Origin of the sequence: Rhizobium vallis (genome assembly GCF_003985155.1) — a bacterium.
In the GTDB taxonomy this organism is placed as follows: Bacteria; Pseudomonadota; Alphaproteobacteria; order Rhizobiales; family Rhizobiaceae; genus Rhizobium; species Rhizobium vallis.
The window spans coordinates 176,245-227,875 of the sequence record NZ_ML133696.1 but is presented as its reverse complement, the minus strand read 5'-3'; the positions used below and the strand labels follow the sequence as shown (position 1 = coordinate 227,875).

Here is a 51,631-nt window from a genome sequence, read left to right as displayed (position 1 = left end):
GCCGCGCATCCCACCCTTCCTTTGCCCAGCTACGTGCGGGTGACCAATCTTGAAAACGGTTCTTCGCTCATCGTGCGTGTTAACGATCGCGGTCCCTACCATAAGGGCCGCATCATCGACGTTTCCAGCAAGGCGGCAGATTTGCTGGACCTGAAGCACCATGGCACGGCCTATGTTCGGGTCCAGTATGTAGGCCGCGCCCGCTCGGACGGACATGATATGCCTTTTCTAATGGCCTCCTACGTCAGGAAAGGTGATCGCCGCCCGGACATCAAACCAGAGCCTCAGATCGCGACCGACGCGATGTTAGCCTCGAACCAGCCGACTGGCGACCATTTGCGGCGTCACGGCCAGTCCCTCTGGTCCACACAGACGAACCTTGCCGGCAATATGCCAAGCGCCTCCTACCAGACAGCGACAATCGCGGCTGCGTTCCAGACATTCGGGCAACTCGTGATGTTACCTGAGATCGGCCCTACTACCTTTGAGCGGACGCCCGAATCCGCTCCATCGATGCCGCAACAAAGATACTGCTTGCGCAAGGATGGTGATGACGGTGAGCGCGACTCCTGCGAGGTTCAGGCTCTCCCTTCGCCGGGTGTCAATCGCAATGTGCGTCTGACGGTGGTTGTCTTCATAAAGCGACGCCGCTCTCGACTAAGAGGTGTAGAGCGCCAGCGGCGAGGTATGATGACCGCCGTCGAGAGACTAGCCAGATAGTTGCCCGAGAGAAGATACCGCGAGGGTCGGGTTGCAGGTCTATTTTATGTGAGGCCCCGCACGCCTCAACCGGAACGAGTCTTGAAGTGATTCGTTGAGTCGCGTGTTCCGTGGGAGGGAATGCGCCATGAGCAAACCGAAGTTCAGACCGGTCACCATCACGATCGGCGGCAAAAAGCGGACACTCCGCACCGTTCTGCAGGCAGGAAATACCCTGATGAACGACTGGCCAGAACAAACGCCGGCGGCAAGAGCCGCCGAGATGCTGGTCCTGGATGCGATCAACGAGGTAGCGTCGCCAGAAGAGGTGCGTCGTGCTTTTATCGCCGCTGCAAAGGTTAGCGATATTGATTGCAGTTCGTAACTCTTGCCCCTGCTGCGGCGGGCCTTCATCGCCGAAAAACATAACGAGCGGGCGGGACAGTTCCCCTCGGCGATTGTTTATCTGTAGCTAGCTACGTCGTCATCGGTTGCGAGCCGAGCGCGGCCCTAATAACTACAAGACCGCCCATCACTCGGCCGGAACCCACCGCCGCAGGCCGGATTGAGCGGCTGACTCTCATAATAATAACCGCCACCATAATAACCGCCACCAATCGACGAAGTCTCATCGAGGCTTCCGGACGAGGTACAGCCCGAAGTGATCGCGGCAAGGCTGATCAGCGTGCTGGTCATGATGAATGCGAAAAATCGGGTCATCTGAGCTTCTCCTTCGCAGGGCATGCTTTAGCCCAAGTGCACAATTTATAGCGCCCGACCGCCTGGGCGACCCCTCTTAACGTCAATGTGATCACCTTGCAGGCTGCTTTTTCAAGCTCATGCGCTGTCACATAACTGTCATGCAAAATTGCCCATTGTTCCGGCAGCCTGCGCAAAATATACGCTGCCGGCTAACAAAAAAAAGAATGAGTGAAATGCCATGAGTGCCATACAGAAACTTTTCAACCGCCGGCTCCTGACCCGTTTCGTCAGCGGTCTCGGCGCTGTTCCTCAGCGTTTTCGCGACGCACGTGAAGAACGCAAGCCCGCCATCCATCCTTCCTTCATGGATGATTTCGGCGCCTAACTGCGCTATGCGTCTGCTGGCCGCCGGGTAGATAAGCGATTCTTATCCGGCCAGCACCCCTCAGTTGACGACGGGTGCAGCCGGTTCGCCCCAGCTGGAAATGGGTTGGCCGGCCTTGGTCGCCACCCTGATATCGTAGAGCGCGAGCGAGGCCTGGAGCTGGCGCATGTCGTTGCAGCGGTTGATGATGCCGCCGATATACTGCACGCAGTCGCTGGCGCTGCCCTGCACCGAGCCCGTCGCCCAATCCTTGACGATCCCGTCGGCGCCCACCAGGAAATAGGAAAGCCGGTTATTCTGCGAAATCGTGGAGCTGCCGACCAGGCCGGCGAAATTCGTGCCGGTCTCGGTCTTGGCGGCCGGCGCCATGTGCCGGTAGATCGTCATGCCGTTCTTCAACGACGTCGCCCCGATCATCGGCCCGAAGGTCGCTTCGGAGCCGGAAAGCTGCGCCATCGGCGACTGGCCGAGATTGGCGATCTCTGTATAGGGTTTGCCGAGCGCATAGCTGGTGTAAGAGCGGTTGGCGGCGTTCTCCGCCTTTTCCGCCACCTGAGAGCACCCCGCCAGACCAATGGCGAGGCCGATCGAAAGAACTGCCATGAAGCGCATGCTGCCCCCTTGCCGGCCACGACGTGTCCGGAAGCCCCGGGCGCCCGCGTTTCAGCGCGGCCGCCGCCTGTTTCTTAACCCGCCTCATTGCTATCAGGTTTGCGGGATTTGGGAAGACGCGGCATTTACGGGGAGAAGGGCATTTTGACTTGTCCTGTGCGGCAGCGCCTGGGATGCAACTCGGCACAGCCTCACCTCGTCTCCGCCCCCCCCGCACGCATCCCGCACATTTTTCTCCCCATACACATCCGCCTGTCTTTTCCGCCGCAATAGCTTCACAATCAACCGACAGAAAGCTCATCCGGGAAACGACAACTAGGGAATGAAACATGGCGCCGATTCTCTCCAAGACTCTTCTGATGACTGCTTTTCTGGCCCTGCCGCTCGGCAGCGCTGCATTCGCGCAGGAGGCAAAGCCGCGCGAGGCGGTGATTTCGGTGACGGGCGATGGCGAATCGGCCGTGGCTCCCGATATGGCCATCGTCAATCTCGCCGTCGTCAAGCAGGCGAAGACCGCCCGCGAAGCGCTCGACGAGAACAACAAGGCGATGAATGAGGTGCTGAAGGCGCTGAAGGACGGCGGCATCGCCGAGCGCGATCTGCAGACCTCCGGCTTTTCGATCCAGCCGCAATATAACTATCGGCAGCCGACCGATGGTCAGCCCGCGCAGCCGCAGCTGATCGGCTACCAGACCATCAATTCCGTGACCGTCAGGCTGCGCGATCTTTCCAAGCTCGGCCAGGTCATCGACCAGTCCGTCACGCTCGGCATCAACCAGGGCGGCGACATCCAGTTCACCAACGACAAGCCGGAGACCGCGCTGGAAGAAGCGCGCAAGAAGGCCGTCGCCGAGGCGGTGAAGAAGGCGAAGACGCTAAGCGAAGCCGCCGGCGTCAAGCTCGGCCGCATTATCGAGATCAACGAGAATGTGCCCCGCCCGCTGCCGCAGCCGGCCTATCGCGCCACGATGATGAAGGAAGCCTCTGACGGCGCCGTTCCCGTCCAGGGCGGCGAGAACAATTACAATGTCAGCGTCACTGTGACCTTCGCGATCGAGCAGTAAGCCCTTGGCCGGGCGGAAGGAGATCGCTTCTTCCGCCCGGCTTTACAAAACCGGTTCACAAAAAGAAACCGCCCTTGCCAATCCGGGGAGACGGGCAAGGGCGGGTTTTAGCCACCGCATCGGGGAGACGAGGCGGCAATCGTTTTAGTAGCGGCGCAGAGCGGGGCAGCCGCGCACATTGCCGAAGCTCATCTCGTCGGGGCCGCGACGTGTCCAGCCCTGTACGATGACGCGGCGCGGGGTGATATCGACGACGCGCGCGCGGCGGAAGCCGTAGTCACGGGCCATATCTTCGGCAAGGCGCGGATCGCAACCGCGCATCGGCCGGCCGTAACCGGGCGGCGGAGGCGGACGGCGATAATCCGGCGGCGGGCGACGGTAATCCGGCGGCGGACCACGGTCCGGCTCACCGATAATGATATTGAACTGGGCGGCAGCAGGCGCCACCGTGCCGGCAAGGGTGCCGGCTGTCAGCATGGCGGCAAGACCCGCCTTTGCCAGAAATTGCATCATCTAAGAACTCTCCTTTAAGGTCGGTGCGGCCAAGCCGCCCTCCCCAGTCTCCGCATCACGCCGCACCATCATGCGGGAATCACCCATACGGATTAGACAAAAGACGGCTGAAAGTGGCGCCGTCAAGGCGAAACGGCGGCGGCGCCGCCTCAGCGCCGGATCAGCGGGCAGCCGCGGACATTGGCGAAGGTCATCCTGTCCCAACCGCGGCGGTCGCGCCCGGCCACGACGACGACACGCGGCGACATGCGGGTGATGCGGACATCGCGCAGGCCGGAATAATGCGCCTTGCGCACCGCCTGCATCGGCGAGCAGCCGCGGATGGGTTGATGATATTGCCCCTCGACGACGAAGTTGGTCTGCGGCCCCGCGGCTGCTGCCGTGGAAATGGTTGCCGGAATGGCGCAGAGGGCGAGCAATGCGGCAAGCGAAGCCTTGGTGAGGAAATGCGTCATGGAGTGTCTCCGTCGATCGGTATGACCTAAGCTCTCCCTTCAGGGATTGTCTCGACAGTAAACGCTGCAAACTGAATGGTGTTCGAACCAGCCATTCACTTCTCATTCAGAAGGATTAGCCCTTTCAAGGGCTGAGATGCAGGACGATTTCGCGCCGGTGCGGCCGGTCGCGATGCTCGAAGAGATAGAGGCCCTGCCAGGCGCCGAGCATCAGGCGCCCCCTGCCGACGGGAATGCCGATCGACACCTGTGTCAGCGCCGACTTGATATGCGCCGGCATATCGTCCGGCCCTTCGTCCCTGTGCACGACCCAGCCCATCGAGAGGTCGGAGGCCGGCGGCACGAGGCGGTGGAAGAAATACAGGAGGTCGGTGCGCACATCAGGATCGGCGTTTTCCTGGATCAGCAGCGAGCAGGATGTGTGGCGCACGAAGACGGTGAGCAGCCCCTCCTCCTGCCCCGACGCGCTGACGAAGGCAGCCGCCTCATCGGTGAATTCGTAAAGGCCCTGTCCGCGCGTGGACAGCGTGAGGATCGTCTGGGGCAAGGCACATTCCCATCGCAAGGATATCCCCCGCGAGTTGGCGCCCAACGGCAGATAAGTCAATCCTTCGCCTCAGAAAGACGACAGGATGAAACGCCGGTTGGCGGCGAGCACCGGCCGGGCGTTCATCGGATAGAGCGACGTGAAGGCGTTTATATCCTTTTCGTCGACCTCGACCGGCTGCTTGAGCACCATCCAGTCGACGATCTCGCTGCAGGGCGGTGTCGTCAGCGATCCCTCATAGGACCAGTAGTTTCGCTCCTTCGGCAGCAGGCCGTTCGGGTCGACATCGTCGACGGCGGCCTCCCCGCCCGCCGCTTTCGGCGAGGCGGCGGCCAGCCGCGAAAACCCGGAATTGGCCGCTCCCGGCGTCACGAACACGCCGAGCACGCCAAGCGTACCGGTCTCCTTGTGCCGGTGGACGAAATGCGCCTCCATCGGGAATTTCCGACCGTCGACATGGTGCTCGCTCGGCGCATGGAAATGATATTGCAGCAGCTCGTAGCTCTTGCCGCCGCGCGAAAGCCCGCAGCCCGCAGGCATGTTGACCTGTATCATGTGGCCGTTGTTGACGATCCGGCCGCCCGGCCTCCAGTCGATTGCAAGCGGCGGAAGCTCCGCCTTGACGGCTCCGGTCAGGTCGAGCGGCGATTGCTGCGAACCGGCCGAACAGGCGGCATTGTCAGGCGCCATTGCCCCCCAGTGATCCGGGCCGGACTGGCCCTCATAGCTCCAATTCCCGCCCTCGGCGGCCAGCGCCGCCCTGGCGCAGGCCGGGCAGGCGCCAAGCACGATCAGGCCCTTGATGAAATTGCGTCGCTGCATGCCCGTTCCCCCCGTTGCCAGGCGTCAGCTGCGGCCTGGCGAAACGCGGGAGACTATACCACAAGCACGAACGGATTGAATGCATCGGGCGGGAACAATCAGAGCTTGAGCAGCGTCTCGAAGCCGCCGTAGATCATCCGTTTGCCGTCGAACGGCATCTGCCATTGGTCGCCCTTGAGTCTGGCATCGTCCATCACTTTGGCATTGATATCGTCGCGCTCCTGCCGGGACCGGTAGGTAATCCACGAAAAGACCACCACCTCGTCCTCCTTGGCCTGCACGGCACGGGGAAAGGAGGTCAATTCGCCATAGGGCACGTCGTCGCCGATGCATTCGACATATTCGAGCGCGCCATATTCCTTCCAGATCGATCCCGCGAAAGTCGAGAACTTCTTATAGGCCTCGATATTCTCCTTCGGAACCGCCACAACGAAACCATCGACATAGGACATCTCACTTCTCCTCCGCGCGTCTGCGCCTCGTGTTGACGGGAGAGATAGGAGCGTGATCGGAGAGGTCCACCCACAGCGGACCATTCGCCCGGTTGGAAGCGGGGTGGCAGCGTATCTATGTTAATATTTCCTGATTTATTCCGTACTTATATAAGTATCGCCTAAAATTTGACAGTATTGCTCCCCGATCTGGAGTGGCCTGACGGTACCCACCCAAACGGCGTGTGCGCCCGCGTTCAGGCGTCGGCATCAACACAGTTCGTGGAGGATGTATTCATGATCAAGCTTGCTTCTATCGGAACAGCCATCGCCCTTGGTATCGGAGCATTCACCTTCGCGTCTCACGCGAATGCCCTGACGATGAAGGAATGCAGCGCCAAATACAAAGCGGCGCAGACGGCCAACAGCCTGAACGGCATGAAATGGAACGATTTCCGCAAGTCGCAATGCGGAACCGACGCAGCGGCAGCACCCACGGCACCTGCTGCGGGCGATGCCAAGGACGAAGAGCCGACAATGGCCAATACGGACAACGCAGCCGAACCGCCGGCCACCACGGCCAAGGCTCCGAAGGGCGTGGTCTTCCCCAGCAAGGTCTCGGCGAAATATGCAAGCGAGTCGCCGGGCAAAGCGAGAATGCATACCTGCCTCGATCAATACAAAGCCAATAAAGCCGACAACAGCCTGGGCGGCCTCACCTGGATCAAGAAGGGTGGCGGCTACTACAGCATCTGCAACAGCAAACTGAAGTCCTGACGTCATCTCACTGGCAATCGTCGGCGTCGCCGGAAGGCGGCGTCGACAACGATCCATAAGGAGGATGCAATGAGTTTGTTTGACAATTTGGGCGGCATGCTGAGCAAGGCGATCAGCAGCCATCCGGGCGGCCTCGGCGGCCTGATGTCTGATGCCTTTTCCCAATTCGGGGGGTTGGACGGCGTGGTGGCGAAGCTCAACGAAGCGGGCCTTGGATCGCAGGTCAATTCCTGGCTCGGACGCGGCGAAAACCAGCCGATCACGCCGGATGAAATCCGGTCCGCGCTATCGAACGAGTATCTCGTCTCGCTGGCGCAGAAGCTTGGCGTGCCCACGGATCAGGTGGCGAATATCCTCGCACAACACCTGCCGGCGGCGGTCGATCAGGCAAGTCCTGATGGGACGCTCCGCAGTTCCTGACGTTCAGCGCGCCATAGCGCGCTTTGGCCCGATCAGGGCCCATTGACCAGCTTGAGAATGAGCTGCTGGATATTGCCGCCGTCGCCCATTTCGACCTTGTCGAAGTCGCGGCCGAGTTGGCGTTGCCTTTGTGAGATCTCACCGAGGCGACGGGTCAGTTCGACCCTGATCTTCTTGCAGTCGGGATCGTCGGCAACGGTGAGGCCGATGCTCATCGCCTCGATCTCCTTGACCATGTCCTTGATGGTCTCCCCATGCACCCGCTCGTGGGTCTGCACGCCCGAGATGAAGGCATCCCAGCTGCTCTTGACGGCGGCCGGCAGCTCAGCCGACGGTTTCGGCAGCGTATAGGTGATGATCAGTTTCGGCCGGTTGGTCGTGATGACGCAGGCATTGCCCTGCGGTTCGTATTTCCGGGTCCATGTCAGCTTGAACGTCGTATGCGCGATCACTCGCCCGTTGCCGACCTCAGGTCCCCGCGCCCCGATCGATTCATAAAGCTCGGCTCCGGTCTTGCCTGAAATCGAATAGGGCCGCACCTCTTCGACCGCCTGCCACTCGGCCATAGCCGCAGCCGGCACCGATGCGAAAACCGCCGCCAGCACAAAAGAGATAAAACCTGTCGTCACGCCGATCCCCGCTGCAAAAGCTTCGCGGGACCCTAATGGCACGAGACACAGCTTTCAACGAGGCAAAGGTGCCATCAGAACGGCAGGCGTGCATTCTCCTTGACCTCCTTCATGACGAAAAATGTGCGGGTCTGCCGGACACCGGGGAGCGCTATCAGCTTTTGCCCATGCAGCTTGTTGAAATCAGCCATGTCGCGGACCCTGATCTTCAGCAGGTAGTCGAAATCGCCGGCGACCAGATTGCAGTCGAGGACATCCTTCAATTCGAGCACGGCACTTTCAAAGGCCGCGAAACTCTCCGGCGTCGAGCGATCGAGCACCACGCCGACCATCACAAGCGCTCCGAGGCCGACCGAGGCAGGCGCGACTTCCGCCCTGACGCCGGTGATGTAACCCTCGTCGAACAGCCGCTGCGTGCGGCGATGACAGGTGGCGGGGCTGACGCTGACGCGCTCCGCAAGCTCGGCATTCGTCAGTCGGCCTTCGGCCTGCAAGGCTCGCAAAATCTTGATGTCGATCCGGTCCAGCGGCTCCATGAAAGAATCTTCCGTATGTTACAAAATTTATTGCGCTTCATTTCAGAAGAATATGGGAAATTTCGCAGAAGTAAAAGAATGCCCCGAAAAATAGAGAGCACCTTTCAGAGGGTTTGTCCTACGATCCGCAACCATGCCATCACGGAGCCCTGCCATGTCTCTTCTCGAAAAATTCGAACGCTACCCCCTCACCTTCGGTCCGACGCCAATCGAACATCTTCCGAGATTGACGCAGGCGCTCGGCGGAAAGGTGCAGATCTACGCCAAGCGCGACGACTGCAATTCGGGTCTCGCCATGGGCGGAAACAAGCTCAGAAAGCTCGAATATATCGTGCCGGATGCGATCGCCTCTGGCGCCGATACACTGGTTTCGATCGGCGGCGTACAGTCCAACCATACCCGCATGGTCGCCGCAACAGCCGCCAAGATCGGCATGAAATGCGTGGTGATCCAGGAGAAATGGGTCCCGCATTACGACGCCGTCTACGATCGTGTCGGCAACATCCTGATGACGCGGCTGATGGGCGCCGACAGCCGCCTTGTCGATGACGGTTTCGACATCGGCATCCGCAAGAGCTGGGAGGATGCCATCCAGTCGGTGAAGGATGCGGGCGGCAAGCCCTATCCGATCCCCGCAGGCGCCTCGGTGCACAAATATGGCGCCCTCGGCTATATCGGTTTTGCCGAAGAGGTCGCGATGCAGGAAGAAGCGCTCGGCTTCAAATTCGATTACATCATCGTCTGCGTCGTCACGGGATCGACACAAGGCGGCATGATCGTCGGCTTCGCGGCGCAGAACCGTGCCGACCGGGTGATCGGCATCGATGCTTCGGGCACGCTCGATCAGACGCGCGCACAGGTCCGTCACATCGTCGACAATACTGCAGAATTGGTCGAGCTCGGTCGCACCATCCGAGACGACGAAATCGTCATCAATCCCGATTACGCCTATCCGGCCTATGGCGTGCCGTCCGAGGAAACCAACGAGGCGATCCGCCTTGCCGCCCGCACCGAAGCCATGATCACGGACCCCGTCTATGAGGGAAAATCCATGCAGGGCATGATAGATCTGACCCGCAAAGGCTTTTTCCCAGAGGGGTCGAAGGTCCTCTACGCCCATCTCGGCGGCGCGCCGGCGCTGAACGGCTACAGCTACTACTACCGCGAGGGATAAGTCCGCAGACGTGCATGTCGTTATCCCGGAACTGCCGCGCAGTTCTGGGCGACATGCATCAGCCCTGCAGCGTCTTCACCCTGGCGAGATCGGGAAAGAGCCGCATCCATAAGAGCACGACGACGATCGTCCCGAGCCCGCCGACGATGCCGGTGGCAACAGGCCCGAGCGCTGCCGCCATCATCCCGGATTCGAACTCGCCGAGCTGGTTGGAAGTGCCGATGAACAGCGAATTCACAGCGCTGACGCGGCCGCGCATCTCGTCCGGCGTCAGAAGCTGCACCAGCGAGCTGCGCACGACGACGCTCACAGTATCCGACGCCCCGACGACAAGCAGTGCCGCGACGGAAAGCGCGATATTGGTGGAAAGCGAAAAGACGATGGTGGCGACGCCGAACACGGCGACGGCGGCAAGCATCTTGCGCCCGACATGGGTCTCGAGCGGCCGGCGGGCAAGCACGATTGACATGGCGAGCGCGCCGATCGCCGGTGCGGCGCGCAGAAGGCCTAGCCCCCAGGGGCCGGCATGCAGGATATCCCTGGCAAACATCGGCAGCAGCGCGGTAGCGCCGCCGAGCAGCACTGCGAAGAGATCGAGCGAGATCGTGCCCAGCATGACCGGCCGGCTGCGGATGAAGGAGACGCCGGCAAAGACGGAGGTGAGCGTCACCGGCTCGCGCTTGGCAGGGCTCCATTGCATGCGGATCGAGATGACGTTGAAGCTCGCGGCGGCAAAGAGCAGCGCTGCCATCGCAAACGGCGCGACAGGGTTCAGGCCGTAGAGCAGGCCGCCGAGCGAGGGGCCGATGATCAGCGCCGTCTGCATCATCGACGTGGAGGTGGCGACCGCCTTCTGCAGCATCGAGGCGGGCACGATGTTCGGCAGCAGTGCCGCCATCGTCGGCCGTTCGAAGGCGACGACGGCGCCGAGCACCGTCACGGCGGCAAGAATGCCGGCCGGCGTCAGCCATTGCTGCCAGGTGGCAACCGCCAGCACCAGAGCCGTCACCGCCTCGATCAACTGGCACGCAAGGCCGATGCGCCGCCGGTCGAACCGGTCGGCGACATGGCCAACGACGAAGGTCAGCACCGCCATCGGCAGGAACTGGCAGAAGCCTACCAGGCCGAGCGCCAAGGCGCTGTGCGTCTGGTCGTAGATCATCCACCCCATAGCGATAGCGACGGATTGGAAGGAGAGCGAGGAAAAGACGCGGGAGGCGGCGAAGTTCAGGTAGCCGGGATGGCGAAGAACGCTCCCCGGGTTCTGGGCTATGTCCATTGGGATTATCACCGGCCGAGGATGCGGGTTGCGGCCTTCATGAGGTTCTAGTCGATGTCGGAACGGTGTTCTGCTCTGACGGCCGGTTTGTCAATTGCAACGAGCCGAGATCACCGGATTGTGCAATCCCCTAACGCGGCACCTTGGAGATGCTGAGATAGGCAGGACCGAACTCGGCGATTTCCTGCAGGCGCCCCCAGTCGACGATGGTGATCGTCCGCCGCCGACAGCACAGGCATTTCGCGAAATAGAATGCCGAACTGTGGCTACCTGCTAATTTCTTCGAGGATCAGTCGGATTTCCGTGACAGGCTTGCGGCTTTCATCGAAAAGTTCCACCGAAAACATGTTGAGAGGCGCCGCCGGCAACCCCTCCGCAGCCATCTCGGCAAGCACGCGCCGCGCCTCCGCCATCGCCGCCTCGACGGACGCAAAATCATGTCCCATCTCGGTCGCCCCGGCGCCGTCGCGATCGAAAAGCCGGAAGTAGAATTTCGGCACAGCATGCTCCATCGATTATGCTGCTAACGGCCCGGTGGGCGACATGTTCCGCCAGATCGGATTTCGGGCCGGATCGTCAGAAGCTGCCGGCCTCCGGCGAAGCCATTTCCTCGATGCCGTCGACGCGGTCGGGATAGAAGGCGAGATGGTCCTTGATGCTGCTGACGGCTGCATTCGGCGCCTCATAGGTCCAGACGGCATTCTCGGAGCGCTCGCCGCCCGGGACGATGCTGTAATAGGAGGCATCGCCCTTGTAGGGGCAATGGCTGCTGTGCTCGGTGCGCCGAAGCAGTGACATGTCCACGTCCCGGCGCGGAATATACTGCACCGGCGGATAGGAGGCCTCACGCAGCGTCAGCGCATTGTGGCTATCGGCAATCCTCTTGCCGCCAACGGTGACAACGACGCGGGAGGGATTGTGCTCGATGGAAATCGGATGGTCCGGCCCCGGAATCTTGATCGACTTGTCCAGCATGGTTCTTCTCCAGAAGATATCGATCCCACTGACATAGGGCGGCCATGCCGCCGGCCCAAGCCTCGAACACCACCTTCCCTCCCTCAGCCCTGGAATTCGAAACGCTGGGAAATCGAGGTGAGCATCGCCGTCTTCGGCGCGACCAGCCAGTGTCGCACGAGCGCATCGGCGACCGTCGCGACCAGCCTGGCGATATCCTCGCCGGCGGAGGTATGCAGGGCCTCGGCGACGATCAGCACCGAGCGCGTTGTCTCCCGCACCGCCGAAAGCCCGCTCTGCCGGTTCGTCCAGCGCCGCGCATGCGCTCTCCCCTCGTTATCGGCAAAGATCACCTCGTCCGGCTCGGGATATTCGATCTCGCCGCCGAAGGTCAGATAGGTTTCATGCCCCGTTGCCCGCCGCACTTCGAGATCGCCCGCAATCTTTTCCGTGTCGAAGACGGCAATCGGAATCGCGAAGGCGAGCGAAATCGCATTGCAGAGATCGACGAGTGGATGCAGACGCGGCAGCACCTGTTCCTGGCGGAAGCGGCGCAGCAGAGCTTCGGATGCAGAGCGATATTGCGTCGGCCTCAGGCCCATGCGGGAAAAGCCGCGTCGCCAGGCCTGGATCTCGGGGAATTCTCCTTCCGGCGCTCGGGCGAGCCTGGCCCCGGCGATCGCGCTGAAGCTTGCGATCGACGCCTCGACGTCTGCCGCCGCGTGGATCCCTTCGGCGTGGAGCGCGCCGGCGCGAAGCTCCGGAAAGGTCTGCCATATGGCATCGGAATGGCTGAACTGCATGGCCTATCTCCCTCCGGCGATCTTCGTTGCGATACGGCTCCCGGCCAAGGCAAGCCCCAGCACCGCCGCCAGCACGCAGGCAATGCCGGCGATCTGGTTAAGCCCGACAGGCTCACCGAGAATGACGGAGGCGAGCATGACGGCGCAAACTGGGGCAAGTGCTGTGAAGAGCGAGGCTTCCGTTCCACTCACCCGCTCCGCGCCCGCATACCAGAGCAGGAAACCGCCGACGGTCGGCACCAGCGCATAGTAGACGACGGCAGCGATGGCGCTTGCGGAAAGGCCATGTGCGAGAGGCGCCTCGAAAATCGCCGGGATGATCGAAACGACCAAGCCGATGCCGGTCATCAGTGTCGATTGGCAAAGCGGCGCAATCTCCGTCTTCAGCCGCTTGTTCAGGAGGATGAACAGTCCCTCGCAGACGACCGCCAGGAAAATCAGCGCATTGCCGAACAGCGACCCGCCGGCCGCATTCGGCGTAAAGGCGATCGAAAGCACCCCGGCCGTCGCAAAGCCTATGGCAACAAGCAAGGCGCGCTGTGGCCGTTCGCGAAGCAGCAGAATGGAAATGACCGCCGACACCACCGGCAGCGTGCCGATGATGACGCCGGCATCCGCCGCCGAGGTCAGGCTGAGGCCGGAAATCAAAAGCGTCGTATAACCGACGCTGCCGGCGCCTGCCTGAATGACGAGGATGAGGCGGTCATTGCGTGAGAGCTTCGGCAGCCGCGCTCCGGTCGCCCGCATCAGCACCAGAAAGACAGGAAAGGCGATGGCGAAGCGCAATGCGGTGGCGCTGAACGGCGGCAGGCCCGATGCGATGAGCTTGCTTGCTATGACCGTACTTCCCACAGTCAGCATGGCCAGCGCCAGATAGAAATACCCTTGAACCTGTCTCGACATTCCGCCTCTCCTGTTGGAAGCGCCGAAGAAACAGCAGAAGGCAGTCAGAGGTCTTGAACGAAATTGCAGGCGCCTTTGCGTTGTTCAGAGAAAACCGCCTGCATAGAGGCTCGGCGACAGGCCGTATTTGCGCACGAAGACGCGCGTCATATGGCTCTGATCGGCAAAGCCGCTAGCAAAGGCTGCTTCCGCAAGCGGCGTACCGGCAGCGATCAGCCGACGTGCCATGTGGATGCGGGCCTGCACGAGATAGGCATGCGGCGTCAGGCCGGTCGCCCTGGCGAAACCGCGCAGTACCTGGAAACGGCTGAGCCCGCTTTCCCTGGAGAGATCGGCGAGCGAGACGGAGGCAAGCGGATCGTCGTCGATCAGATCCCGTGCCGCTCGGATGGATGCCGGCACCGCCGGCCGCTCCTCACTCACCCTACGCTCCCGCATGACATCGACGACGAGTTGCAGCAACAGTTCCTCGCGCAGCAGCCCATCCATTGCCTGATCGTCGGTCACCGCGCGAAACAGCGTTTGAAAGCGGACGGCGATCGCGGCATTGCGGATGACAGGATGCGGGATTTCCGATCGCCCTGCCCCGCCCGCCCTGCACTCTCCGGAAAGACTGGTGACGATAGCGGGATCGAAATAGAGAATGCGCCACGAGCGTCCCTCGCCGATCGGCATCCCGTCATGCACCTCATTCGGATTGACCGTGATGATATCGCCCGCCTCGGCCTCCACCATGCCGCGCCCGCTCAGCGATTTCTGCGCACCGGCAAAGATCAGCCCGATACCGAACTGCTCATGTGTGTGGCGCGCGAAGCTGTGATGCGTTTCCGCCTCCACCGCCTCGACGCCCGCCAGCGCCGAGCGCAGCATCCTGAACTGGTTTTTCTGCATTTTTCGTCCACGGGCCTGATTGCCGGCAAGTCTGCCAGCCGGACGGATCGGACGCAACTACCTCGGCCGCCTAGAAAAACTCGTCGAGCAACCGGTAGTAATCGAGCCTTGCCTGATCCGGCGCCGGCAAGCCATAGCGAATGAGGAAAGGCAGCACCAGCGCCTCGCCGAAATTGTGGGCGATGCTGCGGCAGGCGAGCGCGATATCCTGATAGCGGTCGGCGACACCGAGACGGCTACAATCGATATAGCCGGAGAACCGGCCGTCGGAAGCGATGAAATTCGGCAGGCAGGCATCACCATGTGAAACGACGAGATCCTCGCCACCAGGCCTCAGGCTCTCGAGTTCTGCGAAGAGTTCGGCAGCGCTTTTTCCAAGCCTGGCCGCATCGAAATCCTCCTCATCGACGATCCCCGCCTCCATCCGCGCCTTGGCGACCGGCAGGCGCTTTTCCAGACGATGATCGAAGGGACAGGAGGAGATCGGCAGACGATGGAGGTCGAGAAGTGCTGCCGCCAACAGTTCGACGCGCGCAAGGGGCGTCAGCACCGATGCATTGGCAAGATTGGTCCCCGGCAGCGCGCCAATCAGCAGCCAGTTGCGCTCGCCGTCGCTTTCCCGCGCGATCACATCGGGGCATGGCAGACCGGCGGCCTTGAGCCAGCCGAGCCGCGCCGCTTCATCGGCAAGCTCGCCGAATGGACCTGCCTCCTCGACCTTCAGATAAAGCGCCGGCAGGCCCTCGCCTTCCAGCCGGAAGACGCTTGCCGTCGACCGGCCGATCGCATCCTGCTCCATCCGGTAACCGGACAGGCGTGCCGCAAGCTCAGCAGGCAATCTCTCGGAGATTATCAATGAAACGTTTCGGCGGGCGCAGCTTCGAGAAGGATCTCAAAAGCTTCTTCCAGTGCCGCCACCAGAATATCGGTCAGCTCGTCGCCTTTATTTTCCAGGAACAGGGCGCTGACGGCTTCGTCCTGACGCTCAAGAAAACGCTCAATCTCGTTCGACATATCATTGTCCCCTATTCACCGTATCATCACGGCCATAGGGAAACGATAGGAGCGCTTCCTTGCGCCTGGCTGGTTCCAGGGAAATGCGGCTGCGGATCACGTTAACTACTCGCGAATGCTATAGGTTGAGTATTGGCTGCGAGGGATCAACCCGCCAGCCTCATGGGCAAACGAGACAACTTTCGTGGCATCCTCATCAACTTCACAACGGAAACGAATTTGGTACCAGCCTTTGGCGGTGCGGAAAGCCGCGCTTTTGATATCGAGAACGGTGCCGCGCGATAGTCCGAAAGTAGGCACGACAATCGGCTGAAAGCTGGGCGAATCGTGAATAAGCTGTTGCTGGAGCTCATTGCCGCAAAGCTGGGCGACGCGTTTGCCGCGCGACATACCGTTCATCGCTATTTTCGCCACCGGATCATCGTCGGCTGTCTGCGAAAATAATGTCTTGGCTTTAGGCAGATCGTCCTTTGCAGCATCCGCCTTCGGCGGTTCAGGAGGCTTTTGCGCCGGTGGCTTTACAACCTCGATATCAGTCTTGGCTTCGCCGGTCGCTTCCGCAAGGGGCGCGTTGCGTTCGGAAAAGGCATCGACCGTCGCAACCTCGGGCAGCCGCACGTCATCTGGAACCGGCTTTGCCGGCGGCGTCTCGGCCCGTGGCTTTTCTGCGGAAGCCTCTGCAGGCGCCTGTTCCGGCTTTGCACCGTGCTGCGGCGCTGCCGTTGCAGGCTTTGCATCGCCTTGGGAAGAATTCCCCGCCGCCGATTTTGCAGGCCCGCTATCTTTCTCACCGAACTCGAAGACGGGCGCCAGACTTGGCATAGGCGCGGACTTGGCTTGCGCTGACGACTTATTTTCAGGCGCGCGTGGCGGTGGAGGTGGTGGCGGCGGCGGAAGGGGTTGCTTCTTGGCCTCTTCCGGCGGCTTCGGCACGGGAGGCTTTTCCTCGGGCTTCTTCTCTTCCGGCTTCTTTTCCTCTGGCTTCTTTTCCTCTGGCGGTTGAACGAGTTCCACCTTGACGCTCTCGTCTTCGGGGGGCTTCGGCTCGATCTTCGGCAGCCCGAAAATGAGAAGAGCAACGATCGGAATGTGGGCAACAACGGACGCGACGACACCCCAGCGGATTTCAGGCCGCTGCTTTCTCGTTTCGTGCTGCGTTTCCGCCGGTTCCACGTCTTCTTCTGTCACAGCAGCGATGTGGCCTTTAAAACCGGCAGCATCAAGCCACAAATAGAAAAAACCTCGTGATCGCGGTTTGGCTCATTGATCGGCAGGCCCGTCGTCGGCCACCAGATTGTGCTCCTGCCATTCACTTTCCGGAATGGCACTGCCGACGAGAAAGGCGAAGGATGTGACCTTGCCCGAACCGGTATCGAGCTCGCATTTGAACTGGATGTTGTACCATTTCCGCTTGCTGCGGAAGGCGCCTCCCTTCACTTCCACGCTGCTGCCGCTCACCTTCTCCGCAGCCATCGCATAGGGGGCGACCATATCGGGCACCATGGCCGGGCGTGCGCGGCGCACCTGCTCCAGCGCCTCGAGATCGCAGAGCTGCAGATTGCGCTCGCCGCCGGAGAGCTGCCGCAGCGCCTCGCGGGCGCGCCGGCTGCGCGGATCTGATAACACCGTCTCCGAAAACAGCTGGCCCGCCTCAACGAATGCATCATTCTTCGGCAGAACCGGAGGGACGGAAGCCACTTCGGGCGACGTCACGACCACCGGCGCCTTCTCTTGCGGCGGAGCGATCTCTCGGGCGGGTACACTCACATCCGGCTTTGTCGCAATGCGCGCAGGCGTTGCAACCGGCTGCGCCATTGCCGAAGGTTTGGCCACGTCGGGAACGATATCGACCGTAATGCCGTCGTCCGGCAGCGGTGCCGGCGGCTCAGGTCTCGGAAGCAGCAGGAGCAGCAGCGCAAGCATGACGGCATGCAGCGCGAACGAGGCGAAAGCGCCCCGCTCGATGCCTTCATCGCGATTTTCCCACGCCAGTTCCATCGCTCAGGAAACAGCTGCGGGGCAATCGAAGGCGGCCATGAAACCCAGGAACGCTTTCATCAAGAGCCTGCCGATGCGCCACAAGGAATTAAGGACAGGGCGACAGTGCCAGTCTGACGCGAGTTGCGCAACGTTTATGATCGCCGATAGCGGTCCCTCGTCGCGATCAACGTCGCGATCAACCAAGCGAGCCGATGATCTCTCGATAGGCGGCCTCCGGGAATGCCTTCAGTGTCTGGGTGCGGACATTGCCGCCCATCGCCAGCGAGAGGCCAAACCGCGCCATGACGGCATCGTCAGGCGCTTCGCAGACAGCCACCATGTCGTAGCCGCCCATCGTCAGAAAGAACTGGTTGAAGGAGCCGCCCATGTCGCCGAGCAGTTTCTTCGCCGCATCCAGCCGTTTTGACGAGTCGCGAACGTTGCGCACACCTTGGTCCGTCCAGTTGATCAACACAATGTAAGTGGTCATTTCGCACCTCCCAACGGAGGATTCACCCGACACGGGGATGCGTCGGTCCTCGCTCGCGCATCGCGATCGATTTCTTCCCCCGTGGCCGGACTATAATCTTGTCACCACTGAGCGACAAGAAAGCCGCCGGGATCATTTGGTATTAGGCGTGTCGCCCAAAAGTGTGCGGCAGTTGGAAATAACGGCTTGCACCTGAAACAAAGACAAAAAGCAAAAAGCCGGGCATCAACCCGGCTTTCGCAATCGTAGAGATCTTGTCGCGCCTCAGCTGTCGAGGAACGAGCGCAGCTTTCTGGAGCGGCTCGGATGCTTCAGCTTGCGCAGCGCCTTCGCCTCGATCTGGCGGATACGCTCGCGGGTGACCGAGAACTGCTGGCCGACTTCTTCGAGCGTATGGTCGGTGTTCATGCCGATGCCGAAGCGCATGCGCAAGACACGTTCTTCGCGCGGCGTCAGCGAGGCGAGAACCCGGGTCGTCGTCTCGCGCAGGTTCGCCTGAATGGCGGCGTCGATCGGCAGCAGCGCATTCTTGTCCTCGATGAAATCGCCGAGATGCGAATCCTCTTCGTCGCCCACCGGGGTTTCGAGCGAGATCGGCTCCTTGGCGATCTTCAGGACCTTGCGGACCTTTTCGAGCGGCATGGCGAGCTTTTCGGCCAGTTCTTCCGGCGTCGGCTCGCGACCGATTTCATGCAGCATCTGGCGCGATGTGCGGACGATCTTGTTGATCGTCTCGATCATGTGCACCGGAATGCGGATCGTACGGGCCTGGTCGGCGATCGAGCGGGTGATCGCCTGACGGATCCACCAGGTCGCATAGGTCGAGAACTTGTAGCCGCGGCGGTATTCGAACTTGTCGACCGCCTTCATCAGGCCGATATTGCCTTCCTGAATGAGGTCGAGGAACTGCAGGCCGCGGTTCGTGTACTTCTTGGCGATAGAGATGACGAGGCGAAGGTTCGCTTCGACCATTTCCTTCTTGGCGATGCGGGCTTCGCGCTCGCCCTTCTGCACCATGTGCACGATGCGGCGGAATTCCGAGATCGAAATGCCGGTCTCGGTCGCCAGATTCTGAATCTCCTGGCGGATGTCGCGGATCGTGGTGTTTTCGCCCTTGGCGAATTCCTTCCAGCCGCGCGCGGCCAGATTGCCGATCGACTTCATCCAGTTCGGATCCAGCTCCGCGCCCTGGTACTGCTCCAGGAAACTATCGCGCTTGACGCCATAGGACTCGGCCAGACGCAGCAGGCGGCCTTCGTTGGAAACCAGGCGCTTGTTGATGTCGTAAAGCTGTTCGACCAGGGCGTCGATGCGGTTCTGGTTCAGGGACAGAGACTTGACGGCCTTGATGAGCTCATCCTTGAGCTCCTTGTAGCGGCGCTCCTGGGCGGTCGACAGCGTACCGGATGCCGACAGGCGCTGCTCGACCTGCTGGTCCTGCAGCTTACGCAGCTTCTTGTAGGTCTCGGCGATCGTATCCAGCGTCTCCATCACCTGCGGACGAAGCTCGGCTTCCATCGCCGCCAGCGAAAGGTTGGATTCGTCCTCGTCCTCTTCCTCCTCCTCGGGAGGCATGCTCTCGCCGCCGACATCGGTGATGTCGTCGTCGCCGGAGCGGGCGCGCCGGGTCTTTTCCTTTTCCTCGGCCGCCTTGCGGTCGGCCTCGATCTTCTCAGGGCTCTGGAACTGCGGCGCAGCCTTGGCTTCAGGACCGGAATAGGTCGTTTCGAGATCGATGATCTCGCGCAGCAGCGTCGTGCCTTCGTTGAGTTCGTCGCGCCAGATGATCAGTGCCTGGAAGGTCAGCGGGCTCTCGCAGAGGCCCGCGATCATCGTTTCGCGGCCGGCCTCGATGCGCTTGGCGATCGCGATTTCGCCCTCGCGGGAGAGAAGCTCCACCGAACCCATCTCGCGCAGGTACATGCGAACGGGATCGTCGGTACGGTCGGTCGGTTCTTTCTTCTTGGCAGTCGCAAGCGCGGTGCCGCTCGAAGGTGCGAGTTCGCCGCCTTCGCTTTCCTCGTCACCGCCAGCGTCATCGTCATCGCCGCCGCCAGAAGCACCGGCTTCCTCGGCTTCTTCGTCTTCGATGACGTTGATGCCCATGTCCGAAAGCATCGACATCGTGTCTTCGATCTGCTCGGACGTCACTTCCTCTGACGGCAGGACGGCGTTGAGCTCGTCCATCGTCACATAGCCGCGCTTCTTGGCGGCCTTGATCATCTTCTTGACTGCGTCATCAGAAAGATCGAGAAGAGGGCCGTCGCTTGCGCCGTCGCGTTCGACTTCCGCGTCTTCGTTCTCTTTGACCTTGGTTGCCATTTATATCGTCGCCTTCCTGACGCTATCCAATCTCGCTACGGTGAATGGGCCGTCTCAGGGGCCTGACGCATCGCCCGCGCCGCCCCAGAATCACCTTTGCCCACCTAACGGGATGACATTTAAAGCCTGATTAACCACGATAGCCGGCACCGGACAGCAAAGCTTTCTTGCTTTAGGACTTCCGGCCATGGTTGCGCGATCCGCCTTGACCCAGTTCACCATCTCAACAAGTCGAACGGTGATTCCCGCATTTTTTCTTCTCGTCAAGCTTTTCCAGAAAAAAAGCTCACGAAAAATCGGAAAAAGCCTTATCCACAGGCTTTGAACCGCGGCTGCGATTGCGAACCTTATTTAAGATGCGGCGAACAAAAGACAAGGGCAGCCAGGATTTTGGCCGCCGTCCCAGTTGTTTCGGCCGTTTTGCAGTTGTGCCGGCCGTTTATTCGCCTCTCTCCGGCGAATATTGGCTAAAGCGCCGCGCCGTCATAGGACTTCACCGTCAGCGCGCCGAGATCGATCGCGGGAATGCAGCGCAGATTGATCGCAGCCATCGCCGCGCCGTTCGGGGCAACGCCCTCGCCGAACGGCGCGATGCCGCAATTGGCGCAGAAATGATGCCGGATGACATGTCTGTTGAAAGTATAGGTCGAGATATTCTCTTCCGGCGTTTTCACGACCAGCTTCTCGCGCGGCGCGAAGGCGAGAAGCCCGCCCCGCCGGCGGCAGAGCGAACAGTTGCAGTCGAGCGCCTCGGTGAATTCGCCCTCGACCTCGAAAGCCACGTTGCCGCAGTGGCAGCTTCCTTCATAGAGCATGTCGTCCCCTCACATCCAATCCATGACCACTTTGCCGGAGTTGCCCGACCGCATCGCCTCGAAACCATCGCGGAATTCGTCGATCTTGATGCGGTGGGTAATGATGGGCGAAAGATCGAGGCCGCCCTGGACGAAGGCGATCATCTTGTACCAGGTCTCGAACATCTCGCGGCCATAGATGCCCTTGAGATTGAGCATCTTGAAGATCACCTTGTTCCAGTCGATCTCGAAACCGGCGGGCGCGATGCCGAGGATGGCGATCTTGCCGCCATTGTTCATCTTGTCGATCATGTCGCGGAAGGCGGGTGCGGCGCCCGACATTTCGAGCCCGACGTCGAACCCTTCGGTCATGCCGATTGCCTTCATCACGTCGGCAAGGTTTTCCTTGGAGGCATCGACGACATGATCGATGCCAAGCCTGCGCGCGAGATCCAGCCGGTGCGGATTGATATCGGTGATGACGACCTTGCGGGCGCCCGAACGCTTGGCGACGAGCGCTCCCATGATGCCGATCGGCCCGGCGCCGGTGACGAGCACATCCTCGCCGACGAGATCGAAGGAGAGTGCTGTGTGCACCGCATTGCCGAAAGGATCGAAGATCGCCGCGATCTCGTCCGAAATATCGTCCGGGATCGGCACGACATTGCTTTCGGGAATGCAGACGAACTCGCCGAAGGAACCTGGCCGGTTGACGCCGACGCCGAGCGTGTTGCGGCAAAGATGCCCCCTGCCCGCCCGGCAGTTGCGGCACTTGCCGCAGACGATATGCCCTTCGCCGGAGACCCGCTCGCCGACATGGTACTTGGTGACCGCCGAACCGATCTCGGCGATCTCGCCTGAGAATTCATGGCCGACCACCATCGGCACCGGAATAGTCTTCTGCGCCCATTGGTCCCAGTTCCAGATATGAACGTCGGTGCCGCAGATCGCCGATTTCTTCACCCGGATCAGCACGTCGTTCGGCCCCACCTCCGGCACCGGCACGTTCTCCATCCAGAGCCCGACTTCCGCCTTCGACTTGACCAGCGCCTTCATCATATTCGACATCGACAATATCCGCCCTTGTTCTCGTGCCGACTTTGCGACTCCCTCTTCTCCCCACCGGGGAGAATGTGCCCGTAGGGCGGATGAGGGGGCCGCGCGGCACGCCATCTAAACCCGAATGTGTTCCTCGCTCGTCGCTCGAAACCTCGCTTCGCTCGCCCCCTAATCTGTCCTGTCGGACATCTTCTCCCCGCTGGGGAGAAGAGGAAATGCGCCGACGCCCATTCTCAAATCACACCCAATTCCCGCCCGGCTTCCGCAAAGGCGGCGATTGCCCGCTCCACATCAGCCCGCGAATGCGCCGCCGACATCTGTGTGCGGATGCGGGCCTGGCCCTTCGGCACGACGGGGAAGGAGAAGCCGATCACGTAGATCCCCTTCTTGAGCATCAGGCTCGCCATGTCTTGCGCCAGCTTGGCGTCGCCAAGCATGACGGGAATGATCGGATGGCCCTCGCCGGCAAGCGTGAAGCCGAGCTTGGTCATCTCGGCGCGGAAGAGATCGGCATTGTCGGAAAGACGCTGCCGCAAAGCATCACCGTTTTCGATGAGGTCGAACACTTTAAGCGAGGCGGCAGCAATCACAGGCGCCAGCGTGTTCGAAAACAGATAGGGCCGCGAGCGCTGCCGCAGCCATTCGACGGTCTCTGATTTGGCCGAGGTATAACCGCCGGAAGCACCACCGAGCGCCTTCCCCAGCGTGCCGGTGATGATGTCGATCCGGCCCTCGACGCCGCAATGTTCCGGCGAGCCGCGGCCGTTCTTGCCGACGAAACCCACCGCATGGCTGTCGTCGACCATGACCATCGCGCCATATTTTTCGGCGAGATCGCAGACGCCGCCGAGATTGGCGATGATGCCGTCCATCGAGAAGACGCCATCGGTGGCGATCAGCTTGAAGCGGCTGCCCTCGGCCTTTTTCAGCTCTTCTTCGAGTGCCGCCATGTCATTGTTGGCGTAGCGGAAACGCTTGGCCTTCGAAAGCCGGACGCCGTCGATGATCGAGGCGTGATTCAGCGCATCCGAGATGATCGCGTCCTCTTCCGACAGCAGCGTTTCGAAGAGGCCGCCATTGGCATCGAAGCAGGAGGAATAGAGGATCGTATCTTCCATGCCGAGGAAGGAGGAGATCCGCGCTTCGAGCTGCTTGTGCTCCTCCTGCGTGCCGCAGATGAAGCGCACCGAAGCCATGCCGTAGCCGTAGCGGTCGAGCGCGTTCTTGCCGGCCTCGGCCAGTTCCTCGTTGTCGGCAAGGCCGAGATAGTTGTTGGCGCAGAAATTCAGCACCCGCTCGCCGGAAACAACGGCGATTTCGCCGGCCTGCTTCGAGGTGATGACCCGCTCGGATTTGTAAAGGCCGGCATCCCTAAGAGAGGCAAGCTCAGACTGCAGGTGGGAAAGAAATGCTTTTGTCATTGTAAACGCCCTTATCCCCAAAACGTGCTCCGATGGGCGCTGCAATTAGCACAAAGCAAGTGCAGATGTCGCCAATCTGGTACGAAATATTTTCACAAGGAAAGGTCCGCAGCGAGAGAAATTGAAATGAATATTCAAAAATGATATCTGTATATACAGAAGGAATATCACCATGGCGCTTTATATCAGAGACCCTGAAGTAGACGAGCTTGCGAGTGAGCTGCAGCGCCTGACCAAGGCTGCGACAAAAACCGATGCCGTGCGAACGGCGCTCCATCATGAGCTTACGCGCGCGCGGCAAAGCCGGCCGCTGCATGAACGCCTCGCGCGCGCAAAAACGCTGGCGGATGCGATGGGAGCAAACGACCCGTCATTCGACATGAAAAAATTCAGCGACGAAATGTGGGATACCTGATGTTTATCGACGCATCAGCGATCGTCGCCATTCTTGCGCGAGAGCCCGGCCATGAAGAACTTGAGAAGACTCTGGCGGCATCGGACGATCCCATTATGCACATCTCGCCCCTTGTCCGCTTCGAGGCTATCCAGGCGCTCGCGCGGCAGAAGACGCCGACAGGCAGGAAAACGACACCCGAACTTCTGAGGGCATCAGCCGAGGCGGTCGATGCATTCGCCGAAGATCTCAATCTCGAAGAGATTTCGATCTCGCATGAGATCGGCGAAGATGCACTGTCTGCAAGCATGAGCTATGGAAAAGTCATTGGTCATCGGGCAGACCTGAATTTCGGCGATTGCTTTGCCTATGCTTGCGCCAAAGCGCTGAAAACGCGCCTTCTCTACAAAGGCAACGATTTCCTCCACACAGACCTCGCCTGACCAAGTGCTCCGGGATCGGGACCATCGCCAATCCCTGCGGGCTACGGGTCGTGCGCGAGGATGATGTCCAGGAACGCGTCGCCATAGCGCTCGAGCTTCGACTGCCCGACACCTGATATGCCGAGCAACTCCTTACGGCTGCGCGGCCGCTCGGTGGCGAAAGCAATCAGCGTCGTATCGGGGAAGACGACATAGGGCGGCACACCGAGGGATTTGGCGATCGCCATGCGCTCGGCCCTGAGCGCCTCGAAGAGAGTGCCGTCGGCGCCGGACAGGCCCGATTTGCGCTCGCTGCGCTCAGCCTTCTTCGTGCGCCGTTCCGAGGCCGGGCGGTCCTTGCGGAAGAACACCTGGCGCTCATGTTTGAAAACGGCGCGCGCCTCCGGCTCCAGCTTCAGCGCGCCGAAGGCTTCGTGATCGACGCGGATCAGCCCCATGGCGAGCAGCTGGCGATAGACCGATTGCCATGTGCGCGCCGGAATGTCCTTGCCGGCGCCGAACACGGGCATCTCAGTGTGGCCGAAACGCTCTGTCTTCTCGTTGACGTTGCCGAGGAGCACATCGACGACGTGGCCAGCACCGAACCGCTCACCGGTGCGATAGACGGCGGCGAGCGCCTTGATCGCCGCCTCGGTGCCCTCCCAGGTCTCGACCGGTTTCAGGCAGGTGTCGCAATTGCCGCATTGGCCGGCATGCGCCTCGCCGAAATGGGCAAGGATCGCCTGGCGACGGCAGGAGGCAGTTTCACAGATCGCCAGCAATGCGTTGAGCTTGGCGCGTTCGACCCGCTTGATCTCGACGGCGGCACTGCCCTCGTCGATCATCCGGCCGCGCTGGATGACGTCGGCCATGCCATAGGCCATCCAGACCTCGGACGGCAGGCCGTCGCGTCCGGCGCGCCCGGTTTCCTGATAATAGGCTTCCACCGAGCCCGGCAGGTCGAGATGGGCGACATAACGCACGTTCGGCTTGTCGATGCCCATGCCGAAGGCGACAGTGGCGACCAGGCAGAGGTTTTCTTCTTTCAGGAAGGCGTCCTGATTGGCGTCGCGAACCGCCCTGTCCATGCCGGCGTGATAGGCGAGCGCGCGGATGCCCTGCCCGTTCAGCCACTCGGCGGTATCCTCGACCTTAGCGCGCGACAGGCAATAGACGATGCCGCTGTCGCCCTTGTGGCCGGAGAGGAACCGCAGCAGCTGCTGGCGCGGCTGATCGCGCTCGACGATCTCATAGGCGATGTTCGGCCGGTCGAAGCTGGTGGTGAAGATCTCGGCATTGCCGAGCCCCAGCCGCTCGATAATGTCGTCGCGCGTGTGCGGATCGGCTGTTGCCGTCAGTGCCACACGGGGCACGCCGGGATATTGCTCGCCGAGCCGGCCGAGTTCGCGATATTCCGGCCGGAAATCATGGCCCCATTGCGAGACGCAATGGGCCTCGTCGATGGCAAACAGCGCGATCTTCTCATTGGCGATCAGTTCGCGGAACCCGTCGGTCAGGATGCGCTCGGGCGTCACGTAGAGAAGGTCGAGACGCCCTGCCGAAAGCGCCCGGCGGACCTCGACGAATTCCTCGCGCGACAGCGACGAATTGAGCGCTGCGGCGCGGATACCGAGCTGCTTCATCGCCTCCACCTGATCGCGCATCAGCGCAATCAGCGGCGAAACGACGATGCCGACGCCGTCTCGGCAGAGTGCGGGGATCTGGAAGCAGAGCGATTTGCCCGCCCCTGTGGGAAAGAGCACCACCGCGTCGCCGCCGGAAACCAAATGTTCGACGACCTGCTGCTGCTTGCCGCGGAACGAGGAATAGCCGTAGACCTGCTTCAGCACATCAAGTGGCGCGCGACCGTCGGAAAACAGCGCGCCGGAAGCGGAGAAGCCCGGTTCATTGCGTTCGCTGAGCGGCATCAGTGGTTCGCCGCTCCTTTGACGCGGCCGGAAAGCACGCCGAAGCCATCGATGATCGCCTCCTGGTTCTCAAGGCGCACCCCTTCGAAATGCACTTCCTGCTGTGCCCGTATCAGCTGAACGATCGCCTCGCCGTCGCCAGCTTCGGTCGCCAGCGCGATCTCACGCTCGAGTTCGATCTTCTGGCGGCGCAGCGCCTTGGCCCGTTTGTGGAAGGCAAGCGCCTGGCGATAACCCTCGCGCGCATCCTCCATTGCCGCTTCCTCGGTCGCCGTCCACAGCCGGGCATTGCGCACCTGCTGGTCGAGGCTCTGGATAAGCGGGCCGAAGCCCTCGAATTCCAGCCGCTCGGTCAGATATTCTCGCGTCAGATGCGGGCCGGCGACCGCAGCCGCGGCGCCCAGCATTGCCGACCAGAGCCGCTGCAGCGCTTTGCTGTCATATTCGATCGCGGCGATTTCGTCGTAATCGTCGATCATCAGCGAGGGATGGTTGACGACGGTCAGCGCCAGCACGCTTTCGCGCAGCGCCGTATTGTCCTGATGGCCGCGCACCAGGCCGGAGCGCGCGAGGCGGTCGGAAATGACATTCGGGCTTTTCGGCCCTTCCTTGCCGGCATTGCCGCGGCCTGCGCGGCCGTTGAAGCCGCGCCGATCGCCATTGCCACGGTTCTGGAACTGCGGCTGGAAGAAGGCGTTCAGCCGGTCGCGAATGTCCTGCTGGTAATGGCGGCGCACATTCTCGTCGGCGATGACGGCGACGAGCTGCTTCAGCCGCGCCTCGAGCTCGGCGCGCGCTTCCGGCGTATCGAACTTGCCGGTGTTGATTTCCCGGTTCCAGAGCATCTCGGAGAGCGGCTTTGCCTGGCTCATCACCTTGTCGAAGGGCGCGCGCCCATCATCGCGCACGAGATCGTCAGGGTCCTTGCCATCGGGCAGCAGCGCGAAACGCACGGAGCGGCCGGGTTTCAGATGCGGCAGCGCCAGTTCGGCGGCGCGATTGGCAGCGCGGATACCAGCGCCGTCGCCGTCGAAACAGAGCACCGGCTGCGGCACCATCTTCCAGAGCAGTTCGAGCTGGTTTTCGGTGAGCGCCGTGCCGAGCGGCGCCACGGCGTTCTCGACGCCGGCCTGAAAGAGCGCGATCACGTCCATATAGCCTTCGACGGCGATGATGGTGCCGGATGCATTGTCGTCCTGGGCATCGCGGCCCGGCCCCTGGATCGCGCGGCGCGCGCGAGCGAAATTGTAAAGCACGTTGCCCTTGTGGAAGAGCTCGGTCTCGTTGGAATTCAGATATTTCGCCGGCGCATCCGCAGACATGGCGCGGCCGCCGAAGGCGATCACCTTTTCCCGGGACGAGAGGATCGGGAACATGATGCGGTCGCGGAAGCGATCGTAGGACACCGGCACATTTTCATGGACGACCAGGCCGCAGGCCTCGATCTGCTCCTTGGTGACGCCCTTGCCGGCGAGGAATTCCTTCAGCGCATTGCGGCTGTCAGGCGCATAACCGAGACCGAATGTTTCGATGGTGCGTCCCGTCAGCCCGCGGTCGCGCAGATAGGCGCGGGCCCTCGCTCCATTGGCGGTCTGCAACTGGTCCTGGAAGAAGCGCGTCGCCATTTCCATGACGTCGATCAGTGAGCCGCGCTCTTTCTCCCGCTTCTCCATCACCGGATCGGCAAGCGGCATCGGCACGCCGGCCATGTCGGCGACCTGCTGCACCGCCTCGGGAAAACTTAAGCCTTCGAGTTCGGTCAGGAAACGGAAATGGTCGCCGGTGACGCCACAGCCGAAACAGTGGTAGCGGCCCTTCCGATCCTCGCAGTGGAAGCTCGGCGATTTCTCGCCGTGGAACGGGCAGCAGGCCCAGTAGTCGCCGCGCGAGACGTTGGTCTTGCGCTTGTCCCAGCTCACGCGACGCGCAATCACGTTCGAAATCGGAACGCGGTCGCGGATCTCATCGAGAAAGGTGTTGGAAAAGCGCATTTATACCTCTTGGCCAAGCTCCATATAAGCTGCTTTGCCGCGCCATGCCACGAAACTCGTCAGGAAAACCCGCTATTCACAGGCAAGTGCACCCACAGTCGGCGGCGTCGGTTATCCAATCAACAACACGTTATCGCCCCTGCGACAGGGGTGCGACATTATTGTCCTCCGAGACCGGCAATTCCGTCGCAGCAAGCGCTCCGCAAGAAGCCGCCGCCTCTAAGAGAGGCCGATTAAATCGTTTTAAAACAGCAACTTACTAATCAAGCCAATTGAGAATCCTCACCTTCGGGCCGACCGTCCGGCCCGCGCTTCGACGCCTCTAAAACCACCGTTCTCGGGAATCATTATTTTTTTGTAATTTGAATGCGCCGCCGCACCGCAATAAGTTCGATCTCAACAAAGCGATCCCCGAGCGAAGCACCATCCCTACCCCCGGCGCCGCTTCGCAAGGGTGCCTTTGCAAATACCCTCCGGCTTGGGCCTCGGCCCTGCGTGCCGGCGGAAGCAAAGAGCAAGAAGGCAGGAGCGCCCCCAGCTCCTGCCTTCTTAATTTTTGGCTCCCCTTGATACAATTTCCCTTTGAAATTAACTGATTATTGACAAAACCGTTGACAGGCGGCGCTTAGCTGAAAGATGAATGCGCCGAAATCCTGGACCCCTCCAAATGGCCTTTACCGCGAAAAATCTTGCCGCAGACGATCGCTTTCTCGCTGCGATCCTGCATTGCGCCAATCAGATGCTTTCGATCTATCGCGAGAGCCCGCGCATCGCCTCGATTTTCGCCGCACAGCAACGCTGGCTGATGGCCCATGCCGGCTTCGCGCTTCACTACGGTCATCCCGACGACGGCAAAAGCGGCCTCTATTCCGGCCGTTTCATCGATTTTGCCGTCAGGAACGACATCGCCAGCCGCAACACGGCCGCAGCCTTCATGCAGGAAATGCTGGCCTATCGCTTCCTGAGCGCCGTTCCCGGCCCCGATAAGCGCACACGCTACCTGGAACCCACCGAAATCGCCGAGCAGCATTTCACCCGGTGGCTCGTCGCCCATGCGATGATCCTCGACAGCCTCGATGGTGGTCAACGCGCCGATAAGATCAGCGCCGACCCCTCGGCAATGATGGCGGCGATCCAGCCGCTGATCGCAAGGGCGATCATAGGCAGCGAGGCGGTGCGCAATCCGGGCCCGACCTTCAACCTGTTCAACTGGGCGAACTCCGGCGGGCTGGTGATGGATTACTTGATCTCGCGCCTTCCGGAATTTCCCCGCACGGCCGAGCGCGTCGTGATCGGACCGCTGTCGCTGAGAGAGATCCGCGAACAGTTCATGATCTCCAACACCCACCTGAAGCGGCTTCTGACCCAGGCGGCGACCATGGAAAGCGTCGGCTGGACCGAGCCTTCCCGCAAGGGCGACTTCTGGCTGTCCGGCCGCTTCATCCTGGAATACTGGAATTATCAGGCGTCGAAATTCGCCATCATCGATGCGGCCGCAGAAGCGGTGCTCGGGCCTGCGGTCCGTGACGAACCGCAGGCAAGCCTCGTCAGTTCAAAAGTTCCTTGACGGTCGCCGACGCCTTGGCGAAATCCATCTGGCCGGCATAACGCTCCTTGAGCGCCGCCATCACCTTGCCCATGTCCTTGACGCCGGAGGAACCCGTCTCGGCGATTACCGCCGAGATATTGGCACGCACTTCGCCGTCGGAAAGCTGCTTCGGCATGAAATCCTGGATGACGACGATTTCGGCGCGCTCCTTGGCGGCAAGCTCCGGCCGGGAATTCTCTTCGTAGATCTTTGCCGATTCGTCGCGCTGCTTCACCATCTTGGCGAGGATCTGCAGGATCTCGTCGTCGCTCGCCTGCTCCTTGCCGGTGCCGCGATTGGCGATATCGCGGTCCTTGACCGCGGCCTGAATCAGCCGGACGGTGGAAAGCCGCTCCGAATCCTTGGCCTTCATCGCCTCTTTCAGCTGGGTGGCGAGTTGATCGCGCAGCATGGTCTTCACTCCTTTTTTGCTGCCGCTTCATAAACCACGCTGATACGGCGGATCAAATAAATTGCGCGGTCAGCGCGATAAAGCGCAAGAAAACGGCCGAGATCTCGGCTACAAAGATTGACGCTAAGCGATTGCGTGGCTATTTACCGCCACCTGCACCAAAATTCGTGATCAGGCCTGAAGACGCGCGGCATTGCCGTGCCCACACGCCTGCGAGATCAAATGGCGACGAGCGTGGCAACGCGCCGACCGCCGGAAACGGGATGAAGATGACCGCGACAGCACCCTGGACAACCGAAAAGCCGACCGCCCTGCTCGTTCTTGCCGACGGCACGGTCATCGAAGGCAAGGGCATCGGCGCTACCGGCAAGGTCCAGGCCGAAGTCGTCTTCAACACGGCGCTGACCGGCTACGAGGAGATCCTGACGGACCCTTCCTATCTCGGCCAGATCGTCACCTTCACCTTTCCCCATATCGGCAATATCGGCACCAACGATGAAGACATCGAGGATCTGACGCCCGCCGCCCGCCACGGCGCCGTCGGCGTCATCTTCAAGGCCGATATCACCGAACCCTCGAATTACCGCGCCGCCAAGCACCTCGACGCCTGGCTGAAGGCACGCGGCATCATCGGTCTCTGCGGCATCGACACGCGCGCGCTGACCGCCTGGATCCGTGAGAACGGTGCTCCGAACGCGGTGATCGCCCACGACCCGAACGGCGTCTTCGACATCGAGACGTTGAAGGCCGAAGCCAAAGCCTGGAGCGGCCTCGAAGGTCTCGACCTTGCCAAGGTCGCCTCTTCCGGCCAGTCCCTGCAATGGGCCCAGACCCCGTGGGTCTGGAACGAAGGCTACGGCGAACTCGACGCCGCGGACGCAAAATACCACGTCGTCTGCCTCGATTACGGCGTCAAGCGCAACATCCTGCGCCTGTTTGCCGGCCTCGGCTGCAAGGTGACGGTCGTGCCGGCCACGACGAGCGCCGAAGACGTGCTCGCCATGCAGCCGGACGGCATTTTCCTCTCGAACGGCCCGGGCGATCCCGCCGCAACCGGCGAATATGCCGTGCCCGTCATCAAGACGCTTGTTAAGACCGACATCCCGGTCTTCGGCATCTGCCTCGGCCATCAGATGCTGGGTCTGGCACTCGGCGCCAAGACCGAGAAGATGCATCAGGGCCATCACGGCGCCAACCACCCGGTCAAGGACCATACGACCGGCAAGGTCGAAATCGTCTCGATGAACCACGGTTTCGCTGTTGACTCGAAGTCGCTGCCCGATGGCGTTGAAGAGACTCATATTTCGCTTTTCGACGGCACCAATTGCGGCCTGCGCGTTCTCGGCAAGCAGGTCTTCTCGGTCCAGCACCATCCGGAAGCCTCTCCCGGCCCGCAGGACAGCCACTATCTCTTCCGCCGCTTCATCAACATGGTGCGCGAGAAGAAGGGCGAACCGGCGCTCGCCGAGCGCTAAATTCAAGAAATGACGATTTCGGATCAAGGCCCGCTCTACCGGGCCTTTTTCTTTGCCGCCATATTGACCTCAACTTAACTTGAGGAACTATCAAGCTGCCTGCAGACATCGGATGCAGGAGAAAATGGATGAGCGGAGCCTTCTACAGGATAGACAAATTCGCCGTGCCGGCCGCGGCACGCGAGGAATTTCTGGTCAATGTGATGATGACCCACAAGGTGCTGGGGGCCCAGGACGGCTTCATCGACCACACGGTGCTGGAGCAGGTCGGCGGTCCCGGCGAGTTCAATTTCGTGACGATCGCCCAATGGGAAAGCGCTGACGTCGTCGAGCGCGTGCGGGCAGCCGTCGCCGTGGCGCACAAGGCCGCGAATTTCGATCCTCAGGAAATGTTTGCGCGCCTCGGCATTCGCGCCGATATCGCCAGCTACAAACCTGTCGCGGCTTGAGGGAAAAGACGGCCGTCTCAGGCGGCCGCCGTCACCCCTTCCCGTCGAAGGAGAATATAGAAGCGTGCGCAGAGCATGACGGCTGCGGCCGCCAACCCGACGAGGAAGCCGAACCAGATGCCGATGCCGCCGAAACCCAGCGGGAAGGCAAAGGCCCAAGCAAGGAAGAAACCAATCGGCCAATAGGCGATCAGCGCCATAATCATCGGCACGCGCGCATCCTTGAGGCCACGCAGCAATCCGTTGGCGACCACCTGCAGCCCGTCGACGAGCTGGAAAAGCCCGGCAACGACGATCAGTGGCCCGGCATAGGCCAGCACTTCAGGCGCTTCGGGCGAACTGACATCGAGGAACCAGCTGCCGAGGAATTGTGGCAGGCTGGCAAAGAGCACCGAACCCACCGCCGAGATGGCGCAGGCGAGGATGACCACCATGATAGAAGCCCGCATCAGTCCGTGGTAATCGCCCTGCCCGTGCGCGACACCGACGCGCACCGTCGCCGCCTGGCTGAGGCCGAGCGGGATCATGAAGGCGATCGAGGCCCATTGCAGGGCGATGCCGTGGGCGGCAAGCTCGATAGTGCCGATATAGCCCATCAGCAGCGAGGCCACCGTGAACAGGCTGACCTCGGCAAGAATGGTAACGCTGATCGGGAAGCCGAGCCTGATGACCTCAAGCAGCGCATGCCAGTCGGGCTTCCAGAACCGCACGAAGATCTCGTAGCGCCGCGTCTCCTCCCGCCTCTGCACGAAGGCGAGAATGAAGAGGAAACCGGCCGTCTGCACGACGACCGAAACGATCGCCGCGCCCTCGAGCCCCATTGCCGGAAAGCCGAAATGGCCGAGCACGAGGATATAGGCGAAGATCGCATTCATCACCAAGGTGGCGATGGTGACGTTGAGGATGATGCCCGCCTTGCCGATGGCGCTGACCAGTGCGCGCATCACGTTGAAAAGCAGGGCCGGCAGCACGCCGAACTGGCCGATGACGATATAGCCGTGGGCAAGCTTGGCCACTTCGGGCTTCTGCTGAGCGAAGAGAAGGATCTGTTCCGAATTGAAGAAGGCCGGCTGCATCAGAACCCAGTATCCGATCACCACCCACAGTCCCATGCGCAGCGACCGGCGCACGGAGACGACGTCGCCGCGGCCATAGGCCTGCGCCACCATTGGAATGACGGCGATGGCAAAGCCCGAACCGAAAATCAGGATCGTAAACAGGAACTGGGCCGAGAGCACCATCGCCGCCAGATGCTCCGCACCGAGGCGGCCGACGATCATCACATCAGTCGTGTTGATGCCGAGCTGGGCAAGCTGGGCGCCGATCAGCGGAATGCCGAGCGCCAGCGTTGCGCGGAAATGCGCGCCCCAGCGATTATCGGTTGTCGGCGCAAGCCTGCGCGCGTCGATCGGCGTGTCCATGACACCAGTCCTGTGGTTGAAATTTGTGTCGCCGCGCAGTTTCTCGGCGAAATATCAACTGGACTTAGATCAAAGCCCCGCAAAGGACCACCCCAAAGCAGGCAGATGATGAAAAATTCATCATCGCATCAGCGTTTCTGATCGATCAGCCCGCCGCCTCCAGCACCTTGACCGGCTGGCGCACCCGGACGCGCATGAGAAACACGCCGACCGCCAGCAGAATGAACAGGGCAGCCATCAGATAAGGGGCACCGGCGAAGGTGACCGGCGCTTCCGGCCGCGTGAAATAGCCGAACATCTGCGTGAAGATCAGCGGCCCGATGATGGTGGTAATGCTGCTGAGGCTGGTGAGCGCGCCCTGCAGCTCGCCCTGCGCCGAAGGCGGCACCTTACCGGCGGCAATGCTGCGCAGCGGCGGATCGGCGACGTTTTCCATGACGGTGGCGACGATGACGACGTAAACCACCCAGCCCTCCCAGGCAAAGGCATAGCCGGTAAGCCCCGCAGCCGAAAAACAAAGGCCGAGAAGCGCTGTCTTCCATTCGCCGAGCAGAGGCACGACACGTGGCAGAACCAGCCCCATGACCAGCGCGGCGCCAATGCCATAGATGCCGAGCGACAGACCGATCTGCCCTTCGCTCCAGCCGTAGCGATAGGTCGAAACGAACGACCAGACCGAGGGATAGACGGCATGCGCCAGGAAGAACAGGAACATGACGAGGCTGACCCAGCCGATGCCGGGATAGTGGCGCATCTGCCGCAGCGCGCCGAGCGGATTGGCGCGCTTCCACTCGAACCGGCGGCGGTTCTTCGCCTCCAGCGTTTCAGGCAGCAGGAAGCAGGCAGCGATGAAGTTGAGAAGCGACAGCGCAGCCGCGCCGAGGAACGGCACGCGCGGGCCGAATTCGCCGAGAAAACCGCCGACGACGGGGCCGATCGTGAAGCCGACGCCGAAGGCGATGCCGATCAGCCCGAAATTCTTGGCTCGGTTCTCCTCCGTGCTGATGTCGGCGATATAGGCCGAGCAGGTGGCAAAACTGCCGCCGCTGATGCCGGCAAGAACGCGGCCGACGAACAGCATCCAGAAACTGGTGGCGATGCCGCAGATGAAATTGTCGATCGCGAAGGTCAGCACCGAAAGCAGAAGCACCGGCCGGCGACCGAAACGATCGGACAGGTTTCCGAGCAGCGGCGCAAACAGAAACTGCATGCCGGCATAGACAAGCATAAGCCAGCCGCCGTCGACCGCCGCATCGCTGATGCCGCCGCCGGTCAGCTGCTCGAGATAGGCGGGCAGCACCGGCATGATGATGGCAATGCCGATAATGTCGAGGAAGAGGATGATGAAAACCAGGAAAAGGCCGCGGCGAACGAATTTGGGATCTAACATGAGGCATCTCTACAGCGGTGGTTTTCTGGAAAGACGATCTCGTCACCGAGAACGTGACATAGCTCAGAAAAGAAACCGAAACAATCCGTGAACATTTCAAAGTTTTTGATGTTGCTGGGCGGGAAATTTATGCGGCATCTTGGATGTAATTGCCACAAGCCTCGAAGATGGACGCGGTCGGGATCGTCGGACATTTATGCGCCAACTCCGAAAGCGCCGAGGAGCTTCGCAAGCGCACCTTCGTCGCGATAGGGAAATGTTCTACGCACCAACTCTGGACCGAGCCGTGGCTCAAGGCTGCGCGCCTCGACCTCATTGTGCCTGCGCCGCTCTTCGTCACCACGAAGAGCATGAGCTGCGGCGAGCAAAATCAGGGTCCGCCACGACTTGTTCGGAACATTCTCGAAATCCTCGACGGCAGCATCCGGACGGCCTTGCTGAAACCGGATAAGCCCTCTGGATGTCCAGAACCAGACTGGCCGATACTTCGACTTCCTGAAGCATTCCTCGATTTCGGTTGCGGCCGTTTCCAAATCACCGACGTAGTGGAGCAACTCGGCATGATCGGCGCGAATCTCCACATCGCCCGGCGCCAGGTCGCGTGCTTTGGCGTAGTGGGATTTCGCACCATCATAGTTTCGCATCGCCAGTTGAACCAATGCCGCCGCGTACTGGGAGTAGGCATGGTTATTGTCGAGCCGCAAGGCAATGCGCGAGATTTCTGCCGCGCGATGCAGTCGCTCGATCATTCCGTCCATGGAGAAGCGATAGCCCAGTGCAATGGCATACATCGCATGCGCGTCGATGAGCGCTGGATCAAGTTCCGTCGCCTTCTGGAAGAAGCGTTCTGCTTCGGGCAGCAAATGTTTCGCGTCGAGCATCCTGCCGTACAGAAAATTCTCGTATGCCGACCACGACGCCTCCGGTTTCCTGGCAAGGGTCGTAGCTGCAGTGGAAAGCACCTTGTCCACGACGAGCGACACGATCTCCGCCGCGACCGATTCGATGGCGTCGATATCGCAATCCACAGGCAGATCGAAGGCCCTCGACCAGAGGATTGACGTGGCCGACGTGCGCAGGAACCTGGCGTTCAACCGGAATGGACCAGCCCCATGAACGCCGATGCTGACCGTGTAGTCGTAGGCACGGCTGCCCATTTCAGCCGTCGAGACGGACGCAACGTCGATCCAGTGCCGATCCGAAAGGTACTGTTCGAGGCCGGAGGTGATCAGCCCGATCACCTCCTGCTGATGGGGAAGAGCTGAAGACGTAACACCCACCCTGACCAAGACTTTTTCCTGATCCAAAGTTGCTGCAGATTCAGCAATTCGCGAAGGCTCCGCCTTCACGGTTCCCGTATGACTGGGTTGCCAGTGCCAGACGCGAACGGGCCGCTCGATATTCTTCAGACGTTTCTCTCCGCCCTCCAAGAACGCGCCGCCGATCCGCGTAGCGATCTGGTGGTAGACACCATCGGTGATGCAAATGCCGCCGGGTACGGCACCCGCTTCAACCCGGGAGGCGACGTTTACGCCGTCACCGAACATATCCATACCGTCAACCAGCACGTCGGCAAGGTTGATCCCAATTCTGAGAACGATATGAGCGCTTTCTGACTCGCGGCGCACCAGTTCGCGTTGAATCGCCATCGCGCATTCGACTGCTCCCGTGGCGGAATCGAACACGGACAAGGTTCCATCGCCGATCAGCTTGAATATCCTGCCGCCGTTGCGCTCGATGTTCGGCGCGATGACGTCGGCCTGCAACGCCTTGATGAGCGCAAGGGTCGCCTCTTCGTCACTCTCCATGAGGCGGGCATAACCAACCACATCCGTGGCCATGATTGCCGCCAGCCGTCGCTTGACAGGAACGCTCGCCATCAGCCCTCCGAGTAGTTCCCACAGATCGCATCCGTAGGTTTAGCAAGGCTAACACAGAACCGCTCCTCCGTCTTCGCAAGTGCGGGCAGACAAACACGAGCAGAAGATGACGCCTTCGTTACCCGGATCTTCCACTGAGCGATAATCCGGACACCCTGCGTTTTCGGGCGGCGGCGCGAACACCGCGCTCCTTGCAATCGCGGCAAAGGCATCCAGATCACCCAAGGGAGACCGCTCATTGTGCATTCTCCCGCACAGCCTGTGCGATGCCATCCGATTATCGCGCCAATGCGAAAGCGGTAGAACGGCATCGACCGCGCCGTACGGCGCACATGCCAGATCGCGCCACGGCGCACATGATGGAGAAGACAATGCAGACCTATCGTTTGGGAAAGACCGGACCCGAAGTCTCCGCCATCGGCCTCGGCTGCATGGGCATGTCGGGCATGTACGGCCCTGCCGACCGCGAAGAGAGTATCGCGACGATCCATGCCGCACTCGATGCCGGCGTCAACCTGCTCGACACCGGCGACTTCTACGGCATGGGCCATAACGAGATGTTGATCGGCGAGGCACTGAAGGGCCGCCGGCGCGAGAATGCCGTCATCAGCGTCAAGTTCGGAGCGCTGCGCGATCCTGTCGGCGGCTGGGGCGGCATCGATGGCCGCCCGGTGGCGGTGAAGAACTTCCTCGCTTATACGCTGCAGCGCCTCGGCGTCGATTATATCGACATCTACCGGCCGGCGCGCCTCGACCCGAACGTGCCGATCGAGGATACGGTCGGCGCCATCGCCGACATGGTCAAGGCGGGTTATGTCAGGCATATCGGCCTGTCGGAAGTCGGCGCCGACACGATCCGCCGTGCCGCCGCCGTTGCCCCGATCGTCGACCTACAGATCGAATATTCGCTGATTTCGCGCGGCATCGAGGAGAAGATCCTGCCGGCGACACGCGAACTCGGCATCTCGATCACCGCTTACGGCGTGCTGTCGCGCGGCCTTATCAGCGGCCATTGGCAGAAGGGTCAGGCCGCCGCCGGCGACTTCCGCATCCATAGCCCGCGCTTCCAGGAAGGCAATGTAGAGCAGAACCTCGCCCTGGTGGAAAAGCTGCGCGAGATCGCCGAGGAAAAGAGCGTCTCCGTCGCCCAGATCGCCATCGCCTGGGTCGCCGCCAAAGGCAAGGACATCGTCCCGCTCATCGGCGCCCGCCGCCGCGACCGACTGACCGAGGCGCTCGGCTCCCGCGCCGTGCAACTATCCCCCGAGGATTTCGCCGCCATAGAACGCGCCGTCCCGAAGGATGCGGCCGCCGGCGGGCGTTATCCGGAACATATGCTGCAGCATATGGACAGCGAGAAGTAAGTTCGAAGGGGCCACACGGCAGACGCCGGCAACCTCAAACCGGCCCGGAGAAGGTATCACACGCCGTCAGTTGCCCGCTATCGAAGCCACGCTTGAACCACTTGACGCGCTGCGCCGAGGTTCCATGGTTGAAGCTCTCGGGCACGACATAACCTTGCGAGCGCTTCTGCAGCGTATCGTCGCCGATCTGCTGGGCGGCGTTCAGCGCCTCTTCGAGGTCGCCCGCCTCCAGAATACCCTTCTGCTGGGTATATTTGCCCCAGATGCCGGCGAAGCAATCGGCCTGCAGCTCGACGCGCACCGACATCTTGTTGGCCTCTTCCTCGCTCATGCGCTGGCGGGCCTGGTTGAACTTCGGCAGGATGCCGAGCAGGTTCTGCACGTGATGGCCGACTTCGTGCGAGACGACGTAGGCTTCGGCGAAATCGCCGGATGCGCCGAACCGGTCGGAAAGCTCCTGGAAGAACGCGGTGTCGAGATAGACCTTGTGATCTCCAGGGCAATAGAACGGCCCGGTCGCGGCAGAGGCAAAGCCGCAGGCCGACTCCGTCTGACCGGAGAAGAGAACGAGGCGCGGCTCTTCATACTCCCTGCCCTGTGCCTGGAAGATGCCGTGCCAGGTATCCTCGGTCTCGGCAAGAACGGTGCGCACGAAGGCGGTCATCTCGTCATTGGCGGGCGTGCGCGGGCCCGATTGGCTCTGCTCGTAGCCCGGACCGCTCGACATGCTACCGGTATCGAGCACCTGCATCAGGTCGATACCCATCGCCTTGAAGATGAAATAGATGACGACGAGGAAGATGATCGTGCCGATGCTCAAGCCGCCGCCGGCCCGGCGAACCCCGCCGCCGGAGGGAAAATTGAAGCCGCCACCGCGGCCGAAGGGACTGCCCCCGCTCGTCGGGTCGCCACGACGATCCTCGACATTGTCGGACTGACGCCGGCCTTTCCATTCCATCTCAGTTCTCCCCGGCAATTCCCGTGCTTGCGCTCAAGGAATCTATATATCCGTCGACGGATGGAATTCCAGCGGCTTCATCGGGCGATCGGGGCTCCGCGCCTGCTGCGCAGCACGATCGCAACCAGGATCGCGCCGATCAGTGCCGCGACGAAGGCGGCCGACCACTCCGCGCCGGTAAAGACGACCCTGTGCATGATCCGGCCGGGCACGAGTGTGAAGAGGCCGGCCAGTACGATACCGCCGAAATAGAGGCCGCCGACGATGCGCCTGTGCAGGCGGATATCGCCGCGGCGGGCGGCGGCGACTGCATTCCAGCTGCCGAACAGTGTCGCGATCGACAGAAGATGGATCGGGCTGAACCCGTAGATGAGACTGATCTGGTGGATGAAAAAACTCGACGTCGCCGTCACCACCATCAGCGCCATCCAGATCTTGCCGAGCAGCCGGTGCAGCGGCGTGCCCTTCGGGTTGAGCAGAATATAGGCGCCGAGAAGTGCGGCCGGCGTTACAGTGGCGACATGGATCTGGACGGCGAGCGGGGCATCGAAAAGCGGCTCAAAGGTCATGGGCGACATCCGGTTGAATTCGATCTCTCTTTCCGCCAAGACTTCCATCTCCTCAATCTGAACCGCGCAAACGGCAGGAAAACTTCGTGAATCACCCTTTCTTGCAATCCACGCTTCGCGAATTGCAGGTCTTTCTCCATTCCTGGCGCTTCTGGGGAACCTTCACCGCGATAGTCCTGCTCTTTGCCCTCACCGGCCCCTACGGCACGATGGAGCGCATGGCCTTCGGCGAACGCCTTGCCTATTGGCTGAGCCTACATGCGCTCGCTTGGTCAATCGCCATCCTCTGCGCGATCATCGCCGAAAGGCTGCTGCAGGGAATAATCGTTTCGATGTTCGCGCGCATGATGGCCGGCGCGCTCGCCGCCGCGCTGCCGATCGGTTTTGCCATCGGCCTTGTCGACTATGCCTTCACCGGCGAAGCGACCACGCTGGAAAGCGGCCTGTGGCGCGCGCTTTTCTCGGTACCGCTCTGCGGCCTCTTCTGTTTTTTGAGTTACATGGCGATGAGCGAAAAAATCGCCGAGGCTGCGGCACCTGAGGAAAACCATCCCGACGCCTCGATCCTCGACCGGCTGAAGCCTGAGAACCGCGGCCCGCTGCTGCGCATCTCCGTTCGCGATCATTATACCGAGGTGGTGACGAGCCGCGGGCGCGAACTGGTGCTCCTGCGTTTCGCCGATGCGCTGAAGGAAACCGCCTCAACATCAGGCCTTCGCGTCCATCGCTCGCACTGGGTGGCCGACGCCCATGTCGAGGGTGTCAAACGTGACAATGGCAGGCTCACGATCCTTACCCGCGACGGCACGGAAATCCCGGTCAGCCGCAGCTATACCGAGGAAGTGCGCCGCCGCTTCACGTAAGGAAGAGCTGCCAAACGCTTGACGGGACTCCCGATTTCGCTCTTCCTGAACCAAGAGGAGAATGCGGGAGGAAATGCCGATGAAGGCCGTACGCCTGGAAGCAACAGGAAAATTGCAGCTCTGCGAGGTTGAAAGGCCGGCGCCCGGCCCGGGCGAATTGCTGGTCCGTGTCGAAGCCTGCGGCATCTGCGGTACCGACCGCCATATCTTTCATGGCGAGTTTCCCTCAAAAGCGCCGGTAACGCTCGGCCATGAATTCGCAGGGATCGTCGAGGCGGTCGGGGCTGGGGTGACCGATTTCCGCCCCGGCATGCGCGTGACCGGCGATCCCAACATTTCTTGTGGCCGTTGCGAGGAGTGCCGGCGCGGCCGCGTCAATCTCTGCCGGAAGCTGCAGGCGATCGGCATCCACCGCGACGGCGGTTTCGCCGATTACGTCTCGATGCCGCAAAGCCAGGCCTTCGCGCTGCCCGGTGATCTCGATCCGCTTCACGGCGCCTTCTGCGAGCCGCTCGCCTGCTGCATTCACGGCGTCGATCTCGGCGGGCTGCAGGCGGGCTCCTCTGCCATCGTGCTCGGGGGCGGCGTCATCGGCCTGCTCACGGTTCAGCTGGCAAGGCTTGCGGGCGCGACCCGCATCGTGCTGGTCACGCGAAGCGCCGAAAAACGCCGGCTGGCCGAAAGCCTCGGCGCCACCGCAACAGCCAATCCAGGCGACGGCGATGTCATTGCCCGGATCACGGCCGAAGACGGACTGCTGCCTGGCGGCGCCGATGTCGTTTTCGAATGTGCTGGCGTCACCGAGACGATGCAGCAGGCGCCCCGGCTTGCCCGGCGCGGCGGCACCGCCGTCATCCTCGGCGTCATGGCGCAGGGTGCGATGATCGAGATCGAGCCCTTCGACCTGCTTTTTCGCGAGGTCAGGCTGACAGGCTCCTTCGTCAACCCTTTCACCCATGGCCGCGCCGCCGATCTCATCGCCTCCGGCAGGGTCAAGATCGAGCCACTGATCTCAAGGCGGATCGGTCTCTCCGAAGCGCCTGATGCGATCATCAATCCGGCGCGCGGCGGCGAAATCCGGGTGCTCGTCGTGCCCGACCGAAAATAGCCTTTCACGCCATGTCGGGATTCCTGTCGATTCCGTGATTTATGGGGTTCCGTTTGCAAAAACATTTGCCTATAAGCCGCTTCTAGCCTGAAAAGACCTCAATGCGCGACCCGACCTGGTGATCTCCCACCCTGGCCGGCTTTTTGCGCAGCTAGAAAACGGATATCGCCCATGCCGAAGCGCCAAGACATCAAATCGATCCTCATCATCGGCGCGGGACCGATTGTCATTGGCCAGGCCTGCGAATTCGACTATTCCGGCACCCAGGCCTGCAAGGCGCTGAAGGAGGAAGGCTACCGCGTTATCCTCGTCAACTCCAACCCGGCAACGATCATGACCGATCCGGGCCTTGCCGACGCCACCTATGTCGAGCCGATCACGCCCGAGGTCGTCGCCAAGATCATCGCCAAGGAGCGCCCGGATGCGCTGCTGCCGACCATGGGTGGCCAGACGGCGCTGAATACCGCTCTTTCCCTGAAGCGCATGGGCGTGCTTGACCGCTACAATGTCGAAATGATCGGCGCCAAGCCGGCCGCCATCGACATGGCCGAAGACCGTGCGCTGTTTCGCGAGGCGATGGCCCGCATCGGCCTGGAAACCCCGCGCTCGATGCTGGCTAATGCCACCGACATCAAGGATCTCGACCGCAAGACCCACGAGGCCGAGCGCACCAAGCTGCGCGAAAGCCTTTCCGGCGCCGATCTCGACAAAGCCCTGGATGAGCTGGAAAACCAGTGGAACCTCGGTGAAAGCGATCGCAAGCAGCGCTACTTGAACCATGCCGTGGCGATCGCCGCCCAGGCGCTCGATCATGTCGGCCTTCCCGCCATCATCCGCCCCTCCTTCACGCTCGGCGGCACCGGCGGCGGCATCGCCTACAACCGCTCGGAATTCTTCGAGATCGTTGGCGGCGGCCTCGATGCTTCGCCGACCACGGAAGTGCTGATCGAAGAATCGGTGCTCGGCTGGAAGGAGTATGAAATGGAGGTCGTCCGCGACAAGGCGGACAACTGCATCATTATCTGCTCGATCGAAAACATCGACCCGATGGGCGTCCACACAGGCGATTCGATCACCGTCGCCCCGGCGCTGACGCTGACCGACAAAGAATACCAAATCATGCGCAACGCCTCGATCGCGGTGCTGCGCGAGATCGGCGTCGAAACCGGCGGCTCGAACGTCCAGTTCGCCGTCAACCCGGCGGACGGCCGCCTCGTCGTCATCGAAATGAACCCGCGCGTTTCGCGTTCATCGGCGCTCGCCTCCAAGGCTACCGGCTTCCCGATCGCCAAGATCGCCGCCAAGCTCGCCATCGGTTATACGCTCGACGAGCTGGAAAACGACATCACCGGTGGCGCCACGCCTGCCTCCTTCGAACCGTCGATCGACTATGTGGTCACCAAGATCCCGCGCTTCGCCTTCGAGAAATTCCCGGGCGCCTCGCCGGTTCTGACCACCGCCATGAAATCGGTCGGTGAAGTCATGGCGATCGGCCGCACGTTCGCAGAATCGCTGCAGAAGGCGTTGCGCGGCCTCGAAACCGGCCTGACCGGCCTCGATGAAATCGAGATTCCCGATTTCGAGGAAGGCGAATCCAGCCAGAACGCCATCCGCGCCGCGATCGGCACACCGACGCCGGACCGTCTGCGCATGGTCGCTCAGGCGCTGCGCCAGGGCCTCAGCATCGAAGAGGTGCACGAGGGTTGCAAGATCGATCCCTGGTTCATCGCGGAGCTCAAGAACATCGTCGACATGGAAGCCCGCATCCGCGAACACGGCCTGCCTGATGATGCCGCCAACCTGCGCATGCTGAAGGCGATGGGCTTCTCCGATGCGCGTCTTGCGACGCTCACCGGCAAGCGCCCGAAGGAAGTCGCCGAACTCCGCAACGGTTTGAACGTCCGCCCGGTCTTCAAGCGCATCGACACTTGTGCGGCCGAATTCGCCTCGCCGACCGCCTATATGTATTCGACCTACGAGACGCCCTTCGTCGGCGCCGCCCGCTCGGAAGCCCAAGTCTCCGACCGCAAGAAGGTCGTCATCCTCGGCGGCGGCCCGAACCGCATCGGCCAGGGCATCGAGTTCGACTATTGCTGCTGCCACGCCGCCTTCGCGCTGAAGGATGCGGGTTATGAAGCGATCATGATCAACTGCAACCCGGAAACCGTCTCGACTGACTACGACACGTCGGATCGCCTCTATTTCGAGCCGCTGACGGCCGAAGACGTGATCGAGATCCTGCGCGCAGAGCAGGAAAAGGGCGAAGTCGTCGGCGTCATCGTCCAGTTCGGCGGCCAGACGCCGCTGAAGCTCGCCGAGGCGCTGGAAAAGAACGGCATTCCGATCCTCGGCACCGCGCCTGATATGATCGACCTTGCCGAAGACCGCGACCGCTTCCAGAAGCTTCTGATGAAGCTCGATCTCAACCAGCCGAACAACGGCATCGCCTATTCGGTCGAGCAGGCCCGCCTGGTCGCCGCCGAAATCGGCTTCCCGCTGGTCGTGCGCCCCTCCTACGTGCTCGGCGGCCGCGCCATGCAGATCCTGCATTCGGAAGGCCAGCTGCAGACCTACCTGCTCGACACCGTTCCGGAACTGGTGCCTGAAGATATCAAGCAGCGTTATCCGAACGACAAGACCGGCCAGATCAACACCCTGCTCGGCAAGAACCCGCTGCTCTTCGACAGCTATCTCTCTCATGCCATCGAAGTCGACGTCGACTGCCTCTCCGACGGCACCGACGTCTATGTCGCCGGCATCATGGAGCATATCGAGGAAGCCGGCATCCATTCGGGCGACAGCGCCTGCTCGCTGCCGCCGCGCTCGCTGCCCGTCGAACTGCTCGACGAGCTGGAGCGTCAGGCGAAAGCCATGGCCAAGGCGCTCAATGTCGGCGGCCTGATGAACGTCCAGTTCGCCATCAAGGACGGCACGGTCTACGTGCTCGAAGTCAATCCCCGTGCCTCGCGCACCGTGCCTTTCGTCGCCAAGACCATCGGCGCACCGATCGCCAAGATCGCCGCCCGTGTCATGGCCGGTGAGAAGCTCGATGCGACCTTCGCCGCCTATGGTCAGAAGCCCGATCCGCGCAAGCTCACGCATATCGCCGTTAAGGAAGCCGTGTTCCCCTTCGCCCGCTTCCCTGGCGTCGACACGCTGCTCGGCCCGGAAATGCGCTCGACCGGCGAAGTCATCGGTCTCGACACCGATTTTGCGCTGGCCTTCGCCAAGTCGCAGCTCGGCGCCGGCGTTGAACTGCCGCGTGACGGAACGGTCTTCGTCTCCGTGCGCGACGAGGACAAGGCGCGCGTGCTGCCGGCAATCCGCATCCTCGTCGAACAGGGTTTCAAGGTGCTGGCAACCGGCGGCACCGCCCGCTTCCTCGGCGAAAACGGCATCACCGCCACCAAGATCAACAAGGTTCTGGAAGGCCGCCCGCACATCGAGGACGCGATCCGCAACCGCCAGGTCCAGCTCGTCATCAACACCACCGACGGCAACAAGGCGATCTCGGACTCGAAATCGCTGCGCCGGGCGACGCTGATGCAGAAGGTGCCCTACTACACGACGATGGCCGGCGCCGAAGCCGCCGCCCAGGCGATCAAGGCGCTGAAGGCAGGCAATCTCGAAGTCCGGCCGCTGCAGAGCTACTTCGCCTGAGAATAGAAAGCGCCATCGCACAATGGGTGGTGGCGCGGCATCAGCCGGAATCTCTTTATCCGGCTGATGCGATAAGCCGCTGAATTTTCAGCATATCATCGCGAAACTGCGCCAGCTCTTCCGTTTTCAGCCGCTCGTCCGGAATGCGCAGCAGATAGGATGGATGCACGGTGACGAAAAGCGTGCGCCCTCCTTCGATCGGCATTGCTCTTCCCCTGACATCCTGCAGGCGTTCTTTCATATCGGTCAACGCCGCAAGCGCCGTCGCGCCCATGGCGACGACCAGCTTCGGCTTGACGAACGCCAGCTCCTGATCGAGCCACCAGCGGCAATGCTTGACCTCGCCCATATTAGGCCTCTGGTGAATGCGCCGCTTGCCGCGCGGCTCGTATTTGAAATGTTTGACGGCGTTGGTGACGTAGAGTGTCGAACGGTCGATGCCGGCCTCTGATATCACCTGATCGAGAAGCCTGCCGGCGGGGCCGACAAAAGGACGCCCTGCAATATCCTCCTGGTCGCCCGGCTGCTCACCGACGAACATCACTTTCGCATCATCAGGCCCCTCCCCGAATACCGTCTGGGTCGCATGGGCGTGAAGCGGGCAACGCGTGCAGACGGCGGCTCCCGCGCGCAGTGCTACCAATGTGCCCGCGGGAGCCTGGGGTTCGGCGGGAAGGCTGCGCGCAGCTTCCTGCAGCCGGTCGTGAAAGGGCAGCGATTGCGTCGCCTCCCGCGCGGCCATCTCCCGCACCTTGCTTTCCGCCGAGGCAATCAGCCCCGGAATGAGATCGGCCTCCGGCAGGTTCTTCCAGTATTTTTTCGGCATCTCCGCCTGCATCGCCTTCACCTTCAACCGCGCCGGATTGAAGATGTTGGCATAATAGGTCCGCCAGAGTTCGTCCGTTGCATCGGTGAGATTGGGCTTTTCGCACGCCTCGTCGGTGATCGTCAGTCGCTCCCCGTCCCAGGCGGCCGATCCCTTCGGCGTGGCGATCAGCCAGTCCATGTCGGTAAAACGCCGCTGGAAGAAGGGAGCCGTGCGCCTGACGATGTGGTGGTCCGGTTCGAACCAGGCGAGGAATTTCCGGCGGCCTGCGGAGACCGCGCCGATCTCCTTGAAGCGGACGAAGGCCGTCATCTTGTGCGCGTCGCGCCGAACGCTTTTCGCCAACAGGCGGGCACGCACGACGTCCTCGTCGGAGGCTACTTCGAGCAATTGCCGGTCCAGTTGCAGCCGCCACAACAGCCGGTAAAGCAGGGCAAACCGCGCCGGATCGGAATGGCAGAGAACGATCTCCGCAAGCTCGATGAAGCCGGGCGGCACGGTCATCTGCCTGCGGGCCTTCGCAGGCGCCGGTGGCATCGCGTCACTTTGAAACGACAGATCGGCCTCCGCGCTTTTCTCACGCCAATCGATCTCATCAGGCAATATGCCGGCGGCCGCCAGGGCGCGTGCGGCATCGCGCCATTCGGCAAGCTCCCCGCGTCCGGCAAGCACGACCCGGCGCATCACAGCAACGACAATTGTTCAGGCTGCGGCTCGAACATGGCGCGCAGATCCGGGCGGTCGATCAGCCGCCGCGGCGACCAGCCTTCCGCTGAAATGAAGGATTGAACCTTCCTGATCGAAACGCCGAGCCGCGAGAGATCGTCGAGCCGCAGGCGGCGAAAACGGCGCGCCGAAACGATCGCCTTGACCGTCCGGGTGCCGAGACCCGGCACACGCAGCAACGTCTCCCGATCGGCGCGGTTCACATCGACGGGGAAGTCGCCCCGGTTGGCAAGCGCCCAGGCAAGCTTCGGATCGAGGTCCAGGTCGAGCATGCCGCCCGCCTGGTTCGCGGTGATCTCCTCGATGCCGAAACCGTAGAACCGATAGAGCCAGTCGGCCTGATAGAGCCGATGTTCGCGCATCAGCGGCGGCTTGATGAGCGGCAGGTTCTTCGAAGCGTCGGGAATAGGGCTGAAGGCGGAATAATAGACACGCCGGAGGCCGTAGCTGCTGTAAAGGCGGCCGCTGGTCGCAAGGATCGTCGCGTCGTTTGCTCCATCGGCGCCGACGATCATCTGCGTGCTCTGACCGGCCGGGACAAAACGCTGGCGTTTCCTGGTTTTGAGCGTCGGTTCCCCGGCCGCCTCGATCTTCAGCCTGAGATCGCCCATCGACCGGCGGATATTCGCAGGCTTCTTCTCCGGCGCGAAGCGGGTGATCCCTTTATCCGTCGGCAGCTCGATATTGAGCGACAGCCTGTCGGCATGAAGCCCCGCCTCCTCGATCAGGCCTGGCGACGCCTCCGGGATCGCCTTCAGATGGATGTAACCGCGGAAATTATGCGTCATGCGCAGTTCGCGGACGATGCGGACCATCTCCTCCATCGTGTAGTCGGACGAGCGAATGATGCCGGAGGAAAGGAAGAGGCCTTCGATATAGTTGCGGCGGTAGAATTCCAGCGTCAGCCAGATCACCTCTTCGGCCGTAAAACGCGCCCGCTCGACATTGCTCGACGAGCGATTGATGCAATAGGCGCAGTCGTAGATGCAGAAATTGGTCAGCAGGATCTTCAGAAGCGAAATGCAGCGCCCGTCCGGAGCATAGGCATGACAGATGCCCGATCCCTCGGTCGAACCGAGCCCGCCGCTGGCGCTCGAATCGCGTTTCACCGTGCCGCTGGAAGCACAGGAGGCGTCATATTTGGCGGCGTCGGAAAGAATGGCCAAGCGTTCTGCAAGAGACTTCTTCATCCATATGTTCACTATATGTTCTCATCGAGCAAGTCAATACAGGCAATCCCGCCGCTATCCATTTTCGGGGCGCATCTCTCGGTCTCGCAGTGGGTTACGTTTCATCCATGCGAATTTTCTGGAAATCGGCCTTGGCGATCTGCTATAAGCGTTCGACTAGGATTGTGGCACGGTTCCGAAGCTCCCCTTCGGGACCTGTTTTCTTTTGTGTGTGCCTGACTGCATTGAAGCAAGGGCCGGCGGACACGAGACTGAAGGACAGAAAAATGGTTGAAAAGGTACCGATGACACCGGGTGGTTTCGTCAAGCTGCAGGAAGAGCTGCGCTGGCGTCAGCAGGAGGAGCGCCCTCGAATCATCGAGGCGATCGCCGAAGCCCGTGCCCATGGCGACCTTTCCGAAAACGCCGAATACCACGCTGCCAAGGAAGCCCAGAGCCACAATGAAGGCCGCATCAGCGAGCTGGAAGATCTGACGGCGCGCGCCGAGGTCATCGACCTCACCAAGATGTCGGGCGATAAGATCAAGTTCGGCGCCAAGGTGAAGCTCGTCGACGAGGACACCGAGGAAGAAAAGACCTACCAGATCGTCGGCGACCAGGAAGCCGACGTGAAGGCCGGTCGCATCTCCATCTCCTCCCCGATCGCCCGTGCGCTGATCGGCAAGGAAGTCGGCGATTCCATCGAGGTCAATGCGCCCGGCGGCTCCAAGGCCTACGAAATCCTCCAGGTTTCCTGGGGCTGATCGCCCGCCAGACACGAGACCCATCCCTTGCCTGATATGCGTGACGTCGAGATCATCGCGCCCAATTTCAAGCGCCGGCTCTCCGGCGTCACGTCGACCATCGTCCAGCTGATCCCGTGCCAGATCCGGCTCGGCATCCGGATCGCAACGCTCGGCCCCGGTCTGCCGGAGGGCTTGGCGAAACTGACATGGCCGCAGCTTTTTGGCCTGTGGCGCCCGCCGACACGTCGGCGCCGCCGCGTCTGGCACGCCCGCCGCAACAATGAGATGGCCTTCGGCATCCTGCTTCGCTATCTCCTGCGCATGCCGCTGAAGCTGCTCTTCACCTCGGCCGCGCAGCGCCGCCACAGCGCCTATACGAAATGGCTGATCCGCCGCATGGACGCGGTGATTGCGACCAGCGACCGGTCGGGTTCCTTCCTTGAGGTGCCCCATACGGTCATCCAGCACGGCGTCGATCTTTCCCTGTTCCACCCGCCGGAAACGGCGGAAGACGGCATTGCCGCCACCGGCCTGCCCGGCCGCTATCTCGTCGGCTGTTTCGGTCGTGTGCGCCATCAGAAGGGCACCGATCTTTTCATCAAGGCGATGATCGAACTGCTGCCGCAGCATCCCGAGTGGACCGCCGTCGTCTCCGGCCGGGTGACGGCTGAGCACACCGCTTTCGGCGACAAGCTCAAGGCGGAAGTCGCCGCCGCAGGCCTCAGCGACCGTATCCTCTTCCTCGGCGAAGTGCCCGATATAAAGGTCTGGTATCGCCGCCTGACACTTTACGTCGCCCCCTCCCGCAACGAAGGTTTCGGCCTGACGCCGCTCGAAGCCATGGCCTCGCGCACCGCCGTGGTCGCATCGGATGCGGGCGCCTATGCCGAACTCATCGCCGAAGGCGAGACAGGTTCGGTGGTAGCCGCCGGCGACGGCGAGGCGCTGACGCGGGCAATCGCCCCTTACATTGCAGACCCCACTCTGGCGATTGCCCATGGCGACAATGCGCTGCGTCATGTCAGGACGAATTTCGCGCTGGAAAAAGAAGCAACCGCAATCGGCGCCGTCTATGTTCGCCTCCTCGGCGACAACCGCGGCTGAAGCCGAAAAAGAAACGGCCCGTCAGATGACGGGCCGCTGCAATATCCAGAAATGACGAACAAGCCTGCCGGTTATTCCGCCGGCTGCAGTCCGGCAGCAGACGTGTCTTCGGCATGGCCGCCCAGCGCCGCGGCGAGCTGCACGGTGTCGAGCTCCTTTTCCCAGCGCGCCACGACGATCGTCGCAACGGCATTGCCGACGAGGTTCGTCAGCGCCCGGCACTCCGACATGAAGCGGTCGATACCGAGGATGAGCGCCATGCCGGCGACCGGCACGGAGGGCACGACGGAGAGGGTCGCGGCAAGGGTGATGAAGCCGGCGCCGGTGATGCCTGCAGCACCCTTGGAGCTCAGCATCGCCACCAGGAGCAGCAGGATCTGGTCACCCCAGGAGAGATTGATGCCGGTTGCCTGGGCAATGAAGAGGGCCGCCAGCGTCATGTAGATATTCGTGCCGTCGAGATTGAAGGAATAGCCCGTGGGGATGACGAGACCGACGACCGAGCGCTTGCAGCCGGCCTTTTCCATCTTGTTCATCAGTCCCGGAAGCGCTGCCTCCGAAGACGAGGTTCCCAAGACCAGCAGCAGCTCTTCCTTGATGTAACGCAGCAGCGCCAGGATCGAGAAGCCGTTATAGCGGGCGACGGCGCCGAGAACGACAAGCACGAAGAGCAACGAGGTGAGATAGAAGGTGCCGATCAGCATGGCGAGGTTGGCGATCGATCCGATGCCGTATTTGCCGATGGTGAAGGCCATGGCGCCGAAGGCACCGATCGGGGCGGCCTTCATCAGGATGGCGACGAGCTTGAAGACTGGAGCCGTCAGGGCATTGAGGAAATTGACGACCTGCTCGCCCTTCTCGCCGACCATGGCGAGCGCGATGCCGAAGAGCACCGAGAAGAACAGCACCTGCAGAATGTCGCCATCGGCAAAAGCGCCGACGATCGTCGTCGGAATGATGTTGGTGAGGAAGCCGACGATGCTCTGCTCATGCGCCTTCTCGGCAAAGGTGGCGACGGTCTTCGGGTCGAGCGAGGCCGGATCGATGTTCATGCCGGCGCCGGGCTGGACCACATTGGCGACGATCATGCCGATGACGAGCGCCAGCGTCGAGAAGGTCAGGAAGTACAGCATCGCCTTGCCGGCAACGCGACCGACCTTCTTCAGGTCGCTCATGCCGGCGATGCCGGTCGCCACCGTCAGGAAGATCACCGGCGCGATCACCATCTTGACGAGCTTGATGAAGGCATCGCCGAGCGGCTTCAGCTGCGTGCCGAGGTCGGGATAGAAGTGACCGAGAATGATGCCCGCAGCGATGGCCGCGAGAACCTGAACGTAAAGATGGGAATAGAAGGGCTTCCTGCCCTTGCTCTCTGCGACTGCATGCGATGGTGCTGCGATCATGATGTCCTCCTAAAGGCTCGTCCGGAACGAACTCCGGCCTCCCGAGCCGTTCGCTTCAATCCAACAGCTCAGCCGTTGTTGACAGCTCCTTCGCAATCGTCGTGCCAGT

53 protein-coding genes and 1 pseudogene are annotated in these 51,631 nt (G+C 61.6%); 18 read left to right on the top strand and 36 right to left on the bottom strand.

Annotated features, from left to right (window positions below; genetic code table 11):
• Both EFQ99_RS27040 and EFQ99_RS27035 read left to right on the top strand, forming a co-directional pair.
• The coding region (locus tag EFQ99_RS27040) for a septal ring lytic transglycosylase RlpA family protein (RefSeq protein ID WP_164736448.1) at positions 1-720 on the top strand (720 nt) is incomplete at its 5' end.
• Positions 721-847: 127 nt separating this feature from the next.
• Positions 848-1,084, top strand: coding sequence for a DUF982 domain-containing protein (locus tag EFQ99_RS27035; protein ID WP_126924277.1), 237 nt, complete (start codon positions 848-850; stop codon positions 1,082-1,084).
• Between the two features lie 125 nt (positions 1,085-1,209).
• Here EFQ99_RS27035 and EFQ99_RS27030 read toward each other — a convergent pair whose 3' ends face one another.
• A complete protein-coding gene (locus EFQ99_RS27030) occupies positions 1,210-1,419 on the bottom strand; it encodes a hypothetical protein (RefSeq protein ID WP_126924276.1) in 210 nt (69 codons plus the stop codon).
• Positions 1,420-1,639: 220 nt separating this feature from the next.
• Here EFQ99_RS27030 and EFQ99_RS35160 point away from each other — a divergent pair, with 220 nt between their 5' ends.
• Positions 1,640-1,786 carry a hypothetical protein gene (locus tag EFQ99_RS35160; protein ID WP_164736447.1) on the top strand — a complete coding sequence of 49 codons (147 nt, stop codon included), beginning with the start codon at positions 1,640-1,642 and terminating at the stop codon, positions 1,784-1,786.
• Positions 1,787-1,846: 60 nt separating this feature from the next.
• On the opposite strand, the gene EFQ99_RS27025 is transcribed toward EFQ99_RS35160, so the two are convergent.
• On the bottom strand, positions 1,847-2,398 hold the full coding sequence (locus EFQ99_RS27025) for a hypothetical protein (protein WP_126924275.1): 552 nt from the start codon (positions 2,396-2,398) through the stop codon (positions 1,847-1,849).
• Positions 2,399-2,727: 329 nt separating this feature from the next.
• Between EFQ99_RS27025 and EFQ99_RS27020 the strand changes: the two genes are divergently transcribed.
• Complete coding sequence (locus EFQ99_RS27020; RefSeq protein WP_126924274.1) at positions 2,728-3,462, top strand: SIMPL domain-containing protein; 735 nt, start codon at positions 2,728-2,730, stop codon at positions 3,460-3,462.
• Between the two features lie 144 nt (positions 3,463-3,606).
• Here the strand turns inward: EFQ99_RS27020 and EFQ99_RS27015 are convergent, their stop codons facing one another.
• The 5 genes from EFQ99_RS27015 to EFQ99_RS26995 form a co-directional block, all read right to left on the bottom strand.
• Positions 3,607-3,975, bottom strand: a complete 369-nt coding sequence (locus EFQ99_RS27015; RefSeq protein ID WP_126924273.1) for a hypothetical protein — start codon at positions 3,973-3,975, stop codon at positions 3,607-3,609.
• Positions 3,976-4,124: 149 nt separating this feature from the next.
• Positions 4,125-4,430, bottom strand: a complete 306-nt coding sequence (locus tag EFQ99_RS27010) for a hypothetical protein (RefSeq protein WP_126924272.1) — start codon at positions 4,428-4,430, stop codon at positions 4,125-4,127.
• 124 nt (positions 4,431-4,554) lie between these two features.
• Complete coding sequence (locus EFQ99_RS27005) at positions 4,555-4,977, bottom strand: secondary thiamine-phosphate synthase enzyme YjbQ (RefSeq protein ID WP_126924271.1); 423 nt, start codon at positions 4,975-4,977, stop codon at positions 4,555-4,557.
• A 69-nt stretch (positions 4,978-5,046) separates the two neighbouring features.
• Positions 5,047-5,799: a carbonic anhydrase gene (locus EFQ99_RS27000; protein ID WP_126924270.1), complete on the bottom strand. Its 753-nt coding sequence runs from the start codon at positions 5,797-5,799 to the stop codon at positions 5,047-5,049.
• A gap of 98 nt (positions 5,800-5,897) precedes the next feature.
• Positions 5,898-6,251: a DUF1428 domain-containing protein gene (locus EFQ99_RS26995; RefSeq protein ID WP_126924269.1), complete on the bottom strand. Its 354-nt coding sequence runs from the start codon at positions 6,249-6,251 to the stop codon at positions 5,898-5,900.
• 276 nt (positions 6,252-6,527) lie between these two features.
• Between EFQ99_RS26995 and EFQ99_RS26990 the strand changes: the two genes are divergently transcribed.
• Together EFQ99_RS26990 and EFQ99_RS26985 are read left to right on the top strand one after the other, a co-directional pair.
• The gene (locus EFQ99_RS26990) at positions 6,528-7,007 is read left to right on the top strand and encodes a hypothetical protein (RefSeq protein WP_126924268.1); all 480 of its coding nucleotides are present in this window, start codon (positions 6,528-6,530) and stop codon (positions 7,005-7,007) included.
• A 69-nt stretch (positions 7,008-7,076) separates the two neighbouring features.
• Positions 7,077-7,427, top strand: coding sequence for a YidB family protein (locus EFQ99_RS26985; RefSeq protein WP_126924267.1), 351 nt, complete (start codon positions 7,077-7,079; stop codon positions 7,425-7,427).
• 32 nt (positions 7,428-7,459) lie between these two features.
• Here the strand turns inward: EFQ99_RS26985 and EFQ99_RS26980 are convergent, their stop codons facing one another.
• Both EFQ99_RS26980 and EFQ99_RS26975 read right to left on the bottom strand, forming a co-directional pair.
• On the bottom strand, positions 7,460-8,056 hold the full coding sequence (locus EFQ99_RS26980) for a DUF922 domain-containing Zn-dependent protease (protein ID WP_126924266.1): 597 nt from the start codon (positions 8,054-8,056) through the stop codon (positions 7,460-7,462).
• Between the two features lie 74 nt (positions 8,057-8,130).
• Positions 8,131-8,592 (bottom strand): Lrp/AsnC family transcriptional regulator, encoded by a 462-nt coding sequence (locus EFQ99_RS26975; RefSeq protein ID WP_126924265.1) that lies wholly within the window; start codon positions 8,590-8,592, stop codon positions 8,131-8,133.
• 154 nt (positions 8,593-8,746) lie between these two features.
• On the opposite strand from EFQ99_RS26975, the gene EFQ99_RS26970 reads away from it, so the two are divergent.
• Complete coding sequence (locus EFQ99_RS26970) at positions 8,747-9,766, top strand: 1-aminocyclopropane-1-carboxylate deaminase (protein ID WP_126924264.1); 1,020 nt, start codon at positions 8,747-8,749, stop codon at positions 9,764-9,766.
• 58 nt (positions 9,767-9,824) lie between these two features.
• Here the strand turns inward: EFQ99_RS26970 and EFQ99_RS26965 are convergent, their stop codons facing one another.
• The 16 genes and pseudogenes from EFQ99_RS26965 to EFQ99_RS26895 form a co-directional block, all read right to left on the bottom strand.
• Complete coding sequence (locus tag EFQ99_RS26965; protein ID WP_126924263.1) at positions 9,825-11,045, bottom strand: MFS transporter; 1,221 nt, start codon at positions 11,043-11,045, stop codon at positions 9,825-9,827.
• A 130-nt stretch (positions 11,046-11,175) separates the two neighbouring features.
• A pseudogene (locus tag EFQ99_RS35670) lies at positions 11,176-11,265 on the bottom strand (Crp/Fnr family transcriptional regulator); the annotation flags it as partial.
• Positions 11,266-11,311: 46 nt separating this feature from the next.
• Positions 11,312-11,545: a DUF6894 family protein gene (locus EFQ99_RS26955; protein WP_126924284.1), complete on the bottom strand. Its 234-nt coding sequence runs from the start codon at positions 11,543-11,545 to the stop codon at positions 11,312-11,314.
• Positions 11,546-11,621: 76 nt separating this feature from the next.
• Positions 11,622-12,020, bottom strand: a complete 399-nt coding sequence (locus tag EFQ99_RS26950) for a DUF427 domain-containing protein (protein ID WP_126924262.1) — start codon at positions 12,018-12,020, stop codon at positions 11,622-11,624.
• An 83-nt stretch (positions 12,021-12,103) separates the two neighbouring features.
• Positions 12,104-12,802: a B3/B4 domain-containing protein gene (locus EFQ99_RS26945; RefSeq protein ID WP_126924261.1), complete on the bottom strand. Its 699-nt coding sequence runs from the start codon at positions 12,800-12,802 to the stop codon at positions 12,104-12,106.
• Positions 12,803-12,805: 3 nt separating this feature from the next.
• Positions 12,806-13,705, bottom strand: a complete 900-nt coding sequence (locus EFQ99_RS26940; protein WP_126924260.1) for a DMT family transporter — start codon at positions 13,703-13,705, stop codon at positions 12,806-12,808.
• A gap of 84 nt (positions 13,706-13,789) precedes the next feature.
• A complete protein-coding gene (locus tag EFQ99_RS26935; protein WP_126924259.1) occupies positions 13,790-14,596 on the bottom strand; it encodes a helix-turn-helix transcriptional regulator in 807 nt (268 codons plus the stop codon).
• A gap of 70 nt (positions 14,597-14,666) precedes the next feature.
• Positions 14,667-15,452, bottom strand: a complete 786-nt coding sequence (locus tag EFQ99_RS26930; RefSeq protein ID WP_126924258.1) for an APH(3')-II family aminoglycoside O-phosphotransferase — start codon at positions 15,450-15,452, stop codon at positions 14,667-14,669.
• Positions 15,449-15,610 (bottom strand): hypothetical protein, encoded by a 162-nt coding sequence (locus tag EFQ99_RS35155; RefSeq protein WP_003561192.1) that lies wholly within the window; start codon positions 15,608-15,610, stop codon positions 15,449-15,451. The genes EFQ99_RS26930 and EFQ99_RS35155 overlap by 4 nt, the downstream gene beginning before the upstream one ends.
• A 105-nt stretch (positions 15,611-15,715) precedes the next feature.
• The gene (locus tag EFQ99_RS26925) at positions 15,716-16,840 is read right to left on the bottom strand and encodes a DUF930 domain-containing protein (protein ID WP_126924257.1); all 1,125 of its coding nucleotides are present in this window, start codon (positions 16,838-16,840) and stop codon (positions 15,716-15,718) included.
• Positions 16,841-16,870: 30 nt separating this feature from the next.
• Positions 16,871-17,608 carry a DUF930 domain-containing protein gene (locus EFQ99_RS26920; RefSeq protein WP_126924256.1) on the bottom strand — a complete coding sequence of 246 codons (738 nt, stop codon included), beginning with the start codon at positions 17,606-17,608 and terminating at the stop codon, positions 16,871-16,873.
• Between the two features lie 178 nt (positions 17,609-17,786).
• The gene (locus EFQ99_RS26915) at positions 17,787-18,080 is read right to left on the bottom strand and encodes a GYD domain-containing protein (RefSeq protein WP_097620329.1); all 294 of its coding nucleotides are present in this window, start codon (positions 18,078-18,080) and stop codon (positions 17,787-17,789) included.
• 264 nt (positions 18,081-18,344) lie between these two features.
• Positions 18,345-20,402 carry an RNA polymerase sigma factor RpoD gene (gene rpoD / locus EFQ99_RS26910; protein WP_126924255.1) on the bottom strand — a complete coding sequence of 686 codons (2,058 nt, stop codon included), beginning with the start codon at positions 20,400-20,402 and terminating at the stop codon, positions 18,345-18,347.
• Between the two features lie 467 nt (positions 20,403-20,869).
• On the bottom strand, positions 20,870-21,217 hold the full coding sequence (locus EFQ99_RS26905) for a GFA family protein (protein WP_126924254.1): 348 nt from the start codon (positions 21,215-21,217) through the stop codon (positions 20,870-20,872).
• 9 nt (positions 21,218-21,226) lie between these two features.
• Positions 21,227-22,264 (bottom strand): L-threonine 3-dehydrogenase, encoded by a 1,038-nt coding sequence (tdh, locus tag EFQ99_RS26900; protein WP_126924253.1) that lies wholly within the window; start codon positions 22,262-22,264, stop codon positions 21,227-21,229.
• 224 nt (positions 22,265-22,488) lie between these two features.
• Complete coding sequence (locus EFQ99_RS26895; RefSeq protein ID WP_126924252.1) at positions 22,489-23,676, bottom strand: glycine C-acetyltransferase; 1,188 nt, start codon at positions 23,674-23,676, stop codon at positions 22,489-22,491.
• A gap of 172 nt (positions 23,677-23,848) precedes the next feature.
• Here EFQ99_RS26895 and EFQ99_RS26890 point away from each other — a divergent pair, with 172 nt between their 5' ends.
• Positions 23,849-24,091, top strand: a complete 243-nt coding sequence (locus EFQ99_RS26890; RefSeq protein WP_126924251.1) for a type II toxin-antitoxin system VapB family antitoxin — start codon at positions 23,849-23,851, stop codon at positions 24,089-24,091.
• The gene (locus EFQ99_RS26885; RefSeq protein ID WP_126924250.1) at positions 24,091-24,513 is read left to right on the top strand and encodes a type II toxin-antitoxin system VapC family toxin; all 423 of its coding nucleotides are present in this window, start codon (positions 24,091-24,093) and stop codon (positions 24,511-24,513) included. The genes EFQ99_RS26890 and EFQ99_RS26885 overlap by 1 nt, the downstream gene beginning before the upstream one ends.
• A gap of 41 nt (positions 24,514-24,554) precedes the next feature.
• On the opposite strand, the gene recQ is transcribed toward EFQ99_RS26885, so the two are convergent.
• Both recQ and dnaG read right to left on the bottom strand, forming a co-directional pair.
• Positions 24,555-26,420: a DNA helicase RecQ gene (recQ, locus tag EFQ99_RS26880; protein ID WP_126924249.1), complete on the bottom strand. Its 1,866-nt coding sequence runs from the start codon at positions 26,418-26,420 to the stop codon at positions 24,555-24,557.
• Positions 26,420-28,411, bottom strand: a complete 1,992-nt coding sequence (dnaG, locus tag EFQ99_RS26875) for a DNA primase (protein WP_126924248.1) — start codon at positions 28,409-28,411, stop codon at positions 26,420-26,422. Before dnaG ends, recQ begins: the two co-directional genes overlap by 1 nt.
• A 667-nt stretch (positions 28,412-29,078) precedes the next feature.
• Between dnaG and EFQ99_RS26865 the strand changes: the two genes are divergently transcribed.
• Complete coding sequence (locus EFQ99_RS26865; RefSeq protein WP_126924247.1) at positions 29,079-29,978, top strand: hypothetical protein; 900 nt, start codon at positions 29,079-29,081, stop codon at positions 29,976-29,978.
• Here EFQ99_RS26865 and EFQ99_RS26860 read toward each other — a convergent pair.
• On the bottom strand, positions 29,959-30,411 hold the full coding sequence (locus EFQ99_RS26860; protein ID WP_126924246.1) for a GatB/YqeY domain-containing protein: 453 nt from the start codon (positions 30,409-30,411) through the stop codon (positions 29,959-29,961). The genes EFQ99_RS26865 and EFQ99_RS26860 overlap by 20 nt on opposite strands.
• A 269-nt stretch (positions 30,412-30,680) precedes the next feature.
• Between EFQ99_RS26860 and carA the strand changes: the two genes are divergently transcribed.
• Together carA and EFQ99_RS26850 are read left to right on the top strand one after the other, a co-directional pair.
• Complete coding sequence (gene carA / locus EFQ99_RS26855; protein ID WP_126924245.1) at positions 30,681-31,886, top strand: glutamine-hydrolyzing carbamoyl-phosphate synthase small subunit; 1,206 nt, start codon at positions 30,681-30,683, stop codon at positions 31,884-31,886.
• A 128-nt stretch (positions 31,887-32,014) separates the two neighbouring features.
• On the top strand, positions 32,015-32,335 hold the full coding sequence (locus tag EFQ99_RS26850; RefSeq protein WP_126924244.1) for an antibiotic biosynthesis monooxygenase family protein: 321 nt from the start codon (positions 32,015-32,017) through the stop codon (positions 32,333-32,335).
• A gap of 17 nt (positions 32,336-32,352) precedes the next feature.
• Here the strand turns inward: EFQ99_RS26850 and EFQ99_RS26845 are convergent, their stop codons facing one another.
• The 3 genes from EFQ99_RS26845 to EFQ99_RS26835 form a co-directional block, all read right to left on the bottom strand.
• Complete coding sequence (locus tag EFQ99_RS26845; protein WP_126924243.1) at positions 32,353-33,756, bottom strand: MATE family efflux transporter; 1,404 nt, start codon at positions 33,754-33,756, stop codon at positions 32,353-32,355.
• Positions 33,757-33,901: 145 nt separating this feature from the next.
• Positions 33,902-35,146: a TCR/Tet family MFS transporter gene (locus EFQ99_RS26840; RefSeq protein ID WP_126924242.1), complete on the bottom strand. Its 1,245-nt coding sequence runs from the start codon at positions 35,144-35,146 to the stop codon at positions 33,902-33,904.
• 194 nt (positions 35,147-35,340) lie between these two features.
• A complete protein-coding gene (locus EFQ99_RS26835) occupies positions 35,341-37,026 on the bottom strand; it encodes an adenylate/guanylate cyclase domain-containing protein (protein WP_126924241.1) in 1,686 nt (561 codons plus the stop codon).
• Positions 37,027-37,397: 371 nt separating this feature from the next.
• On the opposite strand from EFQ99_RS26835, the gene EFQ99_RS26830 reads away from it, so the two are divergent.
• The gene (locus EFQ99_RS26830) at positions 37,398-38,390 is read left to right on the top strand and encodes an aldo/keto reductase (protein ID WP_126924240.1); all 993 of its coding nucleotides are present in this window, start codon (positions 37,398-37,400) and stop codon (positions 38,388-38,390) included.
• A 34-nt stretch (positions 38,391-38,424) separates the two neighbouring features.
• On the opposite strand, the gene ypfJ is transcribed toward EFQ99_RS26830, so the two are convergent.
• Together ypfJ and EFQ99_RS26820 are read right to left on the bottom strand one after the other, a co-directional pair.
• Positions 38,425-39,348 carry a KPN_02809 family neutral zinc metallopeptidase gene (gene ypfJ / locus EFQ99_RS26825; protein WP_126924239.1) on the bottom strand — a complete coding sequence of 308 codons (924 nt, stop codon included), beginning with the start codon at positions 39,346-39,348 and terminating at the stop codon, positions 38,425-38,427.
• 77 nt (positions 39,349-39,425) lie between these two features.
• Positions 39,426-39,956 (bottom strand): DUF2306 domain-containing protein, encoded by a 531-nt coding sequence (locus EFQ99_RS26820; protein ID WP_126924238.1) that lies wholly within the window; start codon positions 39,954-39,956, stop codon positions 39,426-39,428.
• A 47-nt stretch (positions 39,957-40,003) separates the two neighbouring features.
• Between EFQ99_RS26820 and EFQ99_RS26815 the strand changes: the two genes are divergently transcribed.
• The 3 genes from EFQ99_RS26815 to carB all read left to right on the top strand — a co-directional run bounded on the left by EFQ99_RS26815 (position 40,004) and on the right by carB (position 45,548).
• Positions 40,004-40,780: a LytTR family DNA-binding domain-containing protein gene (locus EFQ99_RS26815; RefSeq protein ID WP_126924237.1), complete on the top strand. Its 777-nt coding sequence runs from the start codon at positions 40,004-40,006 to the stop codon at positions 40,778-40,780.
• A 79-nt stretch (positions 40,781-40,859) separates the two neighbouring features.
• A complete protein-coding gene (locus EFQ99_RS26810) occupies positions 40,860-41,888 on the top strand; it encodes a zinc-dependent alcohol dehydrogenase family protein (RefSeq protein ID WP_126924236.1) in 1,029 nt (342 codons plus the stop codon).
• Positions 41,889-42,059: 171 nt separating this feature from the next.
• The gene (gene carB / locus EFQ99_RS26805) at positions 42,060-45,548 is read left to right on the top strand and encodes a carbamoyl-phosphate synthase large subunit (protein WP_126924235.1); all 3,489 of its coding nucleotides are present in this window, start codon (positions 42,060-42,062) and stop codon (positions 45,546-45,548) included.
• 55 nt (positions 45,549-45,603) lie between these two features.
• On the opposite strand, the gene EFQ99_RS26800 is transcribed toward carB, so the two are convergent.
• Positions 45,604-47,058, bottom strand: a complete 1,455-nt coding sequence (locus EFQ99_RS26800) for a UdgX family uracil-DNA binding protein (RefSeq protein ID WP_126924234.1) — start codon at positions 47,056-47,058, stop codon at positions 45,604-45,606.
• Entirely contained in the window at positions 47,058-48,290 is a 1,233-nt protein-coding gene (locus EFQ99_RS26795; protein ID WP_126924233.1) for a putative DNA modification/repair radical SAM protein, read from the bottom strand. The genes EFQ99_RS26800 and EFQ99_RS26795 overlap by 1 nt, the downstream gene beginning before the upstream one ends.
• Positions 48,291-48,556: 266 nt before the next feature.
• On the opposite strand from EFQ99_RS26795, the gene greA reads away from it, so the two are divergent.
• Both greA and EFQ99_RS26785 read left to right on the top strand, forming a co-directional pair.
• Positions 48,557-49,033 (top strand): transcription elongation factor GreA, encoded by a 477-nt coding sequence (gene greA, locus EFQ99_RS26790; protein ID WP_003565408.1) that lies wholly within the window; start codon positions 48,557-48,559, stop codon positions 49,031-49,033.
• A gap of 27 nt (positions 49,034-49,060) precedes the next feature.
• Positions 49,061-50,119, top strand: a complete 1,059-nt coding sequence (locus tag EFQ99_RS26785) for a glycosyltransferase family 4 protein (RefSeq protein WP_126924232.1) — start codon at positions 49,061-49,063, stop codon at positions 50,117-50,119.
• 71 nt (positions 50,120-50,190) lie between these two features.
• Here EFQ99_RS26785 and EFQ99_RS26780 read toward each other — a convergent pair whose 3' ends face one another.
• Positions 50,191-51,522 carry a dicarboxylate/amino acid:cation symporter gene (locus tag EFQ99_RS26780; RefSeq protein WP_126924231.1) on the bottom strand — a complete coding sequence of 444 codons (1,332 nt, stop codon included), beginning with the start codon at positions 51,520-51,522 and terminating at the stop codon, positions 50,191-50,193.
• Positions 51,523-51,631: the final 109 nt, after the last annotated feature.

Excerpts from the sequence above, each read along its gene's own strand:
- EFQ99_RS26985 (WP_126924267.1), top strand. The coding sequence starts at position 7,077 with ATGAGTTTGTTTGACAATTTGGGCGGCATGCTGAGCAAGGCGATCAGC.
- EFQ99_RS26860 (WP_126924246.1), bottom strand. The coding sequence starts at position 30,411 with ATGCTGCGCGATCAACTCGCCACCCAGCTGAAAGAGGCGATGAAGGCC.
- dnaG (WP_126924248.1), bottom strand. The coding sequence starts at position 28,411 with ATGCGCTTTTCCAACACCTTTCTCGATGAGATCCGCGACCGCGTTCCG.
- EFQ99_RS26950 (WP_126924262.1), bottom strand. The coding sequence starts at position 12,020 with ATGCTGGACAAGTCGATCAAGATTCCGGGGCCGGACCATCCGATTTCC.
- recQ (WP_126924249.1), bottom strand. The coding sequence starts at position 26,420 with ATGCCGCTCAGCGAACGCAATGAACCGGGCTTCTCCGCTTCCGGCGCG.
- EFQ99_RS27035 (WP_126924277.1), top strand. The coding sequence starts at position 848 with ATGAGCAAACCGAAGTTCAGACCGGTCACCATCACGATCGGCGGCAAA.
- EFQ99_RS26895 (WP_126924252.1), bottom strand. The coding sequence starts at position 23,676 with ATGACAAAAGCATTTCTTTCCCACCTGCAGTCTGAGCTTGCCTCTCTT.
- greA (WP_003565408.1), top strand. The coding sequence starts at position 48,557 with ATGGTTGAAAAGGTACCGATGACACCGGGTGGTTTCGTCAAGCTGCAG.
- EFQ99_RS26890 (WP_126924251.1), top strand. The coding sequence starts at position 23,849 with ATGGCGCTTTATATCAGAGACCCTGAAGTAGACGAGCTTGCGAGTGAG.
- EFQ99_RS35160 (WP_164736447.1), top strand. The coding sequence starts at position 1,640 with ATGAGTGCCATACAGAAACTTTTCAACCGCCGGCTCCTGACCCGTTTC.
- EFQ99_RS26915 (WP_097620329.1), bottom strand. The coding sequence starts at position 18,080 with ATGACCACTTACATTGTGTTGATCAACTGGACGGACCAAGGTGTGCGC.
- EFQ99_RS26970 (WP_126924264.1), top strand. The coding sequence starts at position 8,747 with ATGTCTCTTCTCGAAAAATTCGAACGCTACCCCCTCACCTTCGGTCCG.
- EFQ99_RS26935 (WP_126924259.1), bottom strand. The coding sequence starts at position 14,596 with ATGCAGAAAAACCAGTTCAGGATGCTGCGCTCGGCGCTGGCGGGCGTC.
- EFQ99_RS26940 (WP_126924260.1), bottom strand. The coding sequence starts at position 13,705 with ATGTCGAGACAGGTTCAAGGGTATTTCTATCTGGCGCTGGCCATGCTG.
- EFQ99_RS27030 (WP_126924276.1), bottom strand. The coding sequence starts at position 1,419 with ATGACCCGATTTTTCGCATTCATCATGACCAGCACGCTGATCAGCCTT.
- EFQ99_RS26800 (WP_126924234.1), bottom strand. The coding sequence starts at position 47,058 with ATGCGCCGGGTCGTGCTTGCCGGACGCGGGGAGCTTGCCGAATGGCGC.
- EFQ99_RS26795 (WP_126924233.1), bottom strand. The coding sequence starts at position 48,290 with ATGAAGAAGTCTCTTGCAGAACGCTTGGCCATTCTTTCCGACGCCGCC.
- EFQ99_RS26885 (WP_126924250.1), top strand. The coding sequence starts at position 24,091 with ATGTTTATCGACGCATCAGCGATCGTCGCCATTCTTGCGCGAGAGCCC.
- EFQ99_RS26865 (WP_126924247.1), top strand. The coding sequence starts at position 29,079 with ATGGCCTTTACCGCGAAAAATCTTGCCGCAGACGATCGCTTTCTCGCT.
- tdh (WP_126924253.1), bottom strand. The coding sequence starts at position 22,264 with ATGTCGAATATGATGAAGGCGCTGGTCAAGTCGAAGGCGGAAGTCGGG.
- EFQ99_RS26835 (WP_126924241.1), bottom strand. The coding sequence starts at position 37,026 with ATGGCGAGCGTTCCTGTCAAGCGACGGCTGGCGGCAATCATGGCCACG.
- rpoD (WP_126924255.1), bottom strand. The coding sequence starts at position 20,402 with ATGGCAACCAAGGTCAAAGAGAACGAAGACGCGGAAGTCGAACGCGAC.
- EFQ99_RS26850 (WP_126924244.1), top strand. The coding sequence starts at position 32,015 with ATGAGCGGAGCCTTCTACAGGATAGACAAATTCGCCGTGCCGGCCGCG.
- EFQ99_RS26780 (WP_126924231.1), bottom strand. The coding sequence starts at position 51,522 with ATGATCGCAGCACCATCGCATGCAGTCGCAGAGAGCAAGGGCAGGAAG.
- EFQ99_RS26830 (WP_126924240.1), top strand. The coding sequence starts at position 37,398 with ATGCAGACCTATCGTTTGGGAAAGACCGGACCCGAAGTCTCCGCCATC.
- EFQ99_RS26995 (WP_126924269.1), bottom strand. The coding sequence starts at position 6,251 with ATGTCCTATGTCGATGGTTTCGTTGTGGCGGTTCCGAAGGAGAATATC.
- EFQ99_RS26975 (WP_126924265.1), bottom strand. The coding sequence starts at position 8,592 with ATGGAGCCGCTGGACCGGATCGACATCAAGATTTTGCGAGCCTTGCAG.
- EFQ99_RS27000 (WP_126924270.1), bottom strand. The coding sequence starts at position 5,799 with ATGCAGCGACGCAATTTCATCAAGGGCCTGATCGTGCTTGGCGCCTGC.
- EFQ99_RS27020 (WP_126924274.1), top strand. The coding sequence starts at position 2,728 with ATGGCGCCGATTCTCTCCAAGACTCTTCTGATGACTGCTTTTCTGGCC.
- EFQ99_RS26810 (WP_126924236.1), top strand. The coding sequence starts at position 40,860 with ATGAAGGCCGTACGCCTGGAAGCAACAGGAAAATTGCAGCTCTGCGAG.
- EFQ99_RS27015 (WP_126924273.1), bottom strand. The coding sequence starts at position 3,975 with ATGATGCAATTTCTGGCAAAGGCGGGTCTTGCCGCCATGCTGACAGCC.
- EFQ99_RS35155 (WP_003561192.1), bottom strand. The coding sequence starts at position 15,610 with ATGTCGAACGAGATTGAGCGTTTTCTTGAGCGTCAGGACGAAGCCGTC.
- EFQ99_RS26945 (WP_126924261.1), bottom strand. The coding sequence starts at position 12,802 with ATGCAGTTCAGCCATTCCGATGCCATATGGCAGACCTTTCCGGAGCTT.
- EFQ99_RS26845 (WP_126924243.1), bottom strand. The coding sequence starts at position 33,756 with ATGGACACGCCGATCGACGCGCGCAGGCTTGCGCCGACAACCGATAAT.
- ypfJ (WP_126924239.1), bottom strand. The coding sequence starts at position 39,348 with ATGGAATGGAAAGGCCGGCGTCAGTCCGACAATGTCGAGGATCGTCGT.
- EFQ99_RS26920 (WP_126924256.1), bottom strand. The coding sequence starts at position 17,608 with ATGGAACTGGCGTGGGAAAATCGCGATGAAGGCATCGAGCGGGGCGCT.
- EFQ99_RS27010 (WP_126924272.1), bottom strand. The coding sequence starts at position 4,430 with ATGACGCATTTCCTCACCAAGGCTTCGCTTGCCGCATTGCTCGCCCTC.
- EFQ99_RS27025 (WP_126924275.1), bottom strand. The coding sequence starts at position 2,398 with ATGCGCTTCATGGCAGTTCTTTCGATCGGCCTCGCCATTGGTCTGGCG.
- carB (WP_126924235.1), top strand. The coding sequence starts at position 42,060 with ATGCCGAAGCGCCAAGACATCAAATCGATCCTCATCATCGGCGCGGGA.
- EFQ99_RS26990 (WP_126924268.1), top strand. The coding sequence starts at position 6,528 with ATGATCAAGCTTGCTTCTATCGGAACAGCCATCGCCCTTGGTATCGGA.
- EFQ99_RS26840 (WP_126924242.1), bottom strand. The coding sequence starts at position 35,146 with ATGTTAGATCCCAAATTCGTTCGCCGCGGCCTTTTCCTGGTTTTCATC.
- carA (WP_126924245.1), top strand. The coding sequence starts at position 30,681 with ATGACCGCGACAGCACCCTGGACAACCGAAAAGCCGACCGCCCTGCTC.
- EFQ99_RS26965 (WP_126924263.1), bottom strand. The coding sequence starts at position 11,045 with ATGGACATAGCCCAGAACCCGGGGAGCGTTCTTCGCCATCCCGGCTAC.
- EFQ99_RS26905 (WP_126924254.1), bottom strand. The coding sequence starts at position 21,217 with ATGCTCTATGAAGGAAGCTGCCACTGCGGCAACGTGGCTTTCGAGGTC.